Origin of the sequence: Thiospirillum jenense, from assembly GCF_014145225.1 — a bacterium.
Lineage (GTDB): Bacteria > Pseudomonadota > Gammaproteobacteria > Chromatiales > Chromatiaceae > Thiospirillum > Thiospirillum jenense.
The window spans coordinates 57672-115342 of sequence record NZ_JABVCQ010000008.1 but is presented as its reverse complement, the minus strand read 5'-3'; the positions used below and the strand labels follow the sequence as shown (position 1 = coordinate 115342).

Sequence of the window (57671 nt, the reverse complement as noted above, 5' to 3'; positions counted from 1 at the left end):
GGATTAACTCCAGTTAAATTGCCAAAGATATCCAGCAGCGGGTGCGCCGACAAAATGTTAATACGCGGCGCAAAAAAATAAAACGGATCATCTGCCACCAATAGCAATCGTGATTCCTGATGTCAAAAACGCCGGCGCCATCACCAGTGTCACCTCTGCCGCGCATTGCGGTTAAAATCACCGCTCGATCCCCACCCGCGCCCGGACTGGTGCGCCCTTTTTTACCTGTAGGCTCAAACACTCATCATGGCATCCGAAGACTTCAAACGTGTTCTAAATGAACTCATCATTCGCTTTCTACCCTTTGCCGACGCTGCCACACCCGACTTACCATTGCCGCGTTTATTACGTTTATCATTATTCCAAGTGTCGGTCGGCATGGCAATCGTATTACTCAACGGCACCCTCAACCGCGTCATGGTGGTTGAATTAGGAATGCCGGTTTGGCTAGTGTCATTAATGATCGCGCTACCGCTAGTGTTTGCACCACTGCGCGCCATCATTGGCTTCCGTTCCGATTACCACCGCTCGGCATTTGGATTAAGACGAGTCCCCTACATTTGGATGGGAACGCTGCTACAATTCGGCGGTTTTGCATTCATGCCATTCGCTTTGCTATTATTATCCGACAGCAGCAATGATTTAGCGATTTTGGGCTATGCTGCCGCCGCTGTTGCATTTTTATTAGTTGGCGCGGGCTTGCATACGACGCAAACTGCGGGTTTAGCATTAGCCACCGACCTCGCGCCCGTTGATAAACGCCCCCGCGTTGTTGCATTGCTGTATGTCACCTTATTATTAGGCATGGTGATTAGCGCCGTGATCTTTGGTAACTTGCTAACCAATTTCAGTCAAATGCGCTTAATTCAAGTTATTCAAGCCGCCGCCGTCTTAAGCGTCATTTTCAACTTCACCGCTTTATGGCGGCAAGAAGCAATTGACATGCAACGCGCCACCACGCGGATCATTCGCCCACCATTTGCGGAAACTTGGCAAACGTTTATTCAAGATCAATTCGCCTTCCGCCTGTTAATTGTGGTGGGATTAGGCACCGCCGCATTCAGTATGCAAGACATTTTATTAGAACCCTACGGCGGACAAGTCCTCGGTCTGAGCGTCGCGCAAACCACCGCCCTCACCGCCATTTGGGCAACTGGCACATTGGTTGCTTTCACCCTCTCCGGCGTCCTGTTAACACGCGGTTGGGACGCCAATCGCATGGCGGGGGTGGGTGCCGCACTCGGTTTGATCGCCTTTTCCGCCGTCATCACCGCCGGCATCCTGCATGAGGCGTGGATTTTCCGCGTTGGTACGGCATTAATCGGCTTTGGCGGCGGATTATTCGCCGTTGGAACGCTCACCACCGCCATGAGTTTGGCGGAAGACGGTCACAGCGGACTGGCGCTCGGCGCGTGGGGGGCAGTGCAAGCCACGGCCGCGGGCGGTGCCATCCTGATCGGCGGCACTATCCGTGACGTGTTGAGCGGTGCCGCCAATGCCGGCTGGTTTGGCGCGGGGGCGGTCAATCCGGCGCTGGGTTACAATGTGGTGTACAGCATTGAAATAGTGATGTTGGTTGCCACGTTAATCGTTGCTTTGCCATTATTGCTGGGCAAACAGCGGCTGCGGGCGCATTCGGATAAACCGTTTGGCATTGCCGAAATGCTGTAATCTCACTGGACGAGTGCCGGTGAGATTGATTAAATCCCCCGTTGTTTCATTGGATAACAACCATGACAACGGGATTAAACAAAACGGATTGAACTGGTGCAACGTTTAATGACTTTTGTGCATCAACTGGTCGCCACCACGCCAGCATTAAATAATGATGCAACCCCGCGTGTGGCGGATTGGACATGAAGAGACCTGCGAGTAGATGTTGAATAACATCCCTAATTTGCTTACCTTTTTACGCATTGGGTTAATTCCCGTGTTCGTCATTGTGTTTTATTTACCAATGAACGGGACGCGCCTGATTTGTTTGGGGATTTTTATTACCGCCGCCATTACCGACTGGCTGGATGGTTATTTAGCGCGGCGCTGGCATCAAACCACCTCATTGGGCGCATTTCTTGACCCGGTGGCGGATAAATTAATCGTCGCAGTGGCGCTGGTGTTATTAGTGCAAGCCGACCCGACGCCCTGGTTGGCATTACCGGCCGCGGTGATTATCGGGCGTGAAATCACGGTGTCCGCATTGCGCGAGTGGATGGCTGAAATCGGGGCGCGGACACAGGTGGCAGTCTCGGCGGCGGGCAAATGGAAAACCACGCTGCAAATGATTGCGATTGCGCTGTTAATTCTGCGCGAGCCGCTATTTGGTTTACCGATTGCCAACATTGCATTGGTGTTACTGTACCTAGCCGCGGGCTTAACCCTGTGGTCAATGGTGCAGTATTTGCGCGCCGCGTGGCCAAGTTTGACTGGTCAACCCCCGCCGCCGTAATGCGCGCTTGGGTTGTCGCAAGTTGTTTCTATGCCAATGTCACTGCTATAGTAATCACCCGCGAGGCGGTTTTTTCAAACCTGAATAAAACCGCCTTCTTTATTTTCTAGTGCGCATTTGCACATGACGAGGGCAGAAATGGGCGAGCATTATTTGATGTCCACCTACGCCAGACTCCCCGTGACCTTCGAGCGCGGCGACGGCGTTTGGTTATGGGATAACATGGGGCGGCAGTATTTGGACGCACTGTCGGGCATCGCCGTCTGCGGCTTAGGTCACGCCCACCCCGCAGTCACGCAGGCGCTGTGTGCGCAGGCGGGCAAATTGCTGCACACCTCCAATCTGTACCGCATCGCCGCGCAGGAACAATTGGCCGAGCGTTTGACGGCATTGGCGGGCATGGAGCGCGTATTTTTTGCCAATTCCGGCGCCGAAGCCAATGAAGCCGCCATCAAGCTGGCGCGGTTGTACGCCCACCGGCGCGGCATTACCCAGCCGACCATTTTGGTCACGGAAGGCAGTTTTCACGGCCGCACCCTCGCCACCTTGACCGCCACCGGCAACCGCAAAACCCAAGCCGGTTTTGAACCGCTGGTGCAGGGCTTCGTGCGCGTACCGTATAACGACATTGCGGCAATTGAAATGGTCGCCGCGAATTGCCCCTCTATTGTCGCCGTATTAGTTGAACCAATTCAAGGCGAAGGCGGCGTTATTGTCCCGGCTGATGATTACCTCGTGCAATTGCGTCAATACTGCGACCAGCACCATTGGTTATTAATGTTGGATGAAATTCAAACCGGCATGGGGCGCACCGGTCAATTATTCGCTCATCAACACAGCGCGATTCAACCCGACGTAATGACCCTCGCCAAAGGATTAGCTAATGGCGTGCCAATTGGCGCTTGTTTAGCACGCGGGGCGGCGGCAGAAGTCTTTGCCCCCGGCAATCATGGCTCAACCTTTGGCGGTAATCCACTCGCCTGTTGCGCTGCATTAGCGGTATTAGACACATTAACCAATCAACAACTGGCCACGCGGGCAGGTGAATTAGGCGCTCAATTATTTAACGACTTGCGCGCCCAATTAAATGACGTGGCTGGTGTTGTCGCCATTCGCGGGCGGGGATTAATGGTGGGTATTGAATTAGATCGTGACTGCGGCGTATTAGTTAAACAGGCACTCGACGCGGGATTATTAATTAACGTCACCGCCGGGCGCGTCATTCGGTTATTACCGCCGTTAATTATCACCCCGGCGCAGATCGCACAGTTAGTTGAGCAATTAACCCAACTCATCCGTGCTTTTCTTAATCCCTCGCATTAAACTCGCCACTGGAAGTTGCACCGCAATGGAGACACAGTCCCACCCGTCCCATTTTTTAACCCTACTTGATTTGACGCCAGACGCCGCGCAGCAGTTAATTCAACGGGCAATTGAATTAAAACAGTGGCAGCGAGCGGGCGTGATTCATACGCCATTAAAACAACGCACCTTGGGCATGATTTTTGAGAAATCCTCCACCCGCACCCGCGTTTCATTTGAAGTTGGCATGGTGCAATTGGGCGGACATGCGCTGTTTTTATCTCCGCGTGATACGCAATTGGGCCGCGGCGAACCCATTCCCGACACGGCGCGGGTTTTATCGCGCATGGTGGACGCCATTATGATTCGCACCTTTGAACATGACACGGTCGAATTATTCGCCCAGCATTCCAGCGTCCCTGTGATTAATGGGTTAACTGATCGGTTTCATCCCTGCCAAGTTCTGGCCGATATTCAAACCTATTATGAACAACGCGGTACTATTACTGGTTGCACGGTCGCGTACATTGGCGATGGCAATAACATGTGCAATTCGTATTTAAACGCCGCCCAATTATTCGATTTTCATCTCAAAATCGCCTGTCCTGATGGTTTTGAACCCGCCGCTGATGTATTAAACCGCGCCGCCGGTCATTACACGCTCATGCGCGATCCCAATCAAGCCGCCACCAATGCCGATTTAATTATCACCGACGTTTGGGCCAGCATGGGTCAAGAAGCCGACGCTGAACGGCGGTGTATTGCATTTGCCAATTATTGCGTCAATGATGACATCATGGCACACGCCAAATCCGATGCGTTATTTATGCACTGTTTACCCGCCCATCGTGGTGAAGAAGTCTCAGCCAGCGTGATTGATGGCCCGCAGTCAGTGGTGTGGGATGAAGCAGAAAATCGGCTTCACGCCCAAAAGGCGTTATTAGAATATTTACTCGTCACGGCGTCCATTTGTTAATTCCAGTTAATATGCGTATTCATTCTCCTACCCCACCGCTGACTACGATCTTTTTTTCAGCATTTCGCGCTGGATTATTCGCCGTTATCTTCGCATGTTTCATGCAAAGTTCATTGGCAATTGCTGATACCGCGTATGTCACTGATTTAGGCGAATTTCATTTACGCAGCGGCGCCAGTACTCGTCACCGCATTATGCGGATGTTACCAAGTGGTACTGAAGTCGAAGTGATTGCTGAAGATAAAGATAATGGCTATACCCAGGTACGTTTGAGTGATAATACGATTGGTTTTATTCTGTCGCGTTATTTGCAAGAAGAACCCGCAGCGCGGGAACGCTTGACGGCTATTCAAACCCGCTTAAATGAATTGCAACAAGAACCCGGTCAATTAGCCGCGAAACTCAGCAAACTGGAAATTGAACATGCCGCATTAAAAACGGCTTATGAAAAAACGCTGCGGCGTAAAGAACAACTCGACCGTGAGTTAATTGAAATCCAGCGGGCGGCTGCAAATGTTGTGGACATCACGCAAGAGCGCGCCTCTTTGCAGGAAAATATTGCCCTATTAACTGGCAAAGTTGGGGAATTAGAACAGGAAAATCTTGTATTGCGTAATCGTGACCAACAACGCTGGTTTTTAATTGGTGCAACGGTGGCTGGTGGTGGCGTTGTATTAGGGCTAATGTTGCCTTATCTGCGCCTGCGCCGCCGTGCTAATTCGTGGAGTAATTTTTAGATTTGATCTATTTTAATCAAATAACGTCCATCATCATTTCGCACACTTCCAATCCACCCCCATCAACTCAGGAGTGAAATTTAATGTCCACTGATGACACCCAACTCAGCACGCGCTATGGCATAGTTGCGCAAAGTTTTCATTGGCTCGTGGTCGTTTTAATTGTCGGTTTATTAGTCACCAATGCGCTGCGTGAATCCGCCCCGAAAGGCGAAGAAGCATACATGATGTATCTAGGCTTACACATGTCGGTTGGCATCCTATTATTTTTCATTACCATAGCGCGCATTGCCTGGGCGCGTGTTACACCGCCCCCTGCGCCCATTTCATCCGCCCCTCAATGGTCACTCGCAGCAGCACGGATTGCCCATGTTTTACTCAACCTCGCCACCTTGTTTATTCCAATTTTTGGTTATTTGCGTATTGCAACCAAAGGATTTGACGCGCAATTTTTTGGCGTTTCAATTCCCTCGATCACGGGCGACATTCGTTGGCTACATGAAGTGATGGAAGTGTTGCATGGCGATGTCATGGTGATTGGTTTAATGACATTATTGATCCTGCACGTTGCCGCCGCTATTTGGCATCAGTACATATTGCGCGATGGCGCATTAGAACGGATGCTGCCCTGGGGGCGGTGATCGCATTATAAAAATGCCCACCAGAAGATAAATAGCAACTCACCATACCCCGCACTTTCAATAGCGGGGTATTTTATTTTCTAATTGCATCAATCACATCATAGCACGCACGATTTTCATCATTGTTCGGTCGCACTGCATCATAAAATGAACGCAATTTTTCAACAACTTGCCGTATTGGCGCTACCGGTGTTATTAGCAATTACCGTGCATGAAGCCGCGCATGGTTTTATGGCGCGTCAATTGGGTGATGACACCGCCTATCGCTTAGGGCGCGTCACCTTTAATCCGCTAAAACATATTGATTTAGTCGGAACTTTATTAGTTCCAATAACGATTTTTGCATTATCTGTTGCACTAAGTGGCAGTTCGCTGTTATTTGGCTGGGCCAAGCCTGTGCCAGTGAATTGGCATCAACTCCGCCATCCACGTCGGGATATGGCATTCGTGGCGCTTGCCGGTCCGGGTGCAAACTTATTGATGGCATTTCTGTGGGGGCTGGTCATTTTAATCGCTATTCATATCCTAAAATTTGCGCCCAATTCAGCAAGCGCCGCTGTGCTAATTTCAATGGCCGCCGCCGGCGTATTAATCAATTTAGTACTATTGGCACTCAATTTATTTCCACTCCTACCACTGGACGGCGGCCGCGTGATTAATGCTTTATTACCGCGTCCACTCTCACGAGTGTTTAGTCGTTTAGAACCGTTCGGCTTAATTATTTTATTAGTTTTATTATTTACGGGCATATTAGAAAAAGTTTTACAACCCAGCGTTGCGCTATTATTGGCAATGATACCGGGCAACGCTATTGTTCGAGAATTATTTCCCTTTTAAAGGTTAAGACAACGTGACAACACCTTCAATTGCACAAGCGCCCCGCGTCTTATCTGGTATGCGACCGACTGGACAACTCCATTTAGGTCATTATCATGGCGTATTGAAAAATTGGCTCGCATTACAGCATAATTATCAATGCTTCTTTTTTGCCGCTGATTGGCACGCTTTAACAACGGATTATGATAATCCAACCGCCATTCCGAAAAATACCTGGGATATGGTGATTGATTGGTTAGCGGCGGGCATTGATGCCAAATCGGCAACTTTATTTATTCAATCCCGCGTACCAGAACATGCGGAATTGCATTTATTATTATCAATGATTACACCGCTGGGTTGGCTAGAGCGCGTCCCAACCTATAAAGATCAGCAAGAAAAATTAAAAGAAAAAGACTTGGCGACCTATGGATTTCTTGGTTATCCATTATTGCAAAGCGCCGACATTTTAATTTACCGCGCTGGATTAGTCCCCGTCGGTGAAGATCAAGTAGCGCATGTGGAAATGACCCGTGAAATTGCACGGCGGTTTAATCATATTTATGGCCGTGAGCCGGATTTTGAAATCAAAGCTGACACTGCCAAACATCAAATGAATAAAAAGGACGCGGCGTTATTGGATCGGTTGCGCCGCGCTTATCAAGAACAGGGCGATCAAGAAGCATTGGTCACGGCGCGTTCATTATTAGATCAGCAGGTCAATTTAACGCCAACGGATAAAGAACGTCTGCTCGGTTATTTAGAAGGCGGTGGTCGCGTGATTTTACCCGAACCGCAGCCGCTATTAACTCAGGCATCAAAAATGCCGGGGTTAGATGGTCAAAAGATGTCTAAATCTTATGGCAATACGATTGGTTTGCGTGAAACACCGGCGGCAATTGAAAAGAAATTGCGCACCATGCCGACTGATCCGCGCCGTATTCGCCGCACTGATCCGGGTGATCCCGCTGCTTGTCCGGTGTGGCAATTGCATCAAGTCTATTCCAATGATGACATTAAAAACTGGGTAAAACAGGGCTGTCAATCGGCGGGTATTGGCTGTTTGGAATGCAAACAACCGATTATTACGGCGATTTGCGCTGAATTAGCACCGATTCAAGCACAGGCGCAGGCATTAGAACAACAACCCGAATTGGTGCAGGCAATTGTGAATGAAGGCTGTGAACGGGCGCGACAAGTGGCACAGGAAACCATGATTGAAGTGCGCCACGCGATGGCATTAGCGTGAATTAAAATTGCACCGTGTTATTTCACCTAACTAATGACTGATGAATAAACTAACGCAATGACAACCGTCGCTGCTGAACAAACGCCGCCATTCGCAATGGTGCATGGTCAACCGCTGCATGAATTGCCAATGGATTTATACATTCCACCCGATGCGCTGGAAATCATTTTAGAAACTTTTGAAGGGCCGCTGGATTTATTGTTGTATCTTATTCGGCGGCAGCATTTAGATATTCTGGCAATTCCGCTGACTGAAATCACGCGCCAGTATTTGGTTTATATTGAATTGATGCAGGCGCTCAAACTGGAATTGGCGGCGGAATATTTGGTGATGGCGGCGTTATTATGCGAAATCAAATCGCGGTTATTATTGCCGAATGATAATCCAGTTGATAGCGATGAACCCGATTTACAGGCGACGTTAATTCAGCGTTTATTAGAATACGAACAAATCAAACAGGCCGCGGTCGCGCTCGATCAATTGCCGCAATTGGGGCGTGATGTATTTGCCGTGTGTATTGCACCGCCAATGTATTTACCACGCCGCCCGCCCCCGCCCGTTGCATTAACTGACGTATTAAACGCATTGCAGCAGGTATTAAAACGCGCTCAACAGTTCACGGCACATCAAGTGATACAAGAGCCATTATCTCAACGCGACCGTATGACCGTAATTATGGCGCATTTACAGACAATCAATTCCGTTTCTTTTTACGATTTACTCACATTACACGAAGGGCGAGCGGGCGTGGTCATTACGTTATTAGCCGTTTTGGAATTGATGCGGGCGGCACTTTTAGACTGTATTCAAGCTGAACCTTTCGCGCCATTACAAATCCGTTTATGTCAACCGTCAGCAAATCATTTAATCATGTGACCACGCCATTATTAAAACAAGTGATTGAAGCAGCGCTGCTGGCCAGCGGTGAAACACTTACCATTGAACAATTGCAGGCGCTCTATTCGGATGAGCAACGTCCGCATCGTACCGATGTGAATGCAGCATTAGCGGCGTTGCGTACTGATTACGCCAATCGCAGCATTGAGTTAATTGCCGTTGCGGGTGGTTATCGTATTCAAATTCGCCAAGAATTTGCGCCGTTCATTGCGCAATTGTGGGAAGAAAAACCCGTGCGTTATTCGCGGGCGTTATTAGAAACATTGGCGCTTATTGCCTATCGCCAGCCGATTACACGCAGTGACATTGAAGCGGTGCGCGGTGTGACGGTGACAACGCAAATGATTAAAACCCTAATGGAGCGGGACTGGATTCACGTCGTTGGTCAGCGTGAGACACCCGGGCGGCCATCATTATATGCCACGACCAAAACCTTTTTAGAATATTTCGGTTTATCATCATTAGATGCGTTGCCACCGTTACCGCAATTAAGTGAGCCACTTGCGAATAACCCGCCCGTTTTTATTGATGAAACTGATCCCAATTTATAATCGGATCAATTACAATTAATCATGTCTGACCACCGTCGTTTTATTCATAAATCACCCCGCCCACATCATGCGCAAGCGATTAAAACCGCTCGCGCTGCGGCATCACCAACCAGTGCCGCGCCGCCGGTGCGTTTGCAAAAAGCCTTAGCTGACGCGGGGTTAGGATCGCGGCGGGCGTTAGAGGAGTGGATTCGTGCCGGCCGAGTGCGCGTGAATGGGCGGACGGCGCAGCTTGGTGATCGGGTGGCGGCAACCGATCGTGTCTTGGTGGACGGCAAAGCGGTGCGGCAGCGCTCGGCGACGCGCCCGCATCAGTTGCAGGTGTTGCTGTTACATAAACCGGAAGGTGAGGTGGTGACGCGGCGGGATCCCGAGGAAAGACCGACGATTTTCAAGCACTTACCTGGTTTACGCGACGGGCGTTGGATCACGGTGGGGCGGTTAGACATTAACACTGCGGGGCTGTTATTGGTCACTAATGATGGGGCGCTGGCGCACGCGCTGGCACATCCGCAGCGGGCGGTGGAGCGCGAGTACGCGGTGCGGGTGCAGGGGGCGGTGACGGATGAAATGTTACAACGGTTGCGCGACGGCGTGGCGCTTGATGATGGCGTGGCGCGATTTACCGCTATTCAATTCGCGGGCGGTGAACGGAGTAATCAATGGTTTCACGTTGTATTACGCGAGGGGCGTAATCATGAAGTGCGGCGATTATGGGAGGCAGTGAATTGCCGCGTCAGTCGCTTAAAACGCATTCGGTTTGGTAATGTCATTTTGGGCGCTCGCCCTTTGCCTGGTCAATGGCGCGAATTGACAGATGAGGAATACGTTGGGTTATTAACGCTGGCGGGCTTTCCAATTAAGATGCGCCCGCATAAATCCTAGTTTTATAGCATCATTCGCCGCGGCCTTTGAATATAACACTAATGTAGTTCATTCCGCCGCACCGCCGCCAGTCTAAGTGGAACAGCCAACCAGTTTTTTCAAAAAAAACTCTATTTTATTGGCATGTTTGTCCTGAGTAAGTGGCGCACTTGTTAATAAACGATGGGCGATTTCGTGAATGAGTTTAGCGCTGGGTGCATTCGGGTTAAGGATTAAATGCGGCTTTTGCATTAAAATACTTTTTTCAATTCGCATATCCACCGGCACATAACCAATACATTCGAGGGTACTGTGCATAAACGTATCAGTCACCCGCGATAAACTGGCCGCCACGCGCTGGGCATCGGCGGGGGTATTCACGCAATTGACTAATAACTTGAGTTGGGTGCTTGGCTGTTGTGACAGGATGGTTTTAATCACACCGTAGGCATCAGTTAATGACGTTGGATGTGGGGTGGTGACAATGACCGTTTCATCTGACGCGAGAATAAAACGAACAATGTTTTCGCCAATGCCGGCGCCAGTGTCAATCATTAAAAAATCGTAGCCGTCGAGTAGTTCTAAACCGCGCATGACTCGTTGCCGTTCCATCGCAGTTAAATCGGCCAATTCCGCCATACCGCTGCCGCCTGCAATTAAATCAACGCCGTATGGTGTTGAGATAATAATTTGCGGCAGCGTTTTGCGGCCATGCACGACATCGTGAATGGTTAATTTTGGCACAATTCCTAATAAAACATTGAGATTGGCCAGACCTAAATCACCATCCATTAATAATACACGCCGTCCGGCATTGGCAATTGCAATACCTAAATTGATTGCCATGGTCGTTTTGCCGACGCCGCCCTTGCCGGAGGTGATACAGAGAATACGCATACTTGCTCATGTGTTGAATGAAATATGACAGGTGCTGCTGTCAAGTCTGCATTAAACCAGTCGAATTAAATAGTTTGACAGCAATTATTAAGTACACGCTGTCTGATTTATTGCGCCATTTGGCAAACGCCCCCTTGGCATTTTAATAAAAACGCCCGGCCATCAGCGCAAGGTACGGTGTGTAATTCATAGCTAATGGTTTTTTCGCGTAACATGGCGCCATTATCAGTTAATGTACACCCATGCGTACGCGCATATTGTTCTGCATAATACGCCCATAATCCCGGTTGATTTTGATTAAGCGCCAGCATGGGATTGGTTTCATTCACTGAATTGGTTATTGGCGCGGGGGTGGGTATTAAACCCGAGGTCGGCAATGGTGCCGCTGGGGGGGGGAGTGCCGTGACTGGGACGGGTGGGCGGCGCTCTGGTGGTGGCAATGCGGGCACCGTGTGCGCAGGCGCGGGACTGGCTGGTTTCGCCACTGCTGGCGCAGGATTGGGTGGCGGCGACGGGCGATTGACCACTGGCGGCGCGGCGGTAGGTTGACGGGGTGGCGTCACCGGCGGCGTCAGTTGAACGTCGGCGTGTGGGCGCTCGGCAGGTGAGGGGTCAGGTGCGGCCGTGGAGGTGGGCGGCATCACCGGTGGACGAGCGCCAGTTTGCCACTCCTGCTGGAGCGCGGCGAGTGATGCTTGCAACGGAACCTGATAATCTGTTGTGTAATCAAGGTGTTGCATTTCGGCATCTCGTGGATGGGAGATGATAAATGCCCGCAACGCAACTAGGACGCCATCCGCTTGGGGGCGAAAATGCGTTTCCACCCGAATACGCGGCGGCAATTGCTGATGCTGCGGGCCGAGGGCTTGCGCTTGCGGTGAATTACGCGCCAATTCACGCTCCAACACCACGCACTCTGGGCGACTGTCAACGGGCGTCCAGCCTTTGGTGCGCGCATTTGCCAGTGCCACCGAGCGCGCCTGTTCCAGCGTCGCCCCCGCCAACAGCGTTTGCGGCAATCCGGTTAAATCCGGGAGGGCATTGTCAGGCGCGGGTGGGTGGGTCGCGCAACTGGTGGTTAATAACAGACTGCATATTAACACTGTGAATGGATTAAACAAACGCATCAAACAAGTGTCCTCTCTAATAACTTTAATATTGTTCATCATCAATCAGGGGTTGGATTGCCGACATCAACGGTGCCGCCCGCTATTATTTTAACCAATCAGTCTGTCATTATCATTATGGCTTTTATTATTCGCACTGCTGACCTAAATGATCCCAACGATAGTAAAGCATTATTATCGCTCCTCACTGCGCAATCATCACCACCGACCGTCAGCCCGGCTGAATTAACCCCGGCCGCGCATGTCTGTTTAATTCCCGCATTATTGACCATTCCAGATGCGTTAATTCTACTAGCATTTGGCGGCGGACAAGCAATTGGTAGCGCTATCTGTTTACCGCAATTTTCAATTAATCATGCGCGCTATGCGTTAGCCATTCATCGTCTAATTATTTCACCTGATGGGCAACAACAAGCAATTGAAACCCGCCTATTAACGACCATTAAACACATTGCACGGCGCCGGGGTTATTGCAAAATTCTACTGACAGTTCCGTCGGCCGACATCATCCACCGGCGGCTTTATTATCAGTTAGGGTACGATACAAATCAGCCGCCCATGTTGAATTTGGAAAACTGCTTGGATGATCCCAAATTAACTCGGTAAATCTTGCGCCACTAGGCGTCGCAATGCAACCGGATCGCACACGCGAATATGCTGTCCTGTCACCGTAATCAGTCCCTGTTCAGTAAACCGGCGCGTAATACGCGACCAGGTTTCTGGTTTAATAGATAAGCGCGATGCTAATACCGCTTTCGGGACATCGAGTGTCACCTCCTGTTGATCGCCATTTAATTGCGCTAATAACCAATACGCCACCCGGCTGCTGGCAGAATGCAGTGTTAAATTGTCAATTTCAGCAATTAACGCATGCAAACGTTGACTCAGCGTGGCTAATAACGCAAAACAAGTATCGGTTGATTCGCGTAACATCGCCGCAAAATCATCATTATCAATTGCTAATACCTCGGTTGCCAACAGCGCCGCCGCCCCGACCGGATAGCAGCCGGTTCCCATAAATAACAGCGCTTCGGCAAAGGTTTGACCCGCACTAATCAATTCAATAATTTTTTCATCACCGGCTTCCGATAAACGAAATAACCGGATCTGCCCCGTCACCACAAAATAAAAATGAGCAGCGCGATCATCTTGATAAAATAGCGATTGTCCAGCATTTAACTGAATAAGATGCGCGTGTAGTATCACTCGTTGCAATTGCGCACGGGTCAGTTGACTGAATAACGGTGCTTGACGCAACGTACATTCTAACTCTTGGATCATTCACCGCTCCGATGATAAAATTTGCGCAACTAGGCATGACGCAATTAAATGACAGTCTTCACCCGCCATAGTGATTCGTGTAATGAACTGCGCACCTGAGTTGATGTTTGACGTTGAATTATTAGAACGAGCAGTGCCTTTTTTATGATGAAAAAATCGCACAGCGTCAATGGCATTGTTGTATTAGCGTTCTTATTTATTTATCACTAGGCATTATTACTAATCCAACCTGTTACGTCGGCGATATTACATGTGGAAACTCATTTGTTTGTTCGTATTACTTGGCAATAGTTGCTGCTTTACGGCGGCGATTGCCGACAATAGCATTATTAACAGTGCTATTCATCTGCTTTCACCGGTAGTATTCACCGAACGTGAACAGGCATTTTTACGCGAACATCCGGTCATTACATTGGGTACAGGAGATGCGTGGGAGCCCTATGTCATTGTGAATAATGATGGTCAAGTGACAGGCTATGATGCCGAAGTATTGGCCGCAATTAAAAACTTGACGGGATTGAACATTCGTTTATTACCAGGTGATTGGCGTGAACGTCAAGAACAGGCAAAACTCCATGAAATTGATGGTTTAAGCACTGGCGGCATTCATCCCGAACGCACCGCATATCTTAATTTCTCCGAGCCTTATATTCGCCTACACAAATTAGTTTTAGTGACTAAAGGTAATCCATTAAATATTCGCACACGGGCCGATTTAGATGGTCGCACCATTGCAATTCATCGTGGCAATTTATCTGATGAAAAAGTTGCGCTCCAATTTCCCCGCTCAAATATTATTTTATTTGATTCAATCGATGAGATTATTCGTGCAGTCTCAACCGGTCGTGTTGATGCGGCCTTTGATAATGGCTCGCTCTTATACCGCGCCAATCGGATTGGCAGCCCCTATCTACAATTCGCCGTTTCTTTAAATGAAACGCTCGAACTGGCGTTTGGAGTACGCAAAGACTGGCCTGAAGCCATCAGTATTATTAATAAAGGTCTGCACGCATTGGGTGAAGAAGAACGTGTGCGTATTCAAGCAGATTGGTTTATGTCGGCGGTAAAACTAAATGATACAACAGCAACACAACCCAGTCTCACGGCAAAAGAAACCGCATTTTTAAATCGGCTCGGCGCGATTCGATTATGTATTGATCCTGATTGGATGCCATTCGAGGCTGTCACCGCTCGCGGTCAAACACAAGGGATATTTAGCGATTTAGTTGATCTCATCATGCAGCGCCTTAATCGTCAAGTAGAATTAGTAAAAACCAGCGATTGGGAGCAATCATTAACAACCATTTATAGCGGACATTGCGATATCATTGCGGGTGCAGCGATTACCCCTGAACGGAGTGAATATTTAGATTTTACTCAACCATTGTTAATTGAACCTTTAGTAGTTGCCGTGCATACTGACAGCACATTTGACGGCAATCTTGATCGTTATCTCGACCAATCTTTTATTATGGTTTCCAGTCATGCCGCTATTGAATTGATGCGCCGCCACCATCCAGCCATGCGTATCACCGAAGCAAAAAATGTCGTCACTGCATTACGCGCCGTGACGCGAGGTGATGCCTTTGGTTATATTGACTTATTACCAACCATTGCCTGGACTGCCCAACACCATAGCATCTTTAACCTGAAAATCACCGGTAATTTATCCGAGCAATACGCATTAGCAATTGGGGTGCGCAAAGAGATGCCGTTATTATTATCAGCGCTCTCTAAAGCAGTCGCAACTATTCGCCTAGAGGAAATAAAAACGATCCGTGATCGGTGGACATCTGTACGCTATGAACAAGCCGCAGATTATCGTTGGCTCTGGCCCTATATCGCCGCTGGCGTATTATTATTAATCGTGATGATTCTCTGGAATCGCCGCCTACATCAATTAAATGATGCCCTGCGCAGTGCTAATGAACGTATTGAACTGCTCACGATCACCGACGAACTAACACAACTATTTAACCGCCGCCATTTTCAATTCGTGATGGAACGCGAATGGCGCCGCGCTATGCGTGAAATGCGCAACTTATATCTCTTGTTAATTGATGTCGATCATTTCAAGTTGTATAATGATTATTATGGACATCCCGCGGGTGACGAGGTATTAAAACGTATTGGCGAGTTAATGTGTCAGCAAACGCGGCGTGGCAGTGAATTTGCGTTTCGCGTTGGTGGAGAAGAATTCGCCGTGCTACTCACCACCGCCGATCAAACCAGCGCGTTGGCATTTGCCGAAGACTTGCGGCAGGCCACCGAACGCCTCGCCATCCCGCATCGGGGTAATGCCGCCGCGCCGGTAGTCACCTTGTCTATCGGTTTGCTCTGCGTTATACCGCCCATCGCACTGCGCACTGGTTTGCAACTACTTGATTGGGAAAGCATTTATCAACAAGCTGATGCCCTGTTGTATCACGCCAAACACGCCGGGCGCAATCGAGTGATGATGCGCACTTGGCAAGCAGATATGGTAACAACGCCCACCTCATGCGGTTAGGAAAGTCTTGACCGCTGGTCAAAATCGCCCCTGACACTCTAAAGTCACTGTCGCATAATACCAACAAAAATACGGCACCGCGACTGTCACACAGTGCGGCATGTTTATCAACACGTCCGAGATAAGATCGTCTATACTCCCAAACAGCCTCTACCGTCACCGCCATAATATTTTGGTTTAAGATAGGGTTATCGGTTAAACTAAAACTAAAGTCTTAACATTTTATTGCTGTGACATGTACCGACATAGGCGCTCAAAATTATGTTCAGCTTTGGACGCAAAAAACCACCACTGTTGGGAATTGACATCAGTTCGACCGCAATCAAATTAGTCGAACTGGCCCGCACGGGTAGCTATTCCACCGGGATGTACCGAGTGCAGGCATTTGCCCACGAACCGCTGCCCCCCGCCATCGTTACCGAAAAGAAAATCGCCGACGTTGAAGCACTTGGCAATGTTATTCGCAAAGCCGTCACGCGCTCGCGCTCCAAAGCCAAACACGCCGCGGTCGCAGTCGCCGGCTCCGCAGTCATTACCAAAACGCTTGCTTTATCTGCCGCATTATCCGACGCTGAATTACAAGCACAGATTCAAATAGAAGCCGATCAATACATTCCTTATCCATTAGAAGAAGTCAATCTTGATTTCGATATTCTCGGACCATCAGCTGCCGGGAATGATTTAGTAGATGTTTTATTAGCCGCCACCCGCCGGGAAAATGTGGATGATCGCGTAGCCGCCCTAGACGTCGCCGGATTAACTGCCGAAATTGTTGATATTGAAACCTATGCAATGGAAAGCGCCTGTGCTTTGCAATTAACTCAAGGCGATCAAACCCTCGGTGAAAAGATTATTGCCGTCGCTGATGTTGGCGCAACGACCACAACATTGCACATGCTATGTGAAGGTAAAATTGTTTATACCCGCGAGCAAAATTTTGGTGGCAATCAATTAATTGAAGAGATTCAAAGGCGCTATAGTTTATCGCGTGACGATGCACTACTTGGATTAGAACGCGGCGGCTTGCCAGCGAATACGGAAACCGAAGTTATTGGCCCATTCAAAGAAGCACTTGCTCAACAAGTCAGTCGCGCCTTGCAATTCTTTTATTCCGCCAGCAGCTATGGTCGCACTGATAAACTAATTATTGCAGGCGGCGCAGCTAGTATTCCCCAACTTGCCGAGTTAATTCAACAACGCCTCGGTTTTCCCGTCCAAATTGCTAATCCATTTGAAGAAATGGCGACCGCCTCTGGTATTGATCGTTTAGCATTAGAACGGGTCGCTCCGGCAATGATGATTGCTGTCGGACTGGCGTTACGGCGGTTTAATTAAGAGGTTCAATTAAATGGCCAGAATTAACCTACTGCCCTGGCGCGAAGTTGAACGTCAACGTCGGCAGCGTGATTTCGTTACTTTAATTGGCATTTCCGTTGCGGCAACTATCGTGATTGGCATTGCGGTGCAAATACAGTTTGCTCATGCAATTGAAGCACAAACGACCCGCAATAATTTATTAAGTAAAGAAATTGCACAACTAGAAGCGAAAATTAAAAAGATTGAAGAACTGGAAAAACGCAAACAAGATTTATTAGCCCGCATGGGCATAATTCAACAACTGCAAGAAAGCCGCCCCACCATTGTCCGCTTATTTGACGAATTAGTTCGCGTCATGCCCGAAGGCGTATTTCTCGATAGTCTTAAACAAACTGGCGGCAATTTAGAGGTTGAAGGCAGCGCCCAATCGAATGCCCGAGTGTCAACGTTGATGCGCAATATCGAACAATCAGAATGGATTGAAAAACCACAGTTATTGTTAATTGAAAATAAAGACAAAACCGGCACTGGGTTAAGTCAATTCCGCATGAGTTTTCGACAGAAGTTGACTGAAGAAGCGGCTAATACCCCCCCGCCAAGTAAAAATAAAAAGACGAATAGAAAACGTCCACAAAAAAACTAGGCGACAATCATGGATTTGAATGAATTAGACTTTAATAACATGGGCGACTGGCCAATTGGGGCCAAGTCAACGCTTATTGTGATTTTGTGTGCCGCAGTCGGCTATGGCTGGTATCATTTTAGCACTAGTGAGCAGATTAATACATTAGAAGTCGTTAAAAGAAAAGAGTTAGAATTACGCACCAGTTTTGAAAATAAACAAAAGAAAGCAGTGTTGCTGGAAGCGTATGAATTGCAACTGCAAGAAATGAACGAGTCATTTGGCGCAATGCTCAAACGGTTGCCGAATAAAACCGAGGTCGCATCATTATTAATTGATGTGTCCCAAACTGGACTGGCCGCGGGGTTGGAATTTCAATTATTCCAACCCACTGGTGAAGCTGCAAAAGAATTTTATGCCGAACTGCCAATTAAAATCAATGTCACTGGTCAATATCATCAATTCGGTCAATTCATTAGTGGACTAGCCGCATTGCCGCGCATCGTGACCATTCACGACGTGATAATTAAAACCACCGCGCCTATCAGCAGCGGGCGGGCAGTAGTTAAAGATAAAACCTCAAAACAACACGTTTTGCAAATGGATGCAACCGTTAAAACCTATCGTTATTTAGAAGAGAACACGCTGTGATGAAGCTGTCTCGTCTATTCCAATTATGGCTATTCGTATACTTATTTGTTAGCCTGACTGGGTGCGGTGATGCACGTTTAGGTGAATTACGCGCCTATATTGCGGCAGTTAAACAACGCCCACCGCAGCCATTGGAACCAGTACCGGCAATTAAGCAAATTGATAATTTTATTTATGAAGATGTCGGACGGCGCGATCCATTTATGATGGATGAGCAGAGTGCCGAGGCATTAGAACCGCGCTCGGCGGATTTAAGTTCGTTGGCACCTGATCCACTGCGACGTAAAGAACCATTAGAACAATATGCGCTCGATTCATTGCGCATGGTTGGCACATTAGAGCAGGATACGGTGCGTTGGGGATTAGTGGTTTCGCCCGATAATATTTTGCACCGTGTGCGGGTTGGGAATTATCTCGGTCAAAATTATGGCCGGATTACCCGTATTCAAGAGCAAGCAATTGATCTCACCGAAGTCATTAAGGAAACTGAAGGCATGGCTGGTGAATGGCGTGAACGTCAAGCGTCAATTGCATTGATGAAATAATAAGGCTGGAGAAGAGCCGTGATGAATACAAGCACTTTAATAACGACCCGTTTCAGCAATCGGTCTTTAGTGCTATTATTAGTCGCACTGTTGGCGATAGTCAATAATAGCGAAGCCAAAACTATCTTAAAAGATGTGCAGTTTTCGGCATTATCAGGCAACGCAGTCACTATTGATTTGTTATTCTCCGCGCCGCCGCCGAGACCGAATGATTTTTCAACCGATAATCCTGCTCGAATTGCGATTGATTTGCCCGGCGTTGAGAGCGGATTAGCTTCAAAAGAGGTACCAATTTCATTAGGTGCAGCCCAAAGTTTATTGGCTATTCAAGTCGGGGATATCACCCGAATTATTATTAATTTAAGCAACGCCGTGCCATATCAATTAACACCCGATGGTTCACGGTTGACAATTGCGTTAAATCCCACCAAAACGCCAGTTGAACCAGCGATTGTTAAAGAATCCCCCCCGGTAGCTGCTATTGATAATGATGTGTTGCCATCGCCACCAAAAACAACCCGCTTTGGAATGCCCGCACATGCGATGCCACGAGCGGCATTAAAAGATATTGATTTTCGCCGCAGCAATGACGGCGCAGGGCGAGTGTTAATTACGTTGCCACACCCTAAAACGCCAATTAATGTGCGTGAAGAAGGTGGTAAAATTGTAGTGGATATTGCTAATACGCAATTGCCGCAGCGATTGTTTCGGCGCCTAGATGTGGTGGATTTTGCTACGCCAGTGTTAATGGTTGAATCACGTCCGGTTGGCAGTAATATTGAGATTTCTATTGAAACAAAGCCCGATCGTGATTACATTGCTTATCAAAGCGATAATTTATTTACGTTAGAGTTTCGGACGCTGACATCTGCGGAAAAAGAGCAATTAGAACGGGAAAAGGTAGTTTATAAAGGTGATCGGTTGTCGTTGAATTTTCAAAACATCGAGGTGCGAGCGGTATTACAATTATTAGCTGATTTTACTGGGCTTAATTTGGTTGCGAGTGACACGGTCAATGGCAATATTACCTTGCGATTGGAAAATGTTCCCTGGGATCAGGCATTAGACATCGTCTTAAAAACGAAGGGTTTATCCATGCGCCAAACCGGCAATGTCATTATGGTGGCACCGACGCAGGAGATTGCGGGGCAAGAGAAATTAGAACTGGAGTCAAAACAGCAGATTGAAGAATTGGCGCCGCTGCGTTCTGAGTTTATTCAAATCAATTATGCAAAAGCGGCAGAATTGGCGGGTTTAATGAAATCGAAAGATAATAGTTTGTTATCTGAGCGTGGTCATGTGACGGTGGATACGCGCACGAATACGTTATTAGTGCAAGATACGTCAATTAAGTTAGAAGAAATTCGGCGTTTAATTTTAAGATTGGATGTACCAGTGCGGCAGGTAATGATTGAATCACGGGTGGTGATTGCTGATGATAACTTTGCGCGGGATTTGGGTGTACGGTTTGGAATGACCGGCTCAGTTGGTAAAACTGGCGATAATGAATTGTTGATTGGAGGCGGTCGCCCAGGTTACTTAGATAATACGACTACAATTGATAAAGGGCCATTCATGGGTGTTTATGATACCAGTTTCTATCAACAGCCGGGCGGTAATGGCATCAATGCACAAAATCCTTTGTCGCCTTATAATTCAAGTATTGAAATAACGAATGAAACGAATGCTGTAGGGCAAGAAGGCGACGGACAAGAGGCATTGTTGGTTAATTTGCCAGCTCTAACACCATCTGGTGCTGTTAATTTTTTGCTGGGCAAGGTCGGCTCTCATTTATTGCAATTGGAATTGTCTGCGATGCAAAAAGAAGGACGGGGTGAGGTGGTTTCAGCCCCGCGTGTTGTCACGTCAGATCAACAACAAGCTAGTATTAAACTAGGACAAGAAATCCCTTATCAGGTTGTAAAAGATGGTGCGACTCATACTGAGTTTAAAGAAGCAATGCTTGAGTTAAACGTGACGCCACATATCACACCAGATGACCGGGTCATTTTAGAAATTCAAGTTAATAAAGATCAAGCAGATTGGTCAAAAGTTAATGTTAATGATCAAAATCCACCAATAAACCGTCGCTCAGTTGAAACCTCTGTTTTAATAGATAACGGCGAAACAATTGTATTAGGTGGGATTTATGAAGGGGAAAAATCGTCAAGTAAAGAACAGGTGCCGTGGCTCGGTGATTTGCCCTTCTTCGGTAATTTATTCAAAACGACTGCCCGCAAAGAAACCAATACCGAACTATTAATTTTTGTCACCCCCAAAATCCTAAAAGGTGATCTGGCCAAGTCATTAGGAGGAGACCGCTAATTCATGTTAATACAGTTAATTAAACGCCATCACAATCCATCGCCGCCCCCCGCCATTCGCCAACCTCACGCAATCTGCTTGCCACCCCCCCCACCGGTTGGCTTATCATAGCGCCCATGATTAGGTCACAAAATATCTTCCTCATCGGCCCGATGGGCGCTGGCAAAAGCACCGTCGGCCGTCAACTGGCTGACGCCCTCGGCTACGATTTTCTTGACAGCGATCAAGAGATTCAGCGCCGCACCGGCGTTGATATTCCAACGATTTTCGAGTTCGAGGGCGAGGCCGGCTTCCGCCACCGCGAGCGCCAAGTCATTGACGAATTGACGCAACAAGAAAGCGTGGTGCTGGCGACCGGCGGCGGCGCAATTCTCACCCCGGAAAATCGCCAACACCTGTCGGCACGCGGCTTCGTGATTTATTTACACTGTAGCCCCGAGCAGCAACACGCCCGCACCGCCCGCGACCGCAACCGCCCGCTACTCCACGACGGCAGCGACCCGCTCACCAAATTGCGCGATTTAATGGCAGAACGTGAGCCAATCTACCGCCAAATTGCCGACCTGGTGGTCTCGACCGAACGGCGCGGCACGGCGTCAGTGGTCAAGGAAATCCGCCGCCGGCTGGACTCCGAAGAGTGACGTTCGCCATGCCGCCGCGCACCCTCACCGTCACTCTGCCGCCCGCCACCGCAAATCGCAATTATCCCATTCACATCGGGCGGGGTTTATTTAATCAAACGGCATTATATCGCCCGCATTTAATTAGTCGGCAAGTGTTAATTGTCACTAATACCACCGTCGCGCCGCTGTATTTAGACGCAGTGCGCTCGGCATTAACGGATTATCAAGTTAATAGCGTGATTTTGCCGGATGGTGAACAATACAAAGACCTCGCTACTTGGCAGCAGATATTTGACGTTTTATTGGCGCAGCGTTACGGCCGCGATTGCACGTTAATTGCGTTGGGTGGCGGTGTCATTGGTGATATGACCGGTTTTGCGGCGGCAAGTTATCAACGCGGCGTCGCGTTTATTCAAGTGCCCACCACGTTATTAGCCCAAGTTGATTCATCCGTCGGCGGTAAAACCGGTATTAACCACCCCGCCGGTAAAAACATGATCGGTGCCTTTCATCAACCCGCTGCCGTCATTGCCGATACCGATACGTTAATGACCTTGCCCGAGCGTGAATTGTCCGCCGGCTTTGCCGAAGTCATTAAATACGGGTTAATTCGTGATCTGGACTTTTTTAATTGGTTAGCACACCACGCGGACGGATTATTAGCGCGTGATCCGGCGTTATTAGCCACTGCGATTGAACGCTCGTGTCAACATAAAGCTGAGATTGTCGAAGCGGATGAATACGAAAGCGGTCAACGTGCATTATTAAATCTGGGACATACATTCGGCCACGCGATTGAAACTGGCACCGGTTATGGCAATTGGTTACACGGCGAAGCGATTGCGGTTGGCATGGTCATGGCGGCGGATTTATCGCACCGACTGGGTTGGTTGACTAATGAAGACGTTGATCGAGTGCGGCAGGTATTAACCGCATTTCAATTGCCGATCACTGCTCCGCTCGAATTAACTGCTGGTCAAATGCTCGATTTAATGGCGGTGGATAAAAAGGTATTACAAGGTAAATTGCGGTTGGTATTACTCACGGCATTGGGCGCGGCGCAGGTCACGAGTGACGTGCCAATGGAGCAATTGCGAATGACATTAGCATCGGCAAGCGTCTCGCGCGGCATAGCGTGGCTGACGTGACGGGCTATCTGGAGCAAGCCGGGAGACTAGACAGAGTCGCCTAAACTGTCGTTATTTTTTAATACCCGCTGAATAAACCCCGTGTTGACTGTTCTCAACACGGGGTTTTGTTTATGTGCGCGGTATCAGCAGTTATTAGTGATCTGTGGTATCATTCGCCGTGTTCACACACTGATTTTTTCACTTCAGCATTATTCAATTAAACGCCCATGTCCGATCTTACCAAAGCCGATTTTGCTAAAGAAGTTTTATTAGTCAATTTAGAAGACGAAATGCAGCGCTCGTATCTTGATTACGCGATGAGTGTAATTGTCGGGCGCGCATTACCCGACGTGCGCGATGGCTTAAAACCAGTGCATCGCCGCGTGTTATTTGCTATGAAAGAACTGGGTAATGATTGGAATAAAGCCTATAAAAAATCAGCGCGGGTGGTGGGGGATGTTTTGGGTCGTTTACATCCGCACGGTGACACGGCAGTTTATGATTCAATGGTGCGCATGGCGCAGCCGTTTTCATTACGGTATTTATTAGTGGATGGGCAGGGTAATTTTGGCTGTTTTACTGGCGATACTAAAATTAAATTAGTTGACGGGACAGAAAAAAGTTTTGCTGAATTATCTGCATTACCACCAGATCAGGTGTTTTTTGTTTATTCTGTTGATCGAAATGGGAAGATTGTGATTGGTGAAGGTCGCAATGCGCGAGTGACACGCAAAAACGCCGAGTTATTAGAATTAGTATTAGATAATCAAGCAGTCATCCGCTGTACGCCAGATCATCGTTTTATGTTGCGTGATGGCGCATATCAGGAAGCGCAGCAATTAACACCGAATGATGCTTTAATGTCGGCGGGTAATTTGAATCCAACCACAATACTGTCATCATCAAATCAATTGCCCGCTGATGATAACAATCACCGCATCACTTCCATTCGGCAATTAACCGAGTACGCCGATACCTATGACATCACGGTTGATGAACATCACAACTTTTTATTAGCGGCGGGCGTGTTTGTACACAACTCAGTTGATGGCGACGCCCCGGCGGCCATGCGCTACACTGAAGTGCGCATGACACGCATGGCACACAGTTTATTAGATGATCTTGATAAAGACACCGTTGATTTCACTCCGAATTACGACGGCTCAGAACAAGAACCGAGCGTGTTACCCGCCCGCTTTCCTAATTTATTGGTCAATGGTTCATCCGGTATTGCGGTCGGGATGGCAACTAATGTTCCACCGCATTCATTAAATGAAATCATTGCCGCTTGTTTAGCAGTGATCGCCGATTCCGACATCACCATTGAACAATTGATGGCATTAGTGCCGGGACCAGATTTCCCTACCGCTGCAATTATCAACGGCATCAGTGGAATTAGAGATGCCTATCGCACCGGTCGCGGTCGTATTTATTTGCGCGCCCGTACTCATATTGAAACGGATAAACGCAGTGGACGCGAGTCAATTATTGTCACCGAATTACCCTATCAGGTGAATAAAGCGCGGTTATTAGAACGCATTGCCGAATTAGTCAAGGAGAAAAAACTCGAAGGCGTTGCCGAATTGCGCGATGAATCTGATAAAGATGGAATGCGCATGGTGGTTGAAATTAAACGCGATCATCTGCCCGATGTCGTTTTAAATAATCTTTTTCAACACACCCAAATGCAAAATGTCTTTGGCGTTAATATGGTGGCGTTGGTTGACGGTCAACCGCGGTTGCTTAATTTGCGCCAATTGATTGATTATTTCCTGCGCCACCGCCGTGATGTCGTCACGCGGCGCAGTGCATTTGAATTGCGTAAAGCCCGTGACCGTGCGCATTTATTAGAAGGCTTTACCGTCGCGCTCGCCAATCTTGATCCGTTAATTGCATTAATTAAAGCGGCCGCTAATCCCGCTGAAGCGCGAACGGCTTTAATGGCAAATCCCTGGTCGGCGGGCAATGTTGCTGCATTACTCAATCAAACTAATGCAAGTGACACCCGTCCGGATGATCTTGAACCGGCGTTTGGTTTAATTGATGCGACCAACTACCGATTAACTGAACGTCAAACGCGGGCAATTCTTGATTTACAATTACAACGTTTGACGGGATTAGAGCAGAGTAAAATCCATCAAGAGTTTAATGAAATTTTAATAAAAATTACGGAATTTTTGGAGATTTTGCATAATCCCGAACGGTTAATGCAAGTGATTACCGACGAGTTGATTGCCATTCGGGATCAATACGGCGATGCGCGGCGCACTGAAATCCGTATTGAACAAGCCGATTTGACACTGCTTGATTTAATTGAACCAGAAGATATGGTGGTTACGCTTTCTCATGCAGGTTATGTCAAAGCGCAACCCATTGCCGAATACCAAGCCCAGCGGCGCGGTGGTAAAGGACGTAATGCAACGGGTACTCGTGATGAAGATTTTATTGACCGTTTATTTGTGGCCAATTCCCACGACACCGTATTGTGCTTTTCCAGTTTGGGTAAAGTCTATTGGTTAAAAGTGCATGAATTACCGCAAGCCGGACATGGCGCTCGCGGCCGGCCGATGATTAACCTACTGCAATTAGACCCGGGCGAACGGATTAACGCGACGCTGCCGGTGCATAATTATGACGCGGGTCAGTTTATTTTCATGGCCACCAGTCATGGGACAGTTAAAAAGACACCGTTGACGGAATTCGCTCGCCCCTTAGCACGCGGGTTAATTGCGGTTAATTTGCATGATGGCGAGTATTTAATTGGCGCCACCATTACCGATGGCCAGCAAGACATCATGCTCTTTACCTCCGCTGGTAAAGCGGTACGTTTTAATGAAAGTCATGTCCGGGCAATGGGACGCACGGCGCATGGAGTACGCGGCGTTTCATTAGAGGATGGTCAGCGCGTCATTTCATTATTAATTGCAGAACCGGGCAGTGTATTAACGGTGACGGCGAATGGCTATGGCAAGCGCACGGCAATTGATGAATTCCCTACCAAAGGCCGCGGCACGAAAGGGGTTTTATCCATTCGCACCAATGCGCGAAATGGTGAGCAGATTGGTGCGGTATTAGTGCGCCCCGATGATGAAATCATGTTAATTACCGATGCCGGGATATTAGTGCGCACAGCGGTTGATGGCATTTCGGTATTAGGACGGAATACGCAAGGCGTGAAGTTAATTAACCTCACCGACGGGCAGCGATTAGCGGGAATTGAACGGATTGTTGGTTTGAATCAAAACAGCGAGGATCACGCCGAGACCGATCAATCACTTGCCAATGATGACGACGCGCTTGCCTCCGATGACAACGCAGTTGAATAAGACAAAAAACGCCCGCATCGTTTGCTGCGCTATCCAACCATGTTAGGCGGGTGAATTAAAACCGCCTGTCATCATCTTGACGGATAATTTCAACCTGCACCTGTTTTACCAATGCGGTAATTGCCACAATCGCCGTAATAATTGGCATAAATAAGGTCATCGCACCACCCGCTACCGCGCCAGCAGTTAATGGAATATCCATTAGCGGACTGCCGTCAGCTTTACGCACAATCAGCCGCCGTGCATTGCCCTGTGCAATCACTTGTTTAATAAAACCCAATAGGTCGCCGCTGGCTAAACTGACTCGTTCAGAAGCATCACGGACGTCGTGTTTATCTATCATGATTAAAAACCTCATTGGTGAGTGGTGATTGGTTAATTGTGCCGGTGCGCGCCAAAGTCCATACGTCAACCCATGCCGCGCCGGCGGCTTGCAATACCTGCGTCAATTCACCGACCGTCGCGCCAGTCGTGACCACGTCATCCAGTACGACGATGCGGCAGCCGTCCAAGCGGCGGGTGGCACGAAATGCGCCGCGAATGTTGTCGAGGCGCTCGATACGGTTCAATTGTGCCTGCGGCGTGGTGAAGTGGTCGCGTTTGCAGCTGCGACTATCGAGGGTTAACGCCAGCGGTGGCGCGAGAATGCGGGCTAATTCTAGCACCTGATTGTAACCGCGTTGCCGCAGCCGGCGCGGGTGTAATGGCATGGGGATCAGTAAATCTGGTTGCCGCCAGAGCGGTGCGGTGGGCAGCACCTCCGCCATCAGGTTGCCAAATAAGCGCAACACTGCCATTTGGTCGTCGAATTTCAAGCCGTGAATCAGGCTGCGCACCGGTTCTTGATAGTGCAACAGTGCCAAACACCGTTGATAAGGTGGCGGCTGGCGGCGGCATTGACCACACAGCTGTTGAGGGGAATGGCTTAACGGGGCGCGGGGTTGGGCGCATCGTGGACAGGCGGCGGTGATCCAGGGCAAATCAGCGCGGCAACCAGTGCAAATATCTAATCCACCCGCGCCCGCCGCGCCGCATAACAAACAGGTTGGTGGATACACAGCGCGCCATGCCGTCGTGATCCAATGCACACCGGCGGCGGTCATGTGCTTGACTTTGCCGCCGTGCGTCGCCCCGATCACGGCAAATGGGGCAAAAGCTGCATCAGTGCCGCAATCGTTCGTACAGCTGATCCTTGAGTTGCAGGCGCGCTTTTTTCAATTCTTCAATCGTTTCATCGGTGACCGGAGTACCCAGTTCTTCCAACTGGCGCACCTGCGCATCAACCGTATCATATTGATCCATCAAACCGGAAAAATGCGCATCCGTGCTGCGTAATTGATCAATTTTTCCGTGAAATTCGGGGAACTCGTGGACAAGATCGTGAATTTCGCCAAGCATTGGTTACAGTTCCTCCGGCAGCGCCACCATCAATCATTCGGAGTTTTTTGCTATGACTGACGGCGCTTTGTACATGACAGAGCGGCTCAGTCCTGTGTGAAAGCGCGTTTATTCAATGGTTTTGCGATCAAATTAAGCGTTTTCCCACGCCCCGCGCTCAACTTTGGGCATCCCGCCCTGGTGCAATCGAGTTTAGCGCGAATACGACGGCGAAACAACGGGGTTTTGTAGTGATAACCGTATTGTTAGGGATATTTACTAGCAGATTGCGTACAATGCACACTGTAATCAATTGATTTTATGTGAACAAGTTGGTTTTATAAATCAGCCTTTTTGCAGTATAGTATTAAACGGCAATTCCACCCAATTTAATCGTCGTTAATTGACGCACCGTCAAGTGATTGACGATAACACTATGCCCTGCGCACGACGTACAAAATCAAAAGCGGCAGCGCCGATTGTCCCGCTGGGTAAATAAACGTTTTCGCCACATTCAAAAATAACAGGGTTTGTTGATTAAAATGATAGCAGCAATTGAACAAAAAACCGGCCGTCAGTTCAATAATATCAGCCAAGTTAATCAAGTACGCCCCAGGGCGCTATCAGTTCAATCATCACAGTTATTAAAAACCAGTCAAAATCTAACCACCGTTTATGACGCCACTGTAGTGACTTTTTAATTATGAGCGCAGCATTACTCGTTTCCAATACCCAAACCTTGTTTTCATTTCCAGATGTCGCACTGCGCATCAATCACTTAATTGAACAACCCACTACCCGTCCGGATGATTTGGCGGCAGTTATTCTGTGTGATCCGGGATTATCAGCGCGTGTATTACGCCTCGTGAATAGCGCCTATTACGCCCGCGCCACTCCTGTTGCCACCGTTTCACAAGCGGTCAGGTTAATAGGACAAAGAGCGCTGCGCGATCTAGTCATTGCCACCTATGCCACTGATTTATTCAAAGGACTACCACCGCAACAAGTCAATATGGAGCGGTTTTGGTTTCATGGCGTAGCCTGTGGCATCGCAGCGCGTGAATTAGCCATTCAATGTGGATTGTGTGGTGGCGAACATCTCTTTTTAGCCGGACTATTACACAGCATTGGAAAACTGGTTTTCTTTAGCCAATGCGCTGAAGCGTATTTGAACGTGTTTCAATTAATTGAAAGTGATAAACTGACAGTCGTGGCTGCCGAAGAGCAAGTGTTTGGATTTAATTATGCTGATCTGGGCGCGGAACTATTAAAAAAATGGCGTTTTCCCGAATTATTGTGGAAGGCCGTTGCCTATCATCTCACCCCAACCAGTGCGCCAGATTATCGTTTAGAAGCCGAAATTGTTCATAGTGCTGAACAGGTTGCAACCATCGTACAATCCACTGCAATTGATGGCGGTGATACCCTGGCTGCTAGTGCGGCTGAATGTTTGAAAACCTTAGCGGTGCGACTAGCTTTACCTGAAGAAACAGTATTAACATTGCCAAATATGATCAATCTGCAAATTGTTGAGGTATTTGAGATACTGCTACCAGGCTCAACGCTGATTTATTAATAACTGCGACAAGCGGTGTGGTCATGTGGGGCGCAATGATAATACTTGAGCAATTGTCTTTATTTAATCGCATAGTGACGCCATTCTAGTAATCAGTTGTTTGGTCATATGTCATCACATTAAGCGCAACATTTGCTGCCGCCGCCGGTATTAAAATTTTGTTAAACGGTTTAGTTAGATTACACAGAAGTAATTTATGGGTTTAAAAGTTCTTATTCGGGTTGATCGAGTTGCGGCTATTCTTGCCGGCTGTGATTGTTATGGCGAGTTAATTGCTGATATTGATCCGGCTGAATTAAATCTTGATGAGCGCCAAGCGTTAGCGCAAGCACCGGAACATCATGGCATGACGGATTTAACCGCACCATTTCCGCCGCCAGGGAATTATCCAGCACCACCAGAAACTGCGACACCTGATGTGCATGCTTGGCTGCGCTGGCGAATTAAATGTGCCAACTTATATGAACGGGCGTGTAAAGCACAATTGGCGAAATGGGATCAAGAAGCGGAGACGTATATTGCCTATTGGTCGCAACAACCATTGGAGCGTTTTATTACCAAAGATTGGCCGGCGATTTATTACACTGCCGCGCTGCCAAATCATCATGGCGACGGCCCACCATTACCCGAATCTGATGCAATGGCAGCGCGGGCGCGAATTGAAACGGCATTAGCAGATAAATTAAATGACGCCCATGCGTTGGCGGATAAACGTAATCGTGCTGCCGAGCGGCACAAATTACAACGTGAAACTGATCGTACCGCCGCGCAAATCCGCCGGGCTGAACAATTAGCCGCGTGGGTGAATGAATATATGGATGACAATGCTCGAGCGCGCTTTAAACTCAATTTATTACCCGAAGATGAAATCCTCGATGCTATTCGTGCCGCGGCCTATCGGTCATTAGATGAATTTCCGCGTTATCGCAAGATTCGGTTTAATGATGTTGACCATAGCGAACGCTGTAGTGGGAGTCAAAGTTTGGATTGCGATACAGACGATGCCAAGCATTTAACAGCGGCACAATTTGAATTATATCGTCAGATTGAAACGAAAGCGCCGCCCGGTGCAAAACTCAAAGCACTGGTGCATAGCTGCGCGTGTGAAAGTTGTAATGCTGGTTTAATTCGCCGCAGTGTGCAAGTGGTCATTCCCGTCGGTGAATTATTATTCAGCCGGGAATATGCGCTGGATGGCAATACGGCGGCAATTGATTTTGATACTGATGGCGACCATAATTAAACAACAATGTACGATAGATTTTATGAAATTAAGACTGACGTTCTAAACACATATAGGACATAGACTCTATGGACATCAAATACAACGTCGAATTTGTCTGTCCTGATAACCCAAGATATATTGCTTGGTGTGCAAAAAATAAAAAAAGATACAACAAACAAAGCCCTAAACGGGATCCGCATGTTGCTATCTATCAACTGGCATTGCGCAAATGGGAGAATGTAATAAGGACTCTATTGTCTCAACTTATAAATGAAGAGAAAAACAGGATATTGCGATATTCTAAATATTCAAGCTATAGCAATTACAGAGAAATAGATTTCATCGGAAAACTACAAAGCAATTCGCTCATGTTATGCGAAATTAAACTCAAAGAACACTACCATACTTCATTGTCAGCTAAACAATCGGGATGGGCGCAGTTAAATAAGTCAATCTCGATCGCGGCTCATCAATTTAGTGATATTGGCGGGTTGTCTATTTGTGTAGATATGTCAGCTATTTTTACATTAAAACAACTCACTGATAATGACTCCCAACATCAAACATACTGTCACTATCAAGATATTCCATCTTATTTTTCACTGCAACCCTACACAAAAAACACGCTTTGGTTAAATTCAACAGAAATTGCTGATTTAGCGATGCAGAATGATCTACTCACGGGTGATGAGGTTAATAACCTCAAGAAACTTTTTGAAGTGTATAAAGACCCTTTGTCTTTATTGGCAGGCAATCAAAACAATCATGTGACTAATCGTCCATTTATGATGCTAAAGCATTTTAATCATAAATGAGCGAGCATTATGCCATGTAGCATTTACCCACACCAATACGCTGATTTGGGTGAAAGTTTATTTAATAAAAACGTAGTGTGGACGTGGGGAAGCGATTGGTTGTTAAATCAGGGTGAGTTAAACTGACATTGCCACGTTGCTTTATGTTGCGGCGACGTGGCAGGCGAGAATGAAATAAAAATCAGGCGGGTATAAATAATTAAACCATCACCAGCGGCGCAAATGTCTGCTGTAGGTGCTTGAGCCAACTGGCATAATCCCCAACGGCGCGTTTGGCCGCTAAAATCCCTAATCCAGTTTGCTGTGCGACGGTCGGCGCATTCATTTTTAATACCCGCCACGGCGGCAATTTCAGGCGCTCAAAGTCCGTCCACGCCTCACTCAAGCACTCATCCATGCCAACCACGATCAAGCCATCTGCCCGCATGATCGCGATTTTTTCAAACTCAGGCGTGGATTCGTAGGCGTTGAAATGTCCGGCCATGTTATTGAGAACTAGAATGCGGCGGCTATTGGGGAATACGTCGGCCACGGTTTCGAGTGCTTCAATTCCACCCGCGACGGCGAGCGGGTCGGCGGTGACGGGAACATAAACGTCCATTGTGACGCCGCTTTCCGTTAATAATTCACCTAATTCGGATTTCTTTGCCCACGAGAGAATGTGCCGATCCATATTCGCGCCCAAATCAACGCCCGTGTCGCGTTCCAAAATTTCGGCGGCTAATTGATCCCAATAGCTATAGGCGAGTGACGGATCAGCGCGCAACGCTTCGGCATTCGCACCAATGCGCAGGGATAAGACTTTATCGTGACCAACGAACTCGGCCAATTTAGCTTTGTCATCAATATCAATTAAACGCAGCGGCCGTCCCATGGCGTCATACAGCCATGACAGCGCCATCATTAGTACCGATTTACCGACGCCGCCCTTGCCATTCATAATCCAAACGGTGTGTATTGACATACTCGGGTTTCAATCCTGTTTGTATTGGAATTTTCGTATTAGAAATGCGGTGGCAGTGTGCGCTGCTGTTATGATTATTGTTCAATTCCTAATCGTGTTAAAATTGGAATTGCAGCGGGTGCGAACTGAGCATTGGGTATTGAAGAGTGGTGCCGAGAAGAGGACTTGAACCTCCACGAGCTTTCGCCCACATGGACCTGAACCATGCGCGTCTACCATTTCCGCCATCTCGGCAATTGAGTGATGCGGGGCGGTTGAGAAATCTCCCAACCAGTGGGCGGTGATCCTAGTTGAGACAAGCGCGGCTTGTCAAGTTAGACTACGGCGTTTCACCCGCCTCAGGTCGCAGCAAAATTATCGTGGCTAGACGTAAAAAAGCCCAGTCCGCTAAGGACTTAGACCCGCATCGCCAACGCGAAGCCAATAAATACCCGCATCCAATTCCCAGCCGTGAGTTCATTCTCGACACCTTGCAGGCGCAGGGGGTGCCGCTGGAGAGTGGCGACATTGTCAAGTTGCTTGATCTGCACGGCGACGAGGAACAGGTGGCGCTGGAGCGGCGCTTGACGGCGATGGTGCGCGACGGGCAATTGGTGCGCAATCGGCGGGCAGCCTACTGTTTGGTCAACAAAACCGATCTGGTCGCCGGCCGCGTCATCGGGCATCCCGACGGTTTTGGCTTTCTCAAACCCGACGAGGGCGGCGACGATCTGTACCTGTATCCCAAAGACATGCGGGCGTTATTTCATGGCGACCGCATCGTGGCACGAGTCACCGGCCGCGACCGTCGCGGACGTTTGGAGGGCGCACTGGTCGAGGTACTGGAGCGCAACACCCATCGCATCGTCGGGCGGTTTTATTTGGAAAGCGGCGTCGGCTTCGTCGTCCCCGATCATAAGCGCTTGACTCACGACGTGATTATTCCCAGCGACCGCCTGCACGGGGCGACGCAGGGGCAAATTGTCGTGGCGGAATTGACCGATCAACCGACGCTGCGCACCCAGCCGATTGGGCGCATCGTTGAAGTGCTGGGCGATCAGATGGCGTCGGGCATGGAAACCGACATCGCCATCCGCGCCCACGAGTTGCCAATTCACTGGCCGGACGCCGTGTTGACCGACATTGGCGACCTGCAACCCGAAGTCAGCGAAGCCAGTTGGCAGGGATCGGGGCGAATTGACCTGCGCCACCTGCCGCTCGTGACCATTGACGGCGCCGACGCCCGCGATTTTGACGACGCCGTTTATTGCGAGCGCAAACCCAAAGGCTGGCGCTTGCTGGTGTGCATCGCCGACGTGTCCGCCTACGTCACGCCCGGCAGCGCCCTCGATGGCGAAGCGCACAATCGCGGCACGTCAGTTTATTTCCCCGACCGCGTGATCCCGATGCTGCCCGAGGTGCTATCTAACGGATTATGCTCATTAAATCCGCACCTTGATCGCCTGTGCATGACCTGCGAACTGTATATCAACCGCGAGGGCAAGGTCACGCGCTCGCGCTTTTTTGCCGCCGTCATGCGTTCACACGCTCGATTAACCTATGACGCCGTCGCCGCCATGTTAATTGAAAACGACGCCGCGTTATGCGCTGAACATGCCGACTTATTACCCGCATTACACGAATTATATGCGCTGTTTCAAATCCTATTGCAAGCCCGTTTTGAACGCGGCGCAATTGATTTTGATACGATTGAAACCCGCTTTAAGTTTACCCCCGAAGGACGTATTCAAGCCATTGAACCGCTGGTGCGGAATGAAGCACATCGGTTAATTGAAGAGTGCATGTTGGCCGCCAATGTCGCCGCCGCTCGGTTATTTGCGCGGAAAAAAATGCCGGCCTTATTTCGTATTCACGAATCACCCAAACGTGAAAAACTCTCTGATTTACGCGAGTTTTTAGCGGAATTGGGTTTGAATCTACCTGGCGGTGATAAACCAACGGCGAAAGATTACGGCGCATTATTAACTGCCGTCCGCGCCCGCACGGATTATCATTTAATTCAGACCGTGCTATTGCGGTCAATGCAGCAGGCGATGTATAGCTCCGATAATGTTGGGCATTTCGGTTTGGCGTATGAAGCCTATACGCATTTCACCTCACCGATTCGCCGCTATCCCGATTTAATTGTCCATCGCATTATTAAACATTTATTAGCGGGCGGCACCGCGGCGGATTTGGAATACGCCAAAGCCGATTTGCAATTGATTAGTGAACATTGCTCGGGAACAGAACGCCGCGCTGATGAAGCCACGCGGGATGCGGCCGATTGGCTTAAATGCGATTACATGCGCGATAAATTGGGTGAAGAATTCGACGGCACCATTGTCAGCGTCCAGGGCTTTGGATTATTTGTTGAATTAGATGCGGTGTACGTTGATGGCTTAGTTCATATTACCGCATTGGAAAATGATTTCTATCATTTTGATCCAATTGGACACCGATTAACTGGTGAACGCACCGGGCAAATTTATCGCCTCGGTGATCGGTTAAGAGTGCGCGTGGCGGCGGTGAATTTGGATGAACGTAAAATAGATTTTATTCCGATTGCACCCATTCGCCCGGCGACTAAACCGCGCAAACGGCGGCGTAAACCTCGGGATGAATAGCGCATGACAGTGCCTAAAAAACCGAATGATTCCGCGCATTTAACTGATGCGATGCTGGTGATTGGGATTAATGCCGTGCGCACGGCCGTTCGCTTTGAACATGGCAATGTGCGTGAATTATGGTTCGATCAACAACGCCATGATCGGCGGTTAAACGAGTTAATTCAATTAGCGACCCAAGCAGGCGTGTTAATTAAAGCCGTCGAGCGGGCGGTATTAGATCAACTCACGCAACGGGCGAATCATCAGGGCGTGATTGCGTGGTCAAGCGGGGCGAGTGCGCGGCATGAACACGAATTAACTGCGCAATTAGATCAAATCGAACGCACCAATCAAACGGCATTGTTGTTAATACTGGATGGCGTCACTGATCCGCATAATTTGGGTGCATGTTTGCGCGTCGCTGACGGCGCGGGTGCGCAATTGATTATTACGCCAAAAGATAATGCGGTGGGATTAACGCCAGCGGTGGTTAAAGTCGCCAGCGGTGCGGCCAGCACCGTGCCGTTAATACAGGTGACTAATTTAGCGCGGACAATTGAACAATTAAAAACTCGCGGGATTTGGATTGCCGGACTGGCAGCGGAGGCGCCAGTTTCATTATTTAACGCCGATTTGCGGCTGCCATTAGCATTGGTATTGGGCAATGAAGAACGCGGCTTGCGGCGGTTGACGCGCAGCCATTGTGATTTATTATTTAACCTGCCGATGCGCGGTCAAATTGAAAGCCTCAATGTCGCGGTCACGGCCGGCATTTGTTTATATGAAACAGTGCGGCAGCGCGGATTGTTTTAATAAAGTTGTTTTAACTAGCAAAATCAGTAGGTTGATCGTTCCCTCGCTCCAGCATGGGAACGATTAACTGCGTAACGCCTGATAACTTTAATTAACCAGTCCCTGATTGCCATTGCCCCAGCGCCGCGCCGCATTGAATCCGATCATTCGGCTGTTTATCTGCTAACCACTGCGCCCGCCCCGGCGGTAATAATACAAGCACCGTTGATCCCATATTAAACCGCGCACATTCAGCCCCCCGCGCAAAGGTCGGTGCATCATCATTCGGATAATCATCACGCCGAATGACAGTGCCGCGTGGCGGCGTAATTTCACCCGCCCAAGTGGTTTCAATACTGCCCACGAAAATCGCCCCGACTAATACCAATACAAAGGGGCTATGTTCATTATTAAACACGCAAATAACCCGCTCATTCCGCGCAAATAAATTGGGAACGCCGCGCACCGTTGCGGGATTCACACTGAATAACCGCCCGGGAATGTAAAGCATCGAACGCAATTGCCCAGCCGCGGGCGTGTGAATACGATGATAATCACGCGGTGATAGATAGAGCGTGGCAAATAACCCGCCATCAAATAACTGCGCTAAATCGGGCGCGCCGCCTAGTAATTCAGTCAGTGTGAATTGCCGCCCTTTTGCTTGAATTAACTGCCCATTCTCAATCGTACCAATTTGGCTAATCACCGCATCCACCGGGCTAATAATCGTTTGCGGATCAGCGGCAATAGGTCGCGCATCAAAACGCAATGCCCGCGTGAAAAACGCATTAAATGTTGAATACGCCGCTGGTGATGGTTCGGCCGCTTCGTCAAGATTAACTGCAAAGTGTTTGACAAATAACCGAATGAAACTCGGCAAAATAAACCCGAGTCGAGCGCGAGTGAAGCGCCACATAAGTGCCGATAATAAATGTTGCGGCAACAGGTATTGTAAAGCAATAAATAGGCGTTCACGCCAATTGGGACTCGGAGGGGATGTGGTGTTGTTCATTGTTAGTCTTAAAATTGTAGAAGTTTATTCAGTTGGCTAATTGACACAGGAATTGCTATTTATTATTGACTGCCTCCAGTGCTTCAATCATTGGTCGCACCGTCCAGCCTAATTCACGCGCAGCCATAATGTCTGCTTCGGCAATAGCCACCGCTCTTTTTGTACGCGGCCAAGCTAATTCCAGATATGCTTTAGTTACGCCGTTTGCATCCTTCAAAATGTAGCCGATTTCCGGTATTGAAACATTAGCTTCTTGACACCCATACAATACGCCATGAACGCCAGGATCGGCAAAACGGAATGTCTGTTCATAGCTCAATATACTGTTTACAATACCTTGCTCACGCCGCAATTGATTAAGTAATTGCATATCAGTGTGTTTAACAAACATATGATTATGCAATGGTTGTTTACGATGACAATCTACACATAACGCCTGCAAGTTGTTAATAGCATTATCGCTTTTTACGCCATTGCGGTGATGTACATGTAATAGTTTTTTATGAGCATCTAAAACAATACCACAGCTTTCACAGTGATAATTTTGACTGCTCTTATAATTGCCAGCGACAATTGTCCAATCTGATGTGTATGTTTCTCCGTGCGGATCACCAGCAATTCTTTTTGGCATGTGTGGGAAAAATGAACTGTACGTTTCAAAAAATGCTTGCAAAGAAAACTCCTTGAAAATTTGCTCTCTTTTATTCGGATAACCTTTATACATCAAGCGCCTTAAACAATTTTTACAAATTGAAAGTTTTACAATTCCGTCAACAGACGCACCTACGCTACTCAGACCTGAAATAAAAAACTGCCCGCTCGTGTCATTTGTCGCCACATAACGCTCATATCGTCCAATATCTTGCATCTTTTTCAATGTTGAGCAAAAGGCCACATGGTATTTATTGCCTTCATGTTCACTATTAAGCACCTGCTGTACACGCGGTCCATGATCCTGAATGTACAGCAATACTTGGCGACCTTTATACGCTAATAAACCTGTGTCAAAATCAACGTCTTTTAACTCAACGCTAATCCCACCAGTTGATAATTCGATATCAATGCGCGTTAATACATCAGTGCCTTGTTCAATTTCCAATTCAGGCGAAAATGTATTTGCACCCATCTTGCGTACAGCTTCGTGCAAAGCGGAAAAATCAACGTATAGCGGTGGTGACATGATGATTCTCAGTTTTCTAAAATTTTACGGATTTGAGTTTCAGCATTGGTCATCACACGAAATGATACCCGTCTTGATCGTTCCTGATCCTCTTGCCCAAGCGTATCCATAATAATTCGAGAAGAAGAAAACCCAACTGCGGCAATATTCGCTTTAATCCAAGGGCGCTCATCCGTGACAGCAGGTAAATAATAGACATAATTCAATACCGAGCGTGTGCGACCCTGAGATAACTCCATATTATTAAAATACGCTTCGTCAAGTGGCGTCTCTATATTCCATTGACTACTGGTATGCCCTTCAATCCGCACTTCATCTATAGCTTCTCGAAACGAGAATAAAACCTTTAGATAGCGTGGAAAAAAACTGTCCAAAATTGTGCAAAACGCTGGTTTTAATGAAATCTTCCCCACATCAAATAAAACATCAGGAGATTTGAATTCAAACGCAAGTGTTTCACGATCAATTACCGCATCCCAGGTTTTTAAGTCATTACGGAACTCACGCATCAGTGCTTCATACAGTTCGACTTGGCTTTCTTGATAAGCCACTGCCACCTCTTTAATCTTGTCACGTTCAATCATGGCATCGCGCATGAGTGCAATAGACACGAATAAAAAAATAATCATCAAACCAGACATTAAATCCGAAATTGACAGCCAATGCTCTTCGTCTCCTTGACTGGTAGATACCACAGCACCAAATATTGGATCACGGGGTGAACTCATCGGCGTATTTCATTACTAAGGTTAATAACTGCTGCCATCTTTGCTACTAACTCTGAATAGTCTTCAGTAAATTTACCGGTAATTTTGGCTAACGCATTTGCCATTTCTTTCATTACACGATTAATTTCCTGCATCATAGCCTGATCAATTGCACTCAGTTGTTTATTAACACCCTCACCAGTACGTTCCACCGCTTTGCTCATTTGTTCATTTAATCCTTCTACCGCCCGCGCAATCGCTGTTGCCTGTTGTTGGAAGACGGCATCAAGTGCGCTTTCTAATCGTTTTTGCATAGCCTGAATACTGTCTGCAACCTGTTGTTGAACCGTCTGGGTATCACGCTGCATTTGTACCCCCGTTGATTTCAGTGTTTCGGAAATACCTTGCACTTCACTTGTGAATGTCACCGTCATCATTTCAATATGTTGTTGAATCGTTTTAAGCTGTCCCTCAAGTTGAGTGCGAATTTGTGCTTGATGATCTGCAAGCAATTGATTAGCACTTGAGAACGTGTGATCCATTTGCTGCACCTGATGCACTAATGCTTCAGCGCCGCCTGTCAATGCAACATGCGTCGCCTTAGCACCTGTTTCCAGATTCTCTTTCACTTGCGCGATGCTTTCAATGACTGTACTCCCAAATTGTTCTAGTAATTTGCGCGTTTTATCATCATGGGCTTTAATATAAGCATCCGACTTATCCAAGAGCGTAGTGTAATGTTCATTGGCAGTTTGCAATGCAGTTGTAACCTGATCCGCCGTTTTTGTTAATGTCTGTTGCACAGTATTATTTAAGCCATCAGCACTTTCGGTAATAGCCGTTTGCACCTGATTAGCACCCAATGCTAACCCTTGACGCACCTCATCTGCCCCGGCTTCTAATTCAGTCCTGACCAAGTCAATACCCTGATGAGTTGTTTCCGTAAAGGCTGTTAACAGCGCGGTTGTTTTATCATCATGGGCTTTAATATAAGCATCTGACTTATCCAAGAGCGTAGTGTAATGTTCATTGGCAGTTTGTACACATGCTGTAATGGTACGAACTGTCAAATCAATCTGCTCACGAATTTCAGGAACAGCCGCAACCGCCTTGTCACGCATCTCACTGAATGCTTTTAAGTGATTACCAAGCTGCTGTAATTGGTGCAGATTAATTAACAATAAAGATTTTAATTGTTTCATCGCATCAGGAATATGCGACGACGAATCGGCAATAACCTTTACTGAGGCTTCAGTTGCCGCAATTGCACTCACCCCTGCTGCATACTGACGAATCATCTCTGCGAGCTGCTCTTTATAATGCGCTTGCCAATCAACTAGCTTTTGTACTGAAGCATCTAATGCTTTGAAATTGTCACCAAATTGTTCAGTTAAGTTTTTATTAAAGTCTGCAATGACTTCTTTAAGTGCATTCATCATCTGCTCAGTCGCTGATTTCGACAGCATCTCAGCAAATGCTTCTAACGATTGCCAGAGCTTATTAGAAAATACTTGGGCATCCAATTGTTGCTGACGATAGCGATCCTGCTCATCCGCCCGCAACAAACGCACCTGCCCAATTAAACTGGTCTCTTCGGTACCGGCGAGTGTCTTGCGTAGTTCACCGATTGCAGCGACTACTTTATTTTGTTGTTCCTGCTGATCAAGCCGCAGCATTTTTATTTGTCCAACTAAACTACTGTCTTCATCACCGGCAATTGCACGCCGCAGTGTTTTTATTTCTTGCTGTTGCTGTAACAACGCTTGCAAAATATCTGCCGCGCTGGTTTCCGCCGTCGCTTGTAATTGACGTGGCGCCGCTATTGGTGTCGCAAGAAATGCCTTAAAAGCAATCCCCGCCGTCATTCCCGCAAGACTGGTCAAAAACGCCGTTTTCATTCCGTCAAGCAATAATGGAATACTGGCATCAATGTTTGCTGGATCAAAATTCATCAATCCAGCGGTGATACCCACGAAGGTGCCAAGAATACCCAGCGAGGTCAATAGCGTTGGTGCATGATTTACAAATGACCAACCGCGACTTAAAACGGCAAAAATGATGCTCAAAATGAGTACCATAACAATTGCCCAGAAAAATACTTCGGTCAAAAATGTCGCTTCTACTTGCGCTAACGACGACTGAATAAAAGCAGCAAACACGGTTTATACCACTCTAAATATTGCGTGATAGGATTTTAGGCAATTTTATCTTTTTTATTAGCTGGTTATACGCAAATAATCCTATTAAGCACCGCACTACCAAATATTTTTAGGAGAGTTGTCGGGTTGCCACAAGCGGCAACCCAACCTACGCGGCTGCGTAACTCCTGATTATTTCACCTTGACATGTAATTCCTCGGCTGCCTTGAGCGCCCTTTCCATGAAGTCAGCCGCTTTATCCGTCGCTTGTGCTGCCTCGGCCGCATTACGCGCAATCTCCTCCACCGCGGCGCTCTGCTCAGTAACACTGGCCGCGACGGACTGCATCGAGAACCTGACTTCACCGACGCGGCGACTCGCATCAACTACTCGCTCCGACAGCAGAACGATCCGAGCAACGTTGGCACCGATTTGCAGGCGCGTCTCTTCGATCTTGTCGGCGATCTGCTGCGTAGCTTCTTGGGTCTTTTGCGCTAACTGCTTGACCTCATTGGCCACGACGGCAAAGCCGCGCCCATGCTCTCCAGCGCGTGCCGACTCGATTGACGCATTCAAAGCCAGCAGATTGGTTTGATTGGCAATCTCACGAATGACCGTACTCATCGTTGAGATTTGCTCGCCAATTGCGGCCAAGGCGCGTATGGCGGCCGCTGCATCCTGTGCTTCACCGCCGACCTGTTGCGTGATCTTCTCGACATCGCCCACCGTGGCGACCGCAGTCGCGGCCGAACGACCGATCTCCAAGATCGAGTACGATAGTTCCTCGGCGGCAGTGGCGGCGCTCTTGATGTTCTCTGAAACGCCGTGAATTGATTGGGCGGTGTTTGCCGATAGCTCGTTGACACGATCACCAGCGCACATCATCTGGAAGCGCATCTCCTCTTTTGGATCAACCCATTCCACGACATAGGCCGGCTGTCCAGACAAATCCGCGATAGTCTTGCTGTACACCCGAAAATGATTCAGCCCACCGCCGAAGTCTTGAGCGAACTTCGTGTCCGTCTGCCCTCGGTTTAGACACTCTCTGCCACAACTTGCGGTCTTGCAGATATTGGCACCCCACTGATGACACGGCTGATCGAGAAATTCGTTCAGAGATTTGCCGAACGCGGTTTGAACCGGCCCGTTCACATAGAGCCATCGCCACTCCTTGTCTCCCGCCCTGCCGAACGAAGTGACTGAACAGGGTTGCTCGCAGGCATCCAGGATACCCATGAAGAAACGTTCACGCTCGCGGTGAAACCTGTCGAGGTTTGCCAGGTGCCATGGGATGCGCAAACGGAGCCGCCATGCAGCCGCAAACCCAATTAAAATTCCCAGTGACCATGCCCAGCTGCCGATGAACGGCCAGAGCAATGCACCGAGCAGCGTTATGCACAGAGAAGCAATGATCAGCAAGTGACTCAGCCGCATTATTTCCTGCCGAAACTCATCCAATGCCATAGGTACTGAATGGTGATCGATAATCATTTAGTTGACCCTCAAAACATCACTAGTTGAGTAGTTGAGTTAATGCAATCAACCCAACATCCAAAAGCGGGGATTGATCGAAATCAACCGCTTTGGAGCGCATTTAAGCCAATCCAACTACAGCTGTCGAGCGGTGGTGAATGCCGCGTCGCCGAGTGCAACTAATTGCGCGCCGGCGGCGGCCAGATGCCGCTAAACCATTCGTCGCGCAACATGAGCGCCGTGCCGATCACGGGCAATACGCCGGCCAGCAGTAATCCCGTGACCAGTGGTAAATGGAATAGCGGATCGGTGAATGGGGCGAGGAATGTGTTAAACATTGTTTATTTCAAGAGTGACGCAATTGGGCTGTCAATTATTGATTGACCGTTCCCGCGCTCTAATGTGGAAACTCATCTTACCTGTAAAATCAATTAACCAGAGTTTGAACGGCGTAATTCCTAATATAAACAACAACGGTTTAAGGTGCGACCATGCTCAAAGTAAAGGTGACTGCTGTTGGTAACGCTATGGGAATAGTACTGCCGCAAGAAGTGCTGAGTAAATTAAATGTTGGTAAAGATGATGCCTTGTATCTGGTTGAAAATGCGGAAGGATTTGTGCTGACGCTTCAGCAGCAAGCGTTTGAATCTCAGATGGACGCTGCCGAGAAGGTATTAAAAAAATACCACGATGCTTTTCAAGCGTTGGCTAAATGAAATGATAGCGCCTCAATGGGTATTGGACGAGGTTGTCATTTCAGTTCACAGAATGCTGATTGCAATGCACGGTGGAAGTCAGGGTATTCGGGACGTGGGATTACTTGAGTCTGCTTTAATGAGACCTCGCCAGCTTTATTACTACGAACCACAATCAACGGTTTTTGATCTTGCGGCGGCGTATGGCTTTGGTTTGGTAAAAAATCATCCTTTCGTTGACGGCAATAAGCGGGTGGCGCTCGCTATAGCAGCAATATTTCTGGAGATCAATGGATTTAGTCTTGATGCACCCGACATCGAGGCGGTCAGTGTTATTGAGCAATTAGCCGCCAGTCATTTGAGTGAATCAGACCTAGCCAAATGGCTTGGTGATTTATCCAAGCCTATTGTTTAATGCAAAAACCCTCGTTTCAATTAAGAATCGGGGGTTGTTGGGTTGCCTGCGCGACTGGTTGCTTCTGAAAATCAGGTGTCAAACAAATTTATTTTACTTTTTGCCCCAAAGGGCAGTTATTTTTTTATCTATGATCGACTAAGCTAAACCTTAGCTGATAAATATAACGCGGTGAAAAAATAGCCGCGGCGCGATGTCAGTTGGTAGTAAAAACGTATGCGTCATCTGATGCGTTTTTATAAATCAAAGTTATTATAATAAGGATTAAAAAGCATGGCTTCATTGTTTGGGTTTAACCCCCCCTCACACCATCAAGGGCTGTTGGATAGTTTGGATAATCAGGTGAGTCCCCGTCCCCATGTAGAGACGGATTTTGCTACCGAAACTGCTAATCTCACTAGAGCCAATGTTTTGCAAGATGGAAAAATTGCATTGACCGGAATAGCGGATGTTAACTTTGGTGATGTTTCAGCGCTGCTAAGATAGCATTAAATGTTTATACAGCAGCGGCGGTTGAGTTGATGTCTGTCAATTCAACCTGCGCGGCTCGCGCAGAGTGTTGAGGGAACGGATGTTATTCGTTCGTATTTCAAATTGTTTATAACGAGGATTGATTTTATGCCATCAGCGACCCTTATATCGCCGACAGATGTATCAGTCGCATCGGATTTATCATTCGCATCGGATTTATCATTGGGCTTATCGGGCGCATCGGATTTATCGAGCGGCGGTGCGCCGCCATCGGATGGCGTGGTATCGGATTTGTCGAGCGGCGGTGTGCCGCCATCGGATGGCGTGGTATCGGATTTATCGGGCGGCGGTGCGCCGCCATCGGATTTATCATTGGGCTTATCGGGCGCATCGGATTTATCGAGCGGCGGTGCGCGGCCATCGGATGGCGTGGTATCGGATTTATCGGGCGGCGGTGTGCCGCCATCGGATGGCGTGGTATCGGATTTATCGGGCGGCGGTGCGCGGCCATCGGATGATGAATCGCAACCCCATGCGAGCCCGATTGAAGTGATTGGACAAATAGAATATCCACACAGTGTCTTCTTCTAGGAAGAAATAGACGAATAAAGGGGCGTTACATTTTTAGTGCAACGCCCCCGAATTTGAATTGCGTTAATGCAATCCCCCACCAAAAAACCGAATTGATTAAATCAACCAACTCGGCGCGATTGAACCCAATCCAACTCCAACTGTCGCGTACAGCTTTTCATTAAAAACTCGCGGTCGTGACTGACAATTAGCAACGCCTGTTCATCACAAAGACATTGCAATAGCGCACTCAACATCGCGCAATGTGTCGGATCAAGATTATTTGTCGGCTCATCCAACAGCACCACATCCGCCGCGCTGGCCAAAGCACACCAAATCCACAGCAATTGATACTGCCCACCGCTGAGACGATCAAGACGCCGCTTGAGTAATCCCGCCAACCCAGCCGGTGGTGGAAACCGCGTCGCCCCGGCCACGCGCAACAATTCCTGCCCAGTGATCGGCATAGCCGCGAGCCGCACCGGCTGCTGTTCCAAATACGCCACTTGCACCGCGGGCGCTCGCTCGATGTGACCACTAAACACCTGCGCCGCTCGTGCAATCGCCTTGAGCAGCGTGGATTTGCCGCTGCCGTTGGCACCGGACATACCCAGCCGCTCACCGCGTCGCAGCGTCAACGACACCGGGCCGACCACCGGTTGACGGTAGCCGGCCCGCAGGTTTTCGACGCGCAACAGCAGGTCAGGATCGCTCACGGTTGCCCGGCAATCGCCGCCACCCAGCGCTCCAAATGCGCCAAATAACCCGCCCCGTCGGCATCTTGCGGCGGTTCAAGTGGCAAACACGCCACGCGCCAGCCCACGTCCTGCGCCAACTTGGTCGGCGCTTGCGGCGCTTGATAGGGCGCATAAATCACCACGCCGCCGCTGTGACCGCGTAACTGCGTGACCAATTCGCGCAAATGACCAGCGCTGGGCGGCACGCCGGGGATGGCTTCAATCGTACCGAGTAACGGCACGCCAAACCGTTCGAGCAGATAAATCGCGTCGCGGTGATACAACACCACGCCCGGCGCGGCGGCCAGTTGACTGCGCCACGTCGTCACGCGCTGCGCCACCGCGGCGGCAAAATCATCCGCGGCGCGGCGGTACTGCGCAGCGGCTGACGGATCGAGTTGCGCCAAACGAGCGGCTAAAGCGTGGGCAATGGTCGCCATTCGCACGGGATCGAGATCAACATGCGGATTGCCGACTGGATGCACGTCACCCAGCGCCCGATCTGCCGCCCCGCCGCTATCAAGTAACTCCACCTGCGCGGCCGCTTCAAAATAGCCCACTCGTCCCGGCAAAATCGCTGGATTAGCCGCGCTGGCGCTGGCCGGTGGTAGCCAGCCGACTTCCAACTCCGCGCCGATGGCCACGACCAAATCCGCCGAGCGCAGCGCACGGATCATGCTGGGTTTGACTTGCAGTTGGTGCAAATCCTGATTGGGCGCGGCGAGAACGGTCAACGCCGCCCGCTCGCCGGCCACGGTGCGCACGAGTGCCGCCATGCTGGGGCTGGTGGCGACGATGTTGAGCGGTGCCGCGCCAGCAGTGCCGCCGAGCAACGCGCCAAGACTGATGAGTAAAACACTGATTTTTTTCAACATGTTACATTCCTCGATGCGCATCAAAACGCATGGGCGCCGTGGCTGCCCATGCTCATCACGAATTGCAGGTACACGGCATCAAACCGCTCGCGCTCGTCGTCCGCGACCAAAATGTCGTTGTAAGCGTACTGGGCGCGCAGTTGCGAAAACTCCGACAATTTCCAAGTGACGTTGACCGTCCAGCGATCAGAAGCGCCAAAGTCATCCGTTGTGCCGCCGCTGACTTCATTGGTTGGCCCCAGCACGTCATAGCGCAACCCGGCCGTCCAATTGGGTGCAAAGCCGTACACCGCTTGGGCGTAAAAACCGTCGGTGGTGAACTGCCGCGCCGAGCCGACGACGTCTGGATGTGGACTGGAGGCGATGCTTAAATCCTTGATCGAGCGCAGATATTCCGCCTGCACCTTGACATCGCCCTGCCCACCAGCGCCGGTGCCGTCGTATTTGTACACCGCGTCCAATCCCCACAGGTCAGCATCGCCGGCCAGTGCGTTTTCATGCACCACATCCTCGCCCGCGTGGGTGTGCGCGTGGACTTCTTGATGCTGATCGGTGTGCGCGTAAGACACGCCAAACTGGAGCGCGTGTTGGGTACCCAACTCCGGTGCCACTTTGGCAAACACCGTCCACAAGCGCGGGCCGTCTTGCGTGTCATCGAGGTGGAGTTCCGCCTGCTCGGCCGCATCCAGCGTTGCGCCAAACACCTCCTGATTACCCTGTAACAGTTCGACGCCCAGCAGGGTGTACACCGGCAACGTCGGCAGCCAAGTGATCTGAATCCCCTTGTCCTGCAAACCGTGATCGCCCAGCAGGTTGAGATACGGCAAGTTTTGGTCAACAAACTCCCATTGGTGCGGATGTTGTTTGTTGACGTAGCCGAAGTCGCTGAAGAATTTGCCCGCTTTGACGCGCAACCCGGCGGGTAAATTGCGCGTTTGCAACCACGCCTCCTCCAGATGCACATCACCGGCATCCGTCACGGCCAGATACGCGGCGGCGTCAAAGTACGGGTCAACGGTGGCGGAAAAGGTCAACTCGGCCTCGCGGAAGTTGAAGCCGTTGTCAGCGCTGCCGTGACTGTGCGTGTGACCTGCCGCCGCGTCGTCGGTGTGATCGTGGTCATGCGCGTGACCACCGGACGGTTGCAGTGCCTGCCCGACCAGCGCGGCGCCGTCACCATCGCGGCCGTCGTGGTAGTAATTGCCGTCCAAAATAACGGCGATCTGCGGGTTAAACGCCGTGCCGGAGGTCAGCGCCGCAAAACTGGCATGACGCGGCGGTGCTGATGCGGCTGGTGACGGTGGCGTCACACTGGGCGCGGACATCGGTTCAGAGTGCGCATGTGCTGGCGCAGTGGCGGCGGCCGTCGCAGCCGCCGTCCGTTCAGCGCGTGCCAAGCGGCGCTCCAACTCTCGAATGCGCTGTTCGTAGTCCGTTTTCATACTACGCAGCATGGTTTTCAATTCGGCGATGTCAGCATCGCTGGCCGCCGGGGCGGTAATCGGGACAAGTAGGGTTGCTGCCGCCAAACTGGCAACAAGGGAAGGGTGGTGCATGGTAAAAGCGCCTCATCGCAAACGGGATCAAATAACGCCGCACGGTTGGCGCGGCGTCGGCATGAAATCAGGCGATTAGGAGCAGTGATGCGGCGGGGCGCGGGGGAAGTAACGGTGATAGCCGCGCTGGTCACGGCACGCGGTGTCCAGCCAGTACGCGGGCGGCGTGACGCTCGCCGTGACAGTCACCAGTTGCGGCGTCAAAACGGGCAGAGGTGAACCGATGCCGTTGCCAATCACGCACAGTTCGCACACGCCGTCGTGCGGATGCGATAAATGCTCGATCTGGTGCAGCGCAAACAGCGTTTGTCCCAGCAATAGGAGCGCGCACACCAACGCCACGATGGCGGGCGATGGCGGGCGATCCGTTTTTAATTGCTGGGGTGACATTAACAATTACGTTTTATTTAATGAAAGCGCGGGTTCGGGAATGAGCGGCGCTGTGTTGAAATGCTGCCGCCCACGAATTAACACGAAAAATAATGGCACAAATAACGTGCCTAATAACGTCCCCGCCGCAACGCCACCGAGAACACCCGTGCCAATGGCGTGGCGGCCACCGGAGCCGGCACCGCTGCCTAATACCAATGGCAAAACGCCAAAGCCAAATGCCAATGAAGTCATTACAATTGGGCGAATCCGCATCCGCGCTGATTCAATTGCGGCCGCCATTGCCGTCTGCCCCTGCTCTTGTAATGTTTTGGCGAATTCGACAATTAAAATTGCATTTTTAGCGGACAATCCAATCGTCGCTAATAACCCGACTTGGAAATAAATGTCACTCGGCAATCCGCGCCCCAATGCGGCTAACACCGCACCTAATACACCGAGCGGCACGACTAACATCACCGCGAATGGCACTGACCAACTTTCGTATAGCGCGGCTAATGCTAAAAACACCACCAATGCCGATAGCGCGTATAACGCTGGCGCTTGCGCACCCGCCGTGCGTTCTTCATACGATAATCCCGTCCATTCAATACCAATTCCCGGCGGTAATTGCCGCGCAATCTCTTCTACCGCTTGCATTGCCGCCCCCGAACTAATACCCGGCGCTGCCTGCCCGAGCATTTCAGCGGATGGAATGCCATTGTAGCGTTCTAATCGCGGTGAACCGAGAATCCAATGCGAAGTGGCAAATGCCGAAAACGGCACCATTTCATTCTGCACATTACGCACATACCACGCATCTAATTGCTCCGGTGCCATTCGATATGGCGCATCCGCCTGCATGTACACTCGTTTAACCCGCCCCTCGTGAATAAAATCATCAATATACGCACCACCTAATGCAACTGATAATGTGCGATTGATTTCTGCTAATGATAAACCCAATGCACCGGCGCGAGTACGATCCACGTCAATTTGGAATTGCGCTTCATCTTCGCGTCCATTCGGCCGCACCGCCATCAATTGCGGATGTTGTGATGCTAATCCTAAAAACTGCATTCGTGCCGCCATTAACGCTTCATGCCCCAATCCAGCGCGATCTTGTAATTGCACATCCCAACCAGTTGCAGTGCCTAATTCAATCACCGCCGGCGGTGGAATCGCAAACACCATTGCATCTTTAATTCGGCTAAAGGCCATCATTGCGCGGCCGGCCACCGCACCCACGCGCAAATCAGGGCGCTGGCGTAATGACCAATCTTTTAAGCGCACAAAACCTAATGCCATATTTTGCCCTTGACCGGCGAAACTAAACCCGGCCACGGTAATCATTTCTTGCACCGCCGCTGATTCATCTTTTAAGAAATGCTTTTCTACTTGTTTTAATACAGTTAATGTCCGTTCACGGGTGGCGCCGGATGGCAACATGACTTGCAGAATTAAAATGCCCTGATCTTCATCGGGTAAAAACGACGTCGGCAGGCGTAAATATAATAGGCTGAGAACGGTAATTAACGCGGCGTACACTAGAATAAAGAATTTGCGCCACGTTAATACCAATTTGACGCTGCCGACATACCCACCGACGGAATAATTAAAGCCGCGATTAAACCAGCCGAGCGGGCCGCGGCGGGCGGCGTGTTCACCGGCGTGAATGGGTTTTAATAATGTGGCAGTCAACGCGGGCGTTAATGTTAAAGCGACAATGACCGACAACGCCATGGCCGATACAATGGTAATAGAAAACTGGCGATAAATAACGCCGGTTGAGCCGCCAAAAAACGCCATTGGCACGAATACCGCCGCTAATACCAATGCAATCCCAATAATGGCGCTGGTGATTTGATCCATTGATTTACGCGACGCTTCTTTCGGTGGTAAGCCGTCTTCCCGCATCACGCGCTCGACGTTTTCAACGACCACAATCGCGTCATCCACTAATAACCCAATTGCCAATACCATTGCAAATAACGTGAGCGTGTTAATTGAAAAACCAAACGCCGCTAATACGCCGAACGTGCCGAGTAATACCACCGGTACGGCAATGGTGGGAATTAACGTGGCGCGGAAGTTCTGTAAAAATAAATACATCACGCCGAATACTAATAACACCGCTTCCAGCAGCGTTTTAATCACTTCTTGAATGGAAATACGCACGAAGGGCGTGGTGTCATACGGGAAAACGAATTCCATGCCCGGCGGGAAAAACTCTGCTAACCGTTCTAATTCGGTTTTCACTGCATCAGCGGTCTGCAACGCATTCGCGCCGGTCGCCAAACGAATGGCCATGCCCGCCGCCGGTGCGCCATTATGCCGCGCAATTTTGCTGTAACTTTCACTGCCCAATTCAATCCGCGCCACGTCGCGTAAATACACCGTCGCGCCATCGCCTTGGGTTAATAACCGAATCGCGCCGAATTCCTCCGGCGTATTCAATCGGCTTTGCACATTCACCGTCGCATTTAATTGCTGTTCGGCAACCGCAGGAATAGCGCCCAATTGCCCGGCGGACACCTGCGCATTCTCCGCTTCTAATGCCGCAATCACCGCCGCTGGAGTTAAATTGTATTGGTGCAGGCGATGCGGATTTAACCAAATGCGCATGGCGTATTGCGCTTCAAATAACGTCGTTTCACCCACGCCTTGAATACGACTAATTGGATCGCGCACGAAGGTTGCCGCGTAATCACCTAAATCCGCATTGGTCATGCGGCCATCACGCGAAACAAATGCCACCACTAATAAAAAGTTGCGCACTGATTTAGCAACTTGAATCCCCTGCCGCTGCACTTCGGTCGGTAATAACACGCTGGCCAATTGCAATTTATTTTGCACTTGCATTTGCGCGATATTCGGATCAGTGCCATTATCAAACGTCAACACGATATTTGCCACACCATTTGATTCACTGGTGGATGACATATAGCGCAGCCCATCGAGGCTATTCATTTGCTGTTCAATAATCTGCGTCACTGAATCCTGCAATGTTTGCGCGGAGGCGCCGGGATAAGTCGCGGTAATCGCAATTGCCGGCGGGGCAATACTGGGGTATTGCGCAACGGGTAATTTGAGAATAGACAATACGCCCGCCAGCATAATGGCAATGGCAATGACCCATGCAAAAATCGGGCGATCAATGAAAAAACGTGCCATGTGATGATTCCGTTTTGTCGCGTTTATAGTCTGCTAATCTGTTCACAGATGAGTTAATAGTTTGTCGTACTCACTGTGAGAACCAATCCAAAACCAGACGATTGTGTCGGAGTTTTTCATTACGCCTACTGCGCGCCAGCCAATGCCAGTACGCACTGAATAAACTGGAATGCCAGTGTTTAACTTTTTGAATTCGAGGCTTGGATGGGATGGATTCTTTTTCCATAACTGATAATTTTTTCTAGCGGTTTGTTTTACTCGCTCAGGCAAATGACGGAACCGCTGTAAAAAGTCTTGCGTGAGTTCAGATTTCATCAAAACCCATCACAATTGTTTTCCCTTGCGCTGATTCGTTCAAAGCCTGTTTTGCTAATGCAGACAACCGCTCCTGCGGCTGTTGTAACGTTTTTTGCCAATTCAGTTCATTGTCAATATCTTCCAACCATTGCTCAATCATTTTCTCTTGCATGTCATCTGGCAAAGCAGAGACTTTTTGAATGATTTGTTCAAATCGGTTTAACATATCGTCAACCTGCTACAAGGTGATTGATAAAAATGGAGTGAAAATTAAACAATTTACTCTGACTGCTTTAATTTTCGTCTCAAGCATTAAAAACAACGGGGTATTGCGCAACGGGTAATTTGAGAATAAATAAAACGTCCGCCAGCATAATGGCAATAGCAATGACCCATGCAAAAATCGGGCGATCAATAAAAAAGTGTGCCATGTGATGATTCCTGTGGAGGGAATGGTTAGTGTATTCAATTAATCATATAAAATGGTCAGCTAATCTATTTTCACTTATTTATATGAGTACCAATAGCGCGATTTCGTCCCTGATCTTTGGCTGTATAAAGTGCTTTATCTGCCAGCGCAATTAAACAATCTGGGGTTAAATCATTATTAGGAATAACAGCGGCTACTCCGAGGCTGAGGGTGACAAATTGATGCACTTCAGATCGTTGATGCGGAATTGCCTGTTTTAAGATCGCCTCACGAATACTATTAGCAATAAATAATGCGCCCTCGACTGCGGTATTAGGCAAAATGATGACAAATTCTTCACCACCATAACGGCCGGCAAAATCAGTACTACGCTGAAGGGTTGTAGCGATTGTTTGGGCGACTTGAATTAAACAATCATCACCGCCTTGATGACCATAATGATCGTTAAACTTCTTAAAATAATCAATATCAATTAGAATTAACGCCAGCATTTGCTGTGCATGTAAATGACGCTGCCATTCTTGTAGCAGCGTATGATCGAAACAACGCCGATTAGGAATTTTAGTCAAGCCATCCAGATTGGCAAGGCGTGACAAAGCATCATTAGCTGCCTCTAATTCAGCGGTGCGTTCTTTTACTTTCTCTTCGAGCATCGCGGTATATTGCTCACGCTCGCGGTATAGCACTGCATTGGTAATTGCAATAGACGCTTGACCTGATAATAACTTAATTAAGTCAACTCGATCCTGCGTAAATGCTGCTGCTGACATATTATTTTCTAAGTAAATAATAGCGGTTAATTGCCCTTGATTGATAAGAGGATAGCATAGAATAGACAGTGGTTGTTTAGTTTGAATATAACTATCTTTATCAAATTTACTTGGCGCACTCGCATCATCTAATAACACCAGTTCTTTGGTACGCACAACATAATTCAAAATGGATTCTGGAAAGTGACCAGCAATGGTAGTTACCCCATGACTGTGAAGACCAATTTCGAGTTCTTGCTTATAAAACAGCAGACAACCCATTTCTGCGCCTGTATTTTCTAATAAAATATTTAATAAATTTTTTAATAGTTTTTCTAAAACAACCTCTTCACTAATCGATTGATTTGCTTTAATGATTGTCATCATGTCAAAAGTCGCTGATGCCGCAAGAGCCGATACGGTATTATGACTGGTTGATGAACCACGACTCGATACATGCTTACTACTCACTAATAGCTCGTTTGGATAATGTGTGTTTAAATGAGCAATCTTAGCGTTACTTCCCCATAATTCGTAATAATAGCGAGCTTCGCGTAGATAGGTTTTAGCAATGAGTATTCGGTTTTGTGCTAGATAAAATTTGGCGGCTAATTCATACGCCAGAGCAGCATCTTGAATGAATTCATGTTGTTGGGCACCGGCAATTGCTCGATCATAATAATCCATTGCTAAAGAGATATTGCCCAACACGCGGTATCTTTCTGCTTCTACTAAATCCAATTTGTGCTGATGGTTCATTGGTGCATGAGTTGACCAATTATGACTGATAATTATTTGATTATCAGTGACCCGTTGCATAATAGAGTCAAGCGCCTCATCCGCTGAAGTGATGCCCATTAAAGCAATTAAAGAATCGTAAAAATAGAACAAACTTTGCGTAAAGAGTGCGGCACCAGACATGACATATTGCCGCCCAATAAGCGCATGGGCGCGGGCTTGTGTAGTGTCATCAAATAATAAACACAACACCATATTATACAAATAGAAAAAATAAACTCCCACAACATCTTTTAATGATAATAGATGCGGCAACAATACATCACCATTGACAACATCACCGATAAAAGATGTCGGTTGCTGATTGTGTCCCAGTAAATTATCTATCGTCTGCAAATAAATCCGGCAATAATTTGCGGTTGTTAATTGTCCCCGCTTGGATAAATCATTGACATAAGCAGTGGTATCCTGATGAACCTTTGCTAAAGGCTGCCCTGACCATAATGATGCAATACAATGCCCATAAGCACTATAGCCACTGTATTCAAAATCACCAGTATCCAATGCGGTGGTATAAGCCTCTTTTAGAATAGGTATAGTTTCGTGCAGATGGGCATTACGATGTTTAATAAATAATGCAAAAACTGTTAGTACTGAGGCCTTGACTGGCAACGCATTATATTTGTATAAAACATCTAAAGCTAACTGTCCAAACTGAATTGCACTCACAATATCTTGCGTTAATTTGCATAGGATAGTGCCGTAGGTTGAATAGCTAAAACAAGAACTGGGCGCATTGCCGTACTGAATGGACAGTTTAACTGTTAATGAACCAATTAAATGGAAGAGTAACGAGCCGGCATTAAATGCAGCCGGCATAATACGATTGCCAATTTCAATCACCGCTAACATTGACGGGTTAGTCATCTCGGGCAGTTTAACTAATTCGTGAATGTGACGGTCTGTGAGTAGGATCGTATTTTGATGCAGTGCTTTTTCCACATCATCTATTGTCGGTGTGGTGGGAAATTGAATATCAAACCGTTGTAAAATTTCTTGACCAACAGCAAGTGCTTCGGAGATTTTATTGCGGGCGGCATTGGCTTGTATTCTAATAATATAAACCTTGACCATATCAAGTGCCGACTCTGCATTATCAATGACTGCATCAATGAAATGATCCATTTCAACAAAGTCACCACATAAAAATGCTAATTCTGCTTGTAATTCATGTAATACCAAGCTGGTCGTATAATTTTTCCAAATTTCATTACCCAATAACGCCAATCCAACAGTGGCATATTCTCGTGCGGCATAATAAGCAGCCGATGCCTTCGCTTTAAGACACGCCTCAATATTAAGTTGGATGATCTCGTTTTTTTCCAAAGGTTCATTAATAAGCGACAACCCTTGATTTAGTTGGTTGATAATGGAAAAAATATACTCTTCACGTTCACTAGGTGTTAATTGTTGTAATAAAATTCGTCCCAACTGGTAATGCGTTGCAGGTTTTTGCAATTCGGGAATTTGTGAATAAGCAGCCTGTTGAATACGGTCGTGAACAAATTTATATGGTGGCAACGGGTAGTTTTGACTATCCAATAACGCTAATTCAATATTTTCCCGCGTATCGAGTGGAATGACTAGGTTTTCTGAGACGGCAATATCCAGACAATCAATCACGTCGCGCAAGGTTGTCGCTTCAAATGCACTTAATAGCGGGATAGAAAATTGATTACCTACTGCGGCGGCAATTTTTAATATGGCCTGTGTTGACATAGGTAAGCGTTGAATTTTGCCAGTCATTAATTCCACAACATTGTCGGTAAAATTGCGTTGTTGAATATCGGCCAGATTCCATGACCATTGCAGCCTATGGCGGTCGAATCGTAGTAATGCTTCGGCATATAAAGATTTAAGAAATTCGTTAAGAAAAAATGGATTGCCCCCCGTTTTTAATTGTACTAATTCTGCTAAAGAACAAGCATGTTCTGGCGTAGTCTTGAGTGAATCACTAATGAGCTGCTTGATTGTTGTTAATTGCAGTGGCTTCAAAAAAATATAATCAATGATTGCGCCGCTATGCGTAATTTCATCTAAAGTGAGCATTAATGGATGTGCGGCGGATACTTCATTATCACGATAGGCACCAATTAAAAATAATGCTTGTGCTTCCCCGCTCATCAAAAGTTGTATCAATTTGAGTGAGGCACCATCTGCCCATTGAAGATCATCTATAAATAAGGTCAGCGGATGTTGAGGTTGTGCGAATACTTTAATAAAATTTTGAAAAACAAAATTAAACCGATTTTGCGATTCATTTGCGCCTAGTTCCGGCACCGGCGGTTGCTGACCAATAATTAACTCTAATTCTGGAATTAAATCTACGACTACTTGTCCATTAGCACCAAGGGCTGACAATAATCTATTTCGCCATTGACTAAGCTGCGTGACCCTTTCTGTCAGTACGGCTTTTACCAATTCACTCAGTGCTTGAACAATCGCACTGTAAGGGACATTACGTTGAAATTGATCGAATTTACCTGTAATGAAATAGCCACGTTTCTCAGTAATTGGCTTATACAATTCACGGACTAAAGCAGATTTACCAATTCCAGAATAGCCGGCAACTAATATCATACGCATTTGTGCACTGTCGCCAGTCACCAAATGAAAAGTATCGAGAAGAGTTTGTATTTCAGCTTCACGCCCGTATAACTTTTGTACTAATTGAAATTTATCTGAAATGTCGGCAGTTGCTAATGTAAATGGTTGAATACTGCTGGTGGTTTGTAATTGTTTTAAGCAACGCTCTAAATCGGTTTGTAATCCCCAAGCACTTTGATAGCGATCTTCCGCATTTTTTGCCATGAGTTTTAAGATGATGTCTGAAACTATTTGCGGAATATATGATTGAATTTCAGTTGGATTGATCGGTTGCCGCGCAATATGACAATGAATTAATTCCAAATCATCTTCAGTGATAAATGGCAGTTGTCCAACTAATAATTCATAGAACGTCACACCTAACGAATATAAATCTGTACGATAATCCAAACTGCGATTCATACGGCCGGTTTGTTCAGGTGAAATATAAGATAGAGTACCTTCAAGCACATTAGGATTTTTGAGCGTGGGATTTTCTCGGGTTAATCGAGTAGAAATGCCAAAATCAATAATTTTTAATTCTCGTGTTGCGGGATTATTAACAATATTAGCCGGATTGATGTCTTTATGAATGATATTTGCGTGGTGAATGCGGCCAAGTATAGAGGCAATATTAATTGCTAAAGGCAGAAAGTCATCGAGTGCAAGTGGGCAATCAGTATGCAATTTATTTAAAGATTCTCCATCAAAGTCTTCAATGAACATGACCAAAGTACGTTGATATTTTTTAAGACCATAGGCTTTGATAACCCCTTTTAATTTTAAGGAGCTAGTCAATTTATATTCTTGTTTATAACGCGCCAGCTCGGCAGCAGCTGGGTAGTCTTGTTTAAGAAACTTAAGAATGACTTTTTGTTTATCACTATCCCGAATAGCACGATACACTTCCGAATTAGCGCTTTCATACATTTTAGATAGAATTTGATAATCTACAATCATCAGTGTTTTCCAAAAGTTGGTAGTGCATTACTTAACAGGGTAACTTTTTATTTTAATTAAGCTGTTATATTTGCTCTATTTGATCGTAGTAGCGCAAGTATAATCAAAGGGTTGTACGCTATTTTAGCGGTCATTTTATGTTGGATTGACTATAGGTTAACAGTTTATTGTACTCACTGTGAGAACCAATCCAAAACCAAACGATTGCGTCGAAGTTTTTCATTACGCGCCAGCCAATGCCAGTGTTTAACTTTTTGAATTCGAGGCGCGGATTGGGATGGATGTTTTTTCCATAACTAATAATTTTTTC

The 57671-nt window shown here is 48.1% G+C and carries 52 protein-coding genes, 1 tRNA gene and 1 pseudogene (1 of these 54 only partly in view); 30 read left to right on the top strand and 24 right to left on the bottom strand.

The window, feature by feature from the left end; translation table 11 throughout:
• On the bottom strand, positions 1-98 hold the start of the coding sequence (locus tag HUK38_RS05455; protein WP_338065363.1) for an Lcl domain-containing protein. The gene continues 3742 nt to the left of window position 1, outside the view; only the first 98 of its 3840 coding nucleotides appear in the window; the start codon lies at positions 96-98; its stop codon lies beyond the left edge, outside the window.
• Positions 99-246: 148 nt separating this feature from the next.
• On the opposite strand from HUK38_RS05455, the gene HUK38_RS05445 reads away from it, so the two are divergent.
• The 11 genes from HUK38_RS05445 (at position 247) to HUK38_RS05395 (ending at position 10500) form a co-directional block, all read left to right on the top strand.
• Entirely contained in the window at positions 247-1671 is a 1425-nt protein-coding gene (locus HUK38_RS05445; RefSeq protein WP_182583247.1) for a BCD family MFS transporter, read from the top strand.
• Positions 1672-1879: 208 nt separating this feature from the next.
• The gene (pgsA, locus tag HUK38_RS05440) at positions 1880-2446 is read left to right on the top strand and encodes a CDP-diacylglycerol--glycerol-3-phosphate 3-phosphatidyltransferase (RefSeq protein WP_182583245.1); all 567 of its coding nucleotides are present in this window, start codon (positions 1880-1882) and stop codon (positions 2444-2446) included.
• A 123-nt stretch (positions 2447-2569) separates the two neighbouring features.
• Positions 2570-3769: an aspartate aminotransferase family protein gene (locus tag HUK38_RS05435; RefSeq protein ID WP_238787480.1), complete on the top strand. Its 1200-nt coding sequence runs from the start codon at positions 2570-2572 to the stop codon at positions 3767-3769.
• A 25-nt stretch (positions 3770-3794) separates the two neighbouring features.
• Positions 3795-4724 carry an ornithine carbamoyltransferase gene (gene argF / locus HUK38_RS05430; RefSeq protein ID WP_182583243.1) on the top strand — a complete coding sequence of 310 codons (930 nt, stop codon included), beginning with the start codon at positions 3795-3797 and terminating at the stop codon, positions 4722-4724.
• 11 nt (positions 4725-4735) lie between these two features.
• Complete coding sequence (locus HUK38_RS05425; protein ID WP_238787479.1) at positions 4736-5461, top strand: TIGR04211 family SH3 domain-containing protein; 726 nt, start codon at positions 4736-4738, stop codon at positions 5459-5461.
• An 83-nt stretch (positions 5462-5544) separates the two neighbouring features.
• A complete protein-coding gene (locus HUK38_RS05420; protein WP_182583241.1) occupies positions 5545-6102 on the top strand; it encodes a cytochrome b in 558 nt (185 codons plus the stop codon).
• Positions 6103-6249: 147 nt separating this feature from the next.
• On the top strand, positions 6250-6939 hold the full coding sequence (locus tag HUK38_RS05415) for a site-2 protease family protein (RefSeq protein WP_182583239.1): 690 nt from the start codon (positions 6250-6252) through the stop codon (positions 6937-6939).
• A gap of 13 nt (positions 6940-6952) precedes the next feature.
• On the top strand, positions 6953-8167 hold the full coding sequence (locus HUK38_RS05410) for a tryptophan--tRNA ligase (protein ID WP_182583237.1): 1215 nt from the start codon (positions 6953-6955) through the stop codon (positions 8165-8167).
• Positions 8168-8224: 57 nt separating this feature from the next.
• The gene (locus tag HUK38_RS05405) at positions 8225-9043 is read left to right on the top strand and encodes a segregation and condensation protein A (RefSeq protein ID WP_182583235.1); all 819 of its coding nucleotides are present in this window, start codon (positions 8225-8227) and stop codon (positions 9041-9043) included.
• Positions 9010-9615 (top strand): SMC-Scp complex subunit ScpB, encoded by a 606-nt coding sequence (gene scpB / locus HUK38_RS05400; protein WP_182583233.1) that lies wholly within the window; start codon positions 9010-9012, stop codon positions 9613-9615. The genes HUK38_RS05405 and scpB overlap by 34 nt, the downstream gene beginning before the upstream one ends.
• Before the next feature lie 21 nt (positions 9616-9636).
• The gene (locus HUK38_RS05395) at positions 9637-10500 is read left to right on the top strand and encodes a pseudouridine synthase (protein ID WP_182583231.1); all 864 of its coding nucleotides are present in this window, start codon (positions 9637-9639) and stop codon (positions 10498-10500) included.
• A gap of 72 nt (positions 10501-10572) precedes the next feature.
• Here HUK38_RS05395 and HUK38_RS05390 read toward each other — a convergent pair whose 3' ends face one another.
• Both HUK38_RS05390 and HUK38_RS05385 read right to left on the bottom strand, forming a co-directional pair.
• Positions 10573-11376: a MinD/ParA family protein gene (locus HUK38_RS05390; RefSeq protein WP_182583229.1), complete on the bottom strand. Its 804-nt coding sequence runs from the start codon at positions 11374-11376 to the stop codon at positions 10573-10575.
• Between the two features lie 107 nt (positions 11377-11483).
• Entirely contained in the window at positions 11484-12503 is a 1020-nt protein-coding gene (locus HUK38_RS05385) for a hypothetical protein (protein ID WP_238787478.1), read from the bottom strand.
• Positions 12504-12560: 57 nt separating this feature from the next.
• On the opposite strand from HUK38_RS05385, the gene HUK38_RS05380 reads away from it, so the two are divergent.
• On the top strand, positions 12561-13109 hold the full coding sequence (locus HUK38_RS05380) for a GNAT family N-acetyltransferase (RefSeq protein WP_182583225.1): 549 nt from the start codon (positions 12561-12563) through the stop codon (positions 13107-13109).
• Here HUK38_RS05380 and HUK38_RS05375 read toward each other — a convergent pair.
• The gene (locus HUK38_RS05375) at positions 13098-13784 is read right to left on the bottom strand and encodes a Crp/Fnr family transcriptional regulator (RefSeq protein WP_182583223.1); all 687 of its coding nucleotides are present in this window, start codon (positions 13782-13784) and stop codon (positions 13098-13100) included. The two genes, HUK38_RS05380 and HUK38_RS05375, sit on opposite strands and share 12 nt — an antisense overlap.
• A 250-nt stretch (positions 13785-14034) precedes the next feature.
• On the opposite strand from HUK38_RS05375, the gene HUK38_RS05370 reads away from it, so the two are divergent.
• The 9 genes from HUK38_RS05370 (at position 14035) to gyrA (ending at position 26832) form a co-directional block, all read left to right on the top strand.
• Positions 14035-16293 (top strand): transporter substrate-binding domain-containing diguanylate cyclase, encoded by a 2259-nt coding sequence (locus HUK38_RS05370; protein ID WP_182583221.1) that lies wholly within the window; start codon positions 14035-14037, stop codon positions 16291-16293.
• A 261-nt stretch (positions 16294-16554) separates the two neighbouring features.
• On the top strand, positions 16555-17628 hold the full coding sequence (gene pilM, locus HUK38_RS05365; protein WP_182583219.1) for a type IV pilus assembly protein PilM: 1074 nt from the start codon (positions 16555-16557) through the stop codon (positions 17626-17628).
• Positions 17629-17641: 13 nt separating this feature from the next.
• Complete coding sequence (locus HUK38_RS05360; protein ID WP_182583218.1) at positions 17642-18253, top strand: PilN domain-containing protein; 612 nt, start codon at positions 17642-17644, stop codon at positions 18251-18253.
• Positions 18254-18262: 9 nt separating this feature from the next.
• On the top strand, positions 18263-18883 hold the full coding sequence (locus tag HUK38_RS05355; RefSeq protein ID WP_182583217.1) for a type IV pilus inner membrane component PilO: 621 nt from the start codon (positions 18263-18265) through the stop codon (positions 18881-18883).
• On the top strand, positions 18883-19428 hold the full coding sequence (locus tag HUK38_RS05350; protein WP_182583272.1) for a pilus assembly protein PilP: 546 nt from the start codon (positions 18883-18885) through the stop codon (positions 19426-19428). The genes HUK38_RS05355 and HUK38_RS05350 overlap by 1 nt, the downstream gene beginning before the upstream one ends.
• Positions 19429-19449: 21 nt before the next feature.
• Positions 19450-21753, top strand: coding sequence for a type IV pilus secretin PilQ (locus tag HUK38_RS05345; protein ID WP_182583216.1), 2304 nt, complete (start codon positions 19450-19452; stop codon positions 21751-21753).
• 116 nt (positions 21754-21869) lie between these two features.
• Positions 21870-22394, top strand: coding sequence for a shikimate kinase AroK (aroK, locus tag HUK38_RS05340; RefSeq protein ID WP_182583215.1), 525 nt, complete (start codon positions 21870-21872; stop codon positions 22392-22394).
• Between the two features lie 8 nt (positions 22395-22402).
• Positions 22403-23524: a 3-dehydroquinate synthase gene (gene aroB / locus HUK38_RS05335; protein WP_182583270.1), complete on the top strand. Its 1122-nt coding sequence runs from the start codon at positions 22403-22405 to the stop codon at positions 23522-23524.
• A 209-nt stretch (positions 23525-23733) separates the two neighbouring features.
• A complete protein-coding gene (gene gyrA / locus HUK38_RS05330) occupies positions 23734-26832 on the top strand; it encodes a DNA gyrase subunit A (RefSeq protein ID WP_182583214.1) in 3099 nt (1032 codons plus the stop codon).
• Between the two features lie 55 nt (positions 26833-26887).
• On the opposite strand, the gene HUK38_RS05325 is transcribed toward gyrA, so the two are convergent.
• The 3 genes from HUK38_RS05325 to HUK38_RS05315 are packed head-to-tail and all read right to left on the bottom strand — an operon-like array spanning position 26888 to position 28230.
• Positions 26888-27175, bottom strand: coding sequence for a DUF4342 domain-containing protein (locus HUK38_RS05325; RefSeq protein WP_182583212.1), 288 nt, complete (start codon positions 27173-27175; stop codon positions 26888-26890).
• On the bottom strand, positions 27165-27971 hold the full coding sequence (locus HUK38_RS05320) for a ComF family protein (RefSeq protein ID WP_338065362.1): 807 nt from the start codon (positions 27969-27971) through the stop codon (positions 27165-27167). The genes HUK38_RS05325 and HUK38_RS05320 overlap by 11 nt, the downstream gene beginning before the upstream one ends.
• A 22-nt stretch (positions 27972-27993) precedes the next feature.
• Positions 27994-28230, bottom strand: coding sequence for an HP1242/YdcH family protein (locus tag HUK38_RS05315; protein WP_182583208.1), 237 nt, complete (start codon positions 28228-28230; stop codon positions 27994-27996).
• A gap of 682 nt (positions 28231-28912) precedes the next feature.
• Between HUK38_RS05315 and HUK38_RS05310 the strand changes: the two genes are divergently transcribed.
• From HUK38_RS05310 to HUK38_RS05300, 3 genes are all read left to right on the top strand, one after another.
• Positions 28913-29785: an HDOD domain-containing protein gene (locus HUK38_RS05310; protein WP_182583206.1), complete on the top strand. Its 873-nt coding sequence runs from the start codon at positions 28913-28915 to the stop codon at positions 29783-29785.
• A 196-nt stretch (positions 29786-29981) separates the two neighbouring features.
• Positions 29982-31028, top strand: a complete 1047-nt coding sequence (locus tag HUK38_RS05305; protein ID WP_182583204.1) for a hypothetical protein — start codon at positions 29982-29984, stop codon at positions 31026-31028.
• Positions 31029-31096: 68 nt separating this feature from the next.
• Positions 31097-31825 (top strand): hypothetical protein, encoded by a 729-nt coding sequence (locus HUK38_RS05300; RefSeq protein WP_182583202.1) that lies wholly within the window; start codon positions 31097-31099, stop codon positions 31823-31825.
• 199 nt (positions 31826-32024) lie between these two features.
• Here the strand turns inward: HUK38_RS05300 and HUK38_RS05295 are convergent, their stop codons facing one another.
• On the bottom strand, positions 32025-32789 hold the full coding sequence (locus HUK38_RS05295; RefSeq protein ID WP_238787477.1) for a P-loop NTPase family protein: 765 nt from the start codon (positions 32787-32789) through the stop codon (positions 32025-32027).
• A 147-nt stretch (positions 32790-32936) separates the two neighbouring features.
• A tRNA-Leu gene (locus tag HUK38_RS05290) sits at positions 32937-33023 on the bottom strand.
• A gap of 125 nt (positions 33024-33148) precedes the next feature.
• Between HUK38_RS05290 and rnr the strand changes: the two genes are divergently transcribed.
• Positions 33149-35395, top strand: coding sequence for a ribonuclease R (gene rnr, locus HUK38_RS05285; protein ID WP_182583200.1), 2247 nt, complete (start codon positions 33149-33151; stop codon positions 35393-35395).
• 3 nt (positions 35396-35398) lie between these two features.
• Entirely contained in the window at positions 35399-36190 is a 792-nt protein-coding gene (rlmB, locus tag HUK38_RS05280) for a 23S rRNA (guanosine(2251)-2'-O)-methyltransferase RlmB (protein ID WP_202985513.1), read from the top strand.
• Between the two features lie 91 nt (positions 36191-36281).
• On the opposite strand, the gene asd is transcribed toward rlmB, so the two are convergent.
• The 6 genes from asd to HUK38_RS05250 all read right to left on the bottom strand — a co-directional run bounded on the left by asd (position 36282) and on the right by HUK38_RS05250 (position 43017).
• The gene (gene asd, locus HUK38_RS05275; RefSeq protein WP_182583198.1) at positions 36282-37181 is read right to left on the bottom strand and encodes an archaetidylserine decarboxylase; all 900 of its coding nucleotides are present in this window, start codon (positions 37179-37181) and stop codon (positions 36282-36284) included.
• A 55-nt stretch (positions 37182-37236) separates the two neighbouring features.
• Positions 37237-38361 (bottom strand): HNH endonuclease, encoded by a 1125-nt coding sequence (locus HUK38_RS05270; protein ID WP_182583196.1) that lies wholly within the window; start codon positions 38359-38361, stop codon positions 37237-37239.
• Between the two features lie 8 nt (positions 38362-38369).
• Positions 38370-39089 (bottom strand): OmpA/MotB family protein, encoded by a 720-nt coding sequence (locus HUK38_RS05265; protein WP_182583194.1) that lies wholly within the window; start codon positions 39087-39089, stop codon positions 38370-38372.
• Entirely contained in the window at positions 39086-41227 is a 2142-nt protein-coding gene (locus HUK38_RS05260; protein ID WP_182583193.1) for a hypothetical protein, read from the bottom strand. The genes HUK38_RS05265 and HUK38_RS05260 overlap by 4 nt, the downstream gene beginning before the upstream one ends.
• A gap of 171 nt (positions 41228-41398) precedes the next feature.
• The gene (locus HUK38_RS05255; RefSeq protein ID WP_182583191.1) at positions 41399-42697 is read right to left on the bottom strand and encodes a methyl-accepting chemotaxis protein; all 1299 of its coding nucleotides are present in this window, start codon (positions 42695-42697) and stop codon (positions 41399-41401) included.
• 161 nt (positions 42698-42858) lie between these two features.
• Positions 42859-43017: a hypothetical protein gene (locus HUK38_RS05250; protein ID WP_182583189.1), complete on the bottom strand. Its 159-nt coding sequence runs from the start codon at positions 43015-43017 to the stop codon at positions 42859-42861.
• Positions 43018-43170: 153 nt separating this feature from the next.
• Here HUK38_RS05250 and HUK38_RS05245 point away from each other — a divergent pair, with 153 nt between their 5' ends.
• The 4 genes from HUK38_RS05245 (at position 43171) to HUK38_RS05230 (ending at position 44851) form a co-directional block, all read left to right on the top strand.
• Entirely contained in the window at positions 43171-43395 is a 225-nt protein-coding gene (locus HUK38_RS05245; protein ID WP_182583187.1) for an AbrB/MazE/SpoVT family DNA-binding domain-containing protein, read from the top strand.
• Positions 43370-43789 (top strand): type II toxin-antitoxin system death-on-curing family toxin, encoded by a 420-nt coding sequence (locus tag HUK38_RS05240; RefSeq protein WP_338065361.1) that lies wholly within the window; start codon positions 43370-43372, stop codon positions 43787-43789. Before HUK38_RS05245 ends, HUK38_RS05240 begins: the two co-directional genes overlap by 26 nt.
• 273 nt (positions 43790-44062) lie before the next feature.
• Positions 44063-44275, top strand: coding sequence for a hypothetical protein (locus HUK38_RS05235; protein ID WP_182583185.1), 213 nt, complete (start codon positions 44063-44065; stop codon positions 44273-44275).
• A gap of 132 nt (positions 44276-44407) precedes the next feature.
• Positions 44408-44851 (top strand): hypothetical protein, encoded by a 444-nt coding sequence (locus HUK38_RS05230; RefSeq protein WP_182583183.1) that lies wholly within the window; start codon positions 44408-44410, stop codon positions 44849-44851.
• Positions 44852-44952: 101 nt separating this feature from the next.
• Here the strand turns inward: HUK38_RS05230 and HUK38_RS05225 are convergent, their stop codons facing one another.
• The 9 genes and pseudogenes from HUK38_RS05225 to HUK38_RS05185 all read right to left on the bottom strand — a co-directional run bounded on the left by HUK38_RS05225 (position 44953) and on the right by HUK38_RS05185 (position 57361).
• Entirely contained in the window at positions 44953-45546 is a 594-nt protein-coding gene (locus HUK38_RS05225; protein ID WP_182583181.1) for an ATP-binding cassette domain-containing protein, read from the bottom strand.
• Positions 45543-46442, bottom strand: coding sequence for a metal ABC transporter substrate-binding protein (locus HUK38_RS05220; RefSeq protein WP_182583179.1), 900 nt, complete (start codon positions 46440-46442; stop codon positions 45543-45545). The genes HUK38_RS05225 and HUK38_RS05220 overlap by 4 nt, the downstream gene beginning before the upstream one ends.
• A 20-nt stretch (positions 46443-46462) precedes the next feature.
• Positions 46463-47998, bottom strand: a complete 1536-nt coding sequence (locus tag HUK38_RS05215) for a TonB-dependent receptor (protein WP_182583177.1) — start codon at positions 47996-47998, stop codon at positions 46463-46465.
• A 75-nt stretch (positions 47999-48073) separates the two neighbouring features.
• Positions 48074-48388: a hypothetical protein gene (locus HUK38_RS05210; protein WP_182583175.1), complete on the bottom strand. Its 315-nt coding sequence runs from the start codon at positions 48386-48388 to the stop codon at positions 48074-48076.
• 6 nt (positions 48389-48394) lie between these two features.
• Positions 48395-51541: an efflux RND transporter permease subunit gene (locus HUK38_RS05205; protein WP_182583173.1), complete on the bottom strand. Its 3147-nt coding sequence runs from the start codon at positions 51539-51541 to the stop codon at positions 48395-48397.
• Positions 51542-51583: 42 nt separating this feature from the next.
• Positions 51584-51856, bottom strand: a complete 273-nt coding sequence (locus HUK38_RS05200) for a ParE family toxin-like protein (protein ID WP_182583171.1) — start codon at positions 51854-51856, stop codon at positions 51584-51586.
• On the bottom strand, positions 51846-52064 hold the full coding sequence (locus HUK38_RS05195; protein ID WP_182583169.1) for a hypothetical protein: 219 nt from the start codon (positions 52062-52064) through the stop codon (positions 51846-51848). Before HUK38_RS05195 ends, HUK38_RS05200 begins: the two co-directional genes overlap by 11 nt.
• 91 nt (positions 52065-52155) lie before the next feature.
• A pseudogene (locus tag HUK38_RS05190) lies at positions 52156-52269 on the bottom strand (efflux RND transporter permease subunit); the annotation flags it as partial.
• Between the two features lie 70 nt (positions 52270-52339).
• The gene (locus tag HUK38_RS05185) at positions 52340-57361 is read right to left on the bottom strand and encodes a diguanylate cyclase domain-containing protein (RefSeq protein ID WP_182583165.1); all 5022 of its coding nucleotides are present in this window, start codon (positions 57359-57361) and stop codon (positions 52340-52342) included.
• Positions 57362-57671 lie beyond the last annotated feature (310 nt).

Bases quoted from the DNA above. Each gene is read 5' to 3' on its own strand.
- HUK38_RS05445 (WP_182583247.1), top strand. From the start codon at position 247: ATGGCATCCGAAGACTTCAAACGTGTTCTAAATGAACTCATCATTCGC.
- HUK38_RS05435 (WP_238787480.1), top strand. From the start codon at position 2,570: ATGACGAGGGCAGAAATGGGCGAGCATTATTTGATGTCCACCTACGCC.
- argF (WP_182583243.1), top strand. From the start codon at position 3,795: ATGGAGACACAGTCCCACCCGTCCCATTTTTTAACCCTACTTGATTTG.
- HUK38_RS05425 (WP_238787479.1), top strand. From the start codon at position 4,736: ATGCGTATTCATTCTCCTACCCCACCGCTGACTACGATCTTTTTTTCA.
- HUK38_RS05420 (WP_182583241.1), top strand. From the start codon at position 5,545: ATGTCCACTGATGACACCCAACTCAGCACGCGCTATGGCATAGTTGCG.
- HUK38_RS05415 (WP_182583239.1), top strand. From the start codon at position 6,250: ATGAACGCAATTTTTCAACAACTTGCCGTATTGGCGCTACCGGTGTTA.
- HUK38_RS05405 (WP_182583235.1), top strand. From the start codon at position 8,225: ATGACAACCGTCGCTGCTGAACAAACGCCGCCATTCGCAATGGTGCAT.
- scpB (WP_182583233.1), top strand. From the start codon at position 9,010: ATGTCAACCGTCAGCAAATCATTTAATCATGTGACCACGCCATTATTA.
- HUK38_RS05395 (WP_182583231.1), top strand. From the start codon at position 9,637: ATGTCTGACCACCGTCGTTTTATTCATAAATCACCCCGCCCACATCAT.
- HUK38_RS05390 (WP_182583229.1), bottom strand. From the start codon at position 11,376: ATGCGTATTCTCTGTATCACCTCCGGCAAGGGCGGCGTCGGCAAAACG.
- HUK38_RS05385 (WP_238787478.1), bottom strand. From the start codon at position 12,503: ATGCGTTTGTTTAATCCATTCACAGTGTTAATATGCAGTCTGTTATTA.
- HUK38_RS05375 (WP_182583223.1), bottom strand. From the start codon at position 13,784: ATGATCCAAGAGTTAGAATGTACGTTGCGTCAAGCACCGTTATTCAGT.
- HUK38_RS05370 (WP_182583221.1), top strand. From the start codon at position 14,035: ATGTGGAAACTCATTTGTTTGTTCGTATTACTTGGCAATAGTTGCTGC.
- pilM (WP_182583219.1), top strand. From the start codon at position 16,555: ATGTTCAGCTTTGGACGCAAAAAACCACCACTGTTGGGAATTGACATC.
- HUK38_RS05360 (WP_182583218.1), top strand. From the start codon at position 17,642: ATGGCCAGAATTAACCTACTGCCCTGGCGCGAAGTTGAACGTCAACGT.
- HUK38_RS05355 (WP_182583217.1), top strand. From the start codon at position 18,263: ATGGATTTGAATGAATTAGACTTTAATAACATGGGCGACTGGCCAATT.
- HUK38_RS05350 (WP_182583272.1), top strand. From the start codon at position 18,883: ATGAAGCTGTCTCGTCTATTCCAATTATGGCTATTCGTATACTTATTT.
- HUK38_RS05345 (WP_182583216.1), top strand. From the start codon at position 19,450: ATGAATACAAGCACTTTAATAACGACCCGTTTCAGCAATCGGTCTTTA.
- aroK (WP_182583215.1), top strand. From the start codon at position 21,870: ATGATTAGGTCACAAAATATCTTCCTCATCGGCCCGATGGGCGCTGGC.
- aroB (WP_182583270.1), top strand. From the start codon at position 22,403: ATGCCGCCGCGCACCCTCACCGTCACTCTGCCGCCCGCCACCGCAAAT.
- gyrA (WP_182583214.1), top strand. From the start codon at position 23,734: ATGTCCGATCTTACCAAAGCCGATTTTGCTAAAGAAGTTTTATTAGTC.
- HUK38_RS05325 (WP_182583212.1), bottom strand. From the start codon at position 27,175: ATGATAGATAAACACGACGTCCGTGATGCTTCTGAACGAGTCAGTTTA.
- HUK38_RS05315 (WP_182583208.1), bottom strand. From the start codon at position 28,230: ATGCTTGGCGAAATTCACGATCTTGTCCACGAGTTCCCCGAATTTCAC.
- HUK38_RS05310 (WP_182583206.1), top strand. From the start codon at position 28,913: ATGAGCGCAGCATTACTCGTTTCCAATACCCAAACCTTGTTTTCATTT.
- HUK38_RS05305 (WP_182583204.1), top strand. From the start codon at position 29,982: ATGGGTTTAAAAGTTCTTATTCGGGTTGATCGAGTTGCGGCTATTCTT.
- HUK38_RS05300 (WP_182583202.1), top strand. From the start codon at position 31,097: ATGGACATCAAATACAACGTCGAATTTGTCTGTCCTGATAACCCAAGA.
- HUK38_RS05295 (WP_238787477.1), bottom strand. From the start codon at position 32,789: ATGTCAATACACACCGTTTGGATTATGAATGGCAAGGGCGGCGTCGGT.
- rlmB (WP_202985513.1), top strand. From the start codon at position 35,399: ATGACAGTGCCTAAAAAACCGAATGATTCCGCGCATTTAACTGATGCG.
- asd (WP_182583198.1), bottom strand. From the start codon at position 37,181: ATGAACAACACCACATCCCCTCCGAGTCCCAATTGGCGTGAACGCCTA.
- HUK38_RS05270 (WP_182583196.1), bottom strand. From the start codon at position 38,361: ATGTCACCACCGCTATACGTTGATTTTTCCGCTTTGCACGAAGCTGTA.
- HUK38_RS05265 (WP_182583194.1), bottom strand. From the start codon at position 39,089: ATGAGTTCACCCCGTGATCCAATATTTGGTGCTGTGGTATCTACCAGT.
- HUK38_RS05255 (WP_182583191.1), bottom strand. From the start codon at position 42,697: ATGATTATCGATCACCATTCAGTACCTATGGCATTGGATGAGTTTCGG.
- HUK38_RS05250 (WP_182583189.1), bottom strand. From the start codon at position 43,017: ATGTTTAACACATTCCTCGCCCCATTCACCGATCCGCTATTCCATTTA.
- HUK38_RS05245 (WP_182583187.1), top strand. From the start codon at position 43,171: ATGCTCAAAGTAAAGGTGACTGCTGTTGGTAACGCTATGGGAATAGTA.
- HUK38_RS05240 (WP_338065361.1), top strand. From the start codon at position 43,370: ATGCTTTTCAAGCGTTGGCTAAATGAAATGATAGCGCCTCAATGGGTA.
- HUK38_RS05235 (WP_182583185.1), top strand. From the start codon at position 44,063: ATGGCTTCATTGTTTGGGTTTAACCCCCCCTCACACCATCAAGGGCTG.
- HUK38_RS05230 (WP_182583183.1), top strand. From the start codon at position 44,408: ATGCCATCAGCGACCCTTATATCGCCGACAGATGTATCAGTCGCATCG.
- HUK38_RS05220 (WP_182583179.1), bottom strand. From the start codon at position 46,442: ATGTTGAAAAAAATCAGTGTTTTACTCATCAGTCTTGGCGCGTTGCTC.
- HUK38_RS05215 (WP_182583177.1), bottom strand. From the start codon at position 47,998: ATGCACCACCCTTCCCTTGTTGCCAGTTTGGCGGCAGCAACCCTACTT.
- HUK38_RS05210 (WP_182583175.1), bottom strand. From the start codon at position 48,388: ATGTCACCCCAGCAATTAAAAACGGATCGCCCGCCATCGCCCGCCATC.
- HUK38_RS05205 (WP_182583173.1), bottom strand. From the start codon at position 51,541: ATGGCACGTTTTTTCATTGATCGCCCGATTTTTGCATGGGTCATTGCC.
- HUK38_RS05200 (WP_182583171.1), bottom strand. From the start codon at position 51,856: ATGAAATCTGAACTCACGCAAGACTTTTTACAGCGGTTCCGTCATTTG.
- HUK38_RS05195 (WP_182583169.1), bottom strand. From the start codon at position 52,064: ATGTTAAACCGATTTGAACAAATCATTCAAAAAGTCTCTGCTTTGCCA.
- HUK38_RS05185 (WP_182583165.1), bottom strand. From the start codon at position 57,361: ATGATTGTAGATTATCAAATTCTATCTAAAATGTATGAAAGCGCTAAT.